This window comes from Exiguobacterium sibiricum 7-3 (genome assembly GCF_000620865.1).
Taxonomy (GTDB): Bacteria; Bacillota; Bacilli; order Exiguobacteriales; family Exiguobacteriaceae; genus Exiguobacterium_A; species Exiguobacterium_A sibiricum_A.
Genome location: NZ_KK211190.1, coordinates 665,670 through 723,340 on the forward strand (window position 1 = coordinate 665,670; position 57,671 = coordinate 723,340).

The window sequence follows — 57,671 nt, forward strand, 5'->3', positions numbered from 1 at the left end:
GACGAGCAGGGAGACGAAGTATTTTCCTGAAGCGTTACGCCGGATGGTCGCGTTCAAGATGCGTCCTGCGACCTGCCTCGAGTTGGCGAAACGCACCCACTTCAACTTCGGGAGTTTTAACTTGTTACCGACGATTGAGACTTCGGGAAGTTGGTTCTTCTTCTCGATATTGGTCTTGTAGGATTGGACGGGATTGCGCTTCGATTTGAATCGAGGCCGTTCGTTCTGCTTCTTGAAGAAGCGGTCATACGCATCGGTCAGGTGTTTGACGCTCGATTGAAGCGAATGGCTATCGACTTCTTTCAGCCAGTCGAACTCTTGCTTCAACATAGGAATTTCTTTCGAGCAAGAACCATAAGACAGTCCTTGACCTGTCGTTTTATACGTCTCATCCCACTTCGCTAAAAAGTGGTTGAAGACAAAGCGCGAACAACCAATGGTCTTCGCGATGAGGATTTCCTGCTCTTTTGTCGGGTATATTCTGAATTTATAAGCCTTATGCTTCAACATGATTTTCACCTCCTTGAAAGGTATTATACCCGAAAGGGAGGGGGGCGATTCACCTCCCACTTTCAATTCGTTTAGAAGTGGGAGTAATCTCGTCTAATTTATATAGAAAAAAGGCAACACCGATAACGGCATTGCCTGAAGATTCAAGTATGGTACACCCGGAGAGATTTGAACTCCCGACACCTGGTACCGGAAACCAGTGCTCTATCCCCTGAGCTACGGGTGCATGTTTGTACTGAACAATTAATAGTATACCGACATTTTTTTAGAAAAGCAATACTAGATTTGCGAGTTTATTGATTTTTTGTCAAAACGTAAGAGACGATTGAAGCGGCATCCTTCCTATATAATAGAAGCAGAATCGAATTTAATCGGGAAAGGGGAGAGGAACGGATGGAACAGAGACAGGAACAAGCGCAACGTCTCGTGATGTCGGCAGCCCAGTTGTATCAATTGACGGTTTTGGAAGAAACGCAGGCGGAACTCGAGGAACGGCTGTACCGAATCATCCGTCGTGCCGGACGGACCAAACATAATGGAAGAAAAATGATTCCACCGGATTTAGAGCAAGTCGCCGACCGGATCGACTCGTTTGAAGCGGAACTTCTTCGGCAAATACGTTTAGAATCGGTCAGACAGGAAATAAGATATATGGCGGAACAACTCATCATGTACTTAGACGCGGATGGATTACTCAGAACGACAGACGTACGATTAGCGGTCTTGCTTGATAGTGAGGAGCCGATGATCAGGCAAGCACGACAACTGCTCCAGCAATGTGAACCTACCGGAATTGCGGCACGCTCGGAAGCAGAGTGTCGCCTGTTGCATGCCATGGAGCTTGAAGAAGATCGTTTAATTGATTTGGTTGCAGAGCTGTCAGAAGGACGGTCTCTGAAAGATGTGCTGGAAAAAATCGATGACGGGACAGAGCGGAGACACATGAAGCGACGGATTGAACGGTTGCCGAAAACACCGGTCTTACCGACATCGACCACCAGAACGATACCGGAAGCCGATGTCGCGTGGGTGGACGGTCAGGCGCAAATTAATTGGTACGGCTTAACGCTCGATACGTCCTGGACGGATCTTGAGGAAGCAACACCTTTTTTGAGCGCTTATGAACGACGACGCAAGACACTGCATGCGATTCTAGACGTCATAGTAGCACGGCAAATCCGTTGGTTCAAAGGGGAACTCCATTTAGAACCGTTGACGAAAAAAGAGGTCGCCGAACAAACGGGATACCATCCTTCGACGATTGGTCGGGCGATCGTCAACAAAACGATCCGGACGATTCAGGGGACCCTTGAGCTTGAGAATTTTTTCGTATCGAAGACGCAAAGTGGCACATCGAGCTTTTTAATCAAGGCCCGAATGGCACAATTGATTCAGGAAGCGACCGCGCCGCTGTCGGATCAACAGATCGTCAACCGTCTCGACCTGGAAGGCATCCAAGTCGCAAGACGGACAGTCGCGAAGTATCGAGCGAGTCTGAACTTGACCCGGTCCGACATGACGAAACGACGAGAGGCGAATGAATGATGCCATCAAAAGAACACACGACCTTAACACTGTATTCACGTCCCGGATGTACGCTATGTGAGGAAGCCGCCTTCTTACTTGATTTCGTACTTGATGAATTCCCGGATTGGACGTTCGAAGAAATTAACATTGAAGAAGATGCTGCGCTCAGTCTCCGGTTTTTATATGAAATTCCTGTCGTGATGCATGAGTCTGAAATTTGGAGTTATGGCAAATTTGAGACGGAGGCGATAAGAAACCGCTTACTTGAAAAAAGTTAAAGGGCGAGGCTTGAATCCTTGTACGAGGGCTGTTATGATGAGGATGTACCAAGTGGGACAAGATATGACACGCGGGACGTAAAGTGTCCAGCAATTTGAGAGGAGCGGGAATACATGATTCGGCAGTTAGTACAGATCCAAAAACGAATCGTGCCTGATCTGATCGAAGAAATGCAGACACGTTACGACATACTTCATTATGTCCGGCTCATGCAGCCGATCGGTCGACGGACACTGGCGACAAGCCTTGGCTTGACGGAACGGGTGTTGCGTCGGGAAGTGGACTTCCTGAAAGAGCAAGGATTGCTCGAAGTGGCGACACAAGGAATGTCTTTGACAGATGAAGGGCGGATCGTCTTACGAAGTATGCACAGCGTGATGGCAGAACTGGCCGGAATTTCTGATATGGCGAAAGCCTTAAAGGAAAAACTGGGCGTCCGGGATGTCGTCATCGTACCAGGAGATTCGGATCAAACCTTCTGGGTGCAACGCGATATGGGACGCGCGACGGTCGCACGTTTGAAACGAGAACTTTCTTCATCTGTACACAACACGATTGCAGTCACAGGAGGTACGACGATGGCTTCCGTCGCGGCGATGATGTCGCCCGATAAGGAAAACCGTCCGATGACATTCGTGCCGGCACGTGGCGGCTTAGGTGAAACCCTTGAATTACAAGCGAATACGGTCTGTTCACGGATGGCATCTCGTGCACAAAGTGATTATCACTTACTGCACATTCCAGACATGGTCAGCAAGGAAACGTTTGTGAAGATGGTGGAAGAGCCAAGCATTAAAAATGTGTTACAAATGATTAAAGATGCCTCAATCGTGGTACATGGAATTGGTGAGGCAAAAACGATGGCAAAACGTCGTCGCGCTTCAGTCGAGTTACTGGAACAGCTTGAACAAGAACATGCGGTAGCAGAAGCATTTGGGTATTACTTCGATCGGGACGGAAAGATCGTGCATCGGGTGAAGACGGTTGGTCTTCAACTGGACGACTTAAAACAAGTCGAACACGTCATCGTCGTCGCCGGAGGACATTCCAAAGCGGAAGCCATCAACGCGTATGTCAAACAGTCCCCGGACATCATCCTGATTACGGATGAAGGGGCAGCAACAACGATTTTGAAAGGGTAGCCCCCTTTTGAATAATAGATAACTCGCTTTACATTAAAAGGAGGAAAATTATCATGGCAGTAAAAGTTGGTATTAATGGATTTGGACGTATCGGACGTTTGGCACTTCGTCAAATTCTTCAGTTTGACGGAATCGAAGTAGTCGCAATCAATGACCTTACAGACACTAAAATGCTTGCACACCTCTTGAAATATGATACGACTCAAGGTCGTTTCGACGGCGAAGTTGAAGTACACGATGGTTACTTCCTCGTCAACGGTAAAGAAATCAAGACACTTGCTAACCGCAACCCAGAAGAACTCCCATGGGGCGAGCTCGGTGTTGACATCGTTCTCGAATGTACTGGTTTCTTCACAGACAAAGAAAAAGCTGAGCTTCACTTGAAAGCTGGAGCTAAAAAAGTCGTTATCTCAGCACCTGCTACTGGCGACATGAAAACAGTTGTCTTCAACACGAACCACGAAATTCTTGACGGAACTGAAACAGTTATCTCTGGTGCTTCATGTACTACGAACTGTCTCGCGCCAATGGCAAAAGTTCTTCAAGATAACTACGGAATCGTTCAAGGTCTCATGACAACGATCCATGCTTACACTGGCGACCAAAACACACTCGACGCTCCACACCCTAAAGGTGACTTCCGTCGTGCACGTGCAGCGGCAGCTAACATCGTTCCTAACTCAACTGGTGCTGCTAAAGCAATCGGTCTTGTTCTTCCAGAACTTCAAGGTAAACTTGATGGCGCAGCACAACGTGTACCAGTTGCTACAGGTTCACTCACTGAGCTCACAACAGTTCTCGAGAAGAAAGTAACAGTTGAAGAAGTTAACGCAGCAATGAAAGCAGCAGCTAACGAATCTTACGGTTACACTGAAGACGAAATCGTTTCTTCTGACATCGTTGGTATCTCTTACGGATCACTCTTCGATGCAACACAAACGAAAGTCGTTACAGTCGGCGACAAACAACTCGTTAAAACAGTTGCTTGGTACGACAACGAAATGTCTTACACTAGCCAGCTCATTCGCACACTCAAACACTTCGCAGAAATCGCTAAGTAATTCGAGCAATTAAATAGCAATTGAATAAGAGCGGAAACGATACAGTCTCCGCTCTTATTGCGGAAAAAAGTCTGGAGGGGCGCATTAGCCCCTCACTATACGTATGAGACGGAGGACGAATGTATGAATAAGAAATCAATTCGCGATATCGATGTAAAAGGAAAACGCGTGTTTACACGTGTGGACTTCAACGTACCGCTAGAAGACGGCAAAATCACAGATGATACACGCATCCGTGCTGCCCTTCCGACAATCAAACACTTGGTTGACGGTGGAGCGAAAGTCATCCTCGCAAGCCACATGGGACGTCCAAAAGGCGAGAAGAACCCTGAATTCTCACTTGCACCAGTCGTAGCACGCCTCAGCGAACTGCTTGGTAAAGACATCAAGCTCGTTGAAGAAGCATACGGTCCGGTCGCTGAAGAAGCGGTCAGCAAGCTTGAAGAAGGCGATGTCATCGTTCTTGAAAATGTTCGTTTCTACCCAGGTGAAACGAAAAATGATCCTGAACTCGCAGAAGGTTTTGCGAAACTTGCAGACGTTTTCGTCAACGACGCATTTGGTGCAGCTCACCGTGCGCACGCTTCTACAGAAGGAATCGCCCATCATGTCGAGACTGCTGTAGCAGGATTGTTGATCGAAAAAGAACTTCAAGTTCTCGGTAAAGCACTCTCGAATCCAGAACGTCCGTTTACAGCGATCATCGGTGGTTCGAAAGTCGCGGATAAAATCGGCGTCATCGATCACTTGCTTGATATCGTCGACACGTTGATCATCGGTGGAGGATTATCTTATACATTCCTCAAAGCTCAAGGTTATGAAGTCGGTACGTCACTTCTTGAAGTCGACAAAATCGAACAGGCGAAGGAATTCATGAAAAAAGCAGAAGACAAAGGCGTGAAATTCTTGATGCCGGTTGACTGTGTCATCACGAAGGAATTCGGCGAAGAAACATATGTTGGACCACGCGACATCGACAGTATCCCAGCGGATCACATGTCACTCGATATCGGTCCAAAAACGGTAGAACTGTATGCAGAAGCAATCAAGGCTTCGAAACTCGTCGTCTGGAACGGACCAATGGGTGTGTTCGAACTTGATAAATATGCAAATGGAACAAAAGGTGTCGCTCAAGCATTAGCTGACAGCGATGCATACTCGATCATCGGTGGTGGAGATTCTGCTGCAGCGGCTGAGAAGTTTGGTCTTGCAGATAAAATGAGTCACATTTCAACAGGTGGCGGCGCAAGCCTCGAGTTCATGGAAGGAAAAGCTCTTCCAGGTGTCGAAGCGCTTAACGACAAGTAATCTAAAGTTCACAAGGGAGTGTTTTCAATGCGTAAACCAATTATCGCAGGTAACTGGAAAATGAATCTTACCCTCAAGGATGCTGTGGCATTCGCTGAGGAAGTCAAAGGAACTGTACCCGCTTCTTCGAAAGTCGACGCGGCTGTCTGTGCACCGTCTGTATTCCTTGCACACTTGACAGAAGCGACAGCTGGAACGGACCTGAAAATCGGCGCTCAAAACATGTACGACCAAGAGAGCGGCGCATTCACAGGTGAAATCAGCCCAGTGATGCTCAAAGAACTTGGCGTAACATACGTCGTCCTCGGTCACTCAGAACGTCGTGAGTATTTCGGAGAAACTGATGCGTTCATCAACAGCAAAACGAAAAAGGCATTCGAGCATGGTATCGTGCCAATCGTTTGTGTCGGTGAAACACTCGAAGAACGCGAAGGCGGAAAATTCGAATCAGTCATCCGTGAACAAACAACGAACAGCTTGAAAGGCTTAACAGTTGATCAAGTCAAAAACCTTGTTGTCGCGTATGAGCCTGTCTGGGCAATCGGAACAGGAAAATCAGCAACAGAACAAGATGCACAAGATTCTTGTAAATTCGTTCGCGATGTCATCGCAGCTGAATTCGGTACGGAAGCTGCAGAAGCAGTCCGCATCCAGTACGGCGGCAGTGTCAAACCGGACAATATCAAAGAATACATGGCTCAACCTGACATCGACGGTGCTTTAGTTGGTGGCGCAAGTCTTGAGACAGGATCGTTCCTCAAACTGTTGGAGGCGATTTAAATGAAAAAACGTCCAGTCGCACTGATCATCCTTGATGGTTTCGGTATGCGTGACGAGGAGTTCGGAAATGCTGTCACGGCAGCAAACAAACCGAACTTCGACCGTTACTGGGGACAGTACCCACATACCCTGTTGAATGCGCAAGGAGAATACGTTGGTTTGCCTGAAGGACAAATGGGGAACTCAGAAGTGGGTCATTTGAATATCGGTGCAGGTCGCGTCGTCTATCAATCGCTATCCCGAATCAACAATGCCATTAAGGATCGCTCGTTCTTCTCGCGTCAAGCGATGAACGATGCGGCAGGTCACGTGAAGAAATACGGTTCAGCCCTTCATATCTTCGGTCTGGTCTCTGACGGTGGGATCCACAGTCACATCAACCACTTGTACGCGGTGCTTGAATTCGCGAAACTTCACGAAATCGAAAAAGTCTATCTCCATGCCTTCACGGATGGCCGCGATTGTGATCCAAAATCAGGAGCCGGTTTCCTCCGTGATGCACAAGCGAAGATGGACGAGTTAAACGTCGGTCAATTCGCAAGTGTCTCTGGTCGTTATTATGCGATGGACCGCGACAACCGCTGGGAACGCGTCAAGAAAGTTTATGACGTCATCACGTTCGCAGACGGTCCGACAACAAAAGACCCAATCGCGATGGTCGAAGCTTCGTACAAAACAGATGTCACAGATGAGTTCATTGAACCAACGGTAGTCGTGCAGGAAGACGGTACTCCAGTAGCACCGATCCACGATAACGATGCGATCATGTTCTTCAACTATCGTCCGGACCGTGCGATTCAGCTCGCCAAGACGTACAAAGAAAAAACAGGCTTCACCGGTTTTGAATTGCCGGACAACGCACCGAAGAACCTGCTGCTCGTCTCTATGACGAAGTACTCGGATGCGATTGATACGGACATCGTCTTCCCACCGGAAGACATCAAAAACACGCTCGGTGAAACGTTATCGAAACAAGGCCTTAATCAATTACGGATTGCGGAAACTGAAAAGTACCCGCACGTCACGTTCTTCTTTAACGGTCAACGTGAAGAGCCGTACGAAGGAGAAGATCGGATTCTGATCCCATCTCCAAAAGTCGCGACATACGACTTGAAACCGGAAATGAGTGTCTATGAAGTCACAGAAGCACTCGTTGACGCAATCAACTCGGACAAACATGACGCGATCATCCTCAACTTCGCCAATCCCGATATGGTCGGTCACTCGGGTATGCTCGAGCCGACGAAGAAGGCAATCGAAGCGGTGGATAAATGTCTGGGTCAAGTCGTTGACTTGATCATCAGCAAAGGTGGCGCAGCCATCATCACAGCCGACCACGGAAACGCGGACAAAGTCCTCAATGCCGATGGCAGCAAGATGACGGCGCACACGACAGAACCTGTTCCATGTATCGTCACGGTCGAGGACGTCGAACTCCTTGAGCCATTGACTGGCGTACTGGCAGACTTGGCACCAACTGTTCTCGATTTACTCGGAGCAGATCAACCGGCAGAAATGACCGGGAAATCGATTGTATTAAAGAAATAATCCCGTCAATCGATGGACTTGTCACTGTCTCACTACAAACTAATCTTTCTCAAACAAAAAGGAGCGAATTTAAATGTCAATGATTACAGAGATTTATGCACGCGAGATTCTTGATTCACGCGGTAACCCAACAGTAGAAGTAGAAGTATATACAGAAGACGGCGGTTTCGGTCGCGCACTCGTCCCATCAGGCGCATCAACTGGTGAGCACGAAGCAGTTGAGCTTCGCGATGGCGACAAATCACGTTACCTCGGTAAAGGTGTCTTAAAAGCTGTTGACAACGTCAACGAAAAAATCGCACCTGAAATCATCGGCTACGATGTCTTCGACCAAGCAGGAATCGACAAAAAGATGATCGACCTCGACGGTACGAAAAACAAAGGTAACTTCGGCGCTAACGCGATCCTTGGTGTTTCTATGGCTGCTGCACGTGCTGCTGCAGATGAGCTTGGTCTTCCACTTTACACGTACCTCGGTGGATTCAACGCGAAAACATTGCCAACTCCAATGATGAACATCATCAACGGTGGATCACACGCTGACAACAACGTTGATTTCCAAGAGTTCATGATCATGCCTGTTGGAGCTCCAACATTCAAAGAAGCACTTCGTATGGGTGCTGAAATCTTCCACGCGTTGAAATCAGTTCTTAGCGGAATGGGTCTTAACACAGCAGTTGGTGACGAGGGTGGATTCGCTCCAAACTTGAAATCAAACGAAGAAGCAATCACAGTTATCCTTGAAGCAATCGAAAAAGCTGGCTACAAAGCAGGCGAAGATGTTTACCTTGCAATGGACGTCGCTTCTTCTGAGTTCTACGACAAAGCAGCTGGAACATACAACCTCGCTGGCGAAGGCAAAGTCCTCACAACAGCTGAGCTTGTTGAATTCTACGCACAACTCGTTGACAAATACCCAATCATCTCAATCGAAGATGGCTGTGACGAAAACGACTGGGATGGTCACAAACTCCTTACAGATCGTATCGGACACAAAGTCCAACTCGTTGGTGATGACTTGTTCGTAACGAACACAGAGAAACTTGCTGAAGGTATCGAAAAAGGCATCGCTAACTCGATCCTCATCAAAGTTAACCAAATCGGTACGTTGACTGAAACATTCGACGCAATCGAAATGGCGAAAAAAGCTGGTTACACAGCAGTCGTTTCTCACCGTTCTGGTGAAACAGAAGATTCAACAATCGCTGACATCGCTGTTGCGACAAACGCTGGTCAAATCAAAACTGGTTCACTTTCACGTACAGACCGTATCGCGAAATACAACCAACTTCTCCGCATCGAAGACATGCTTTCAGACGTTGCTGTCTACGACGGAATCAAATCATTCTACAACCTCAAGAAGTAATTCCAGGTTGATGATTTAACGTGTGTTGTACATTCACTGTACAGCCGATGCCTCCTATTCATACGAATAGGAGGTTTTTTTATATTTATGATCAATTTAGTAAAAGGAATTGAGTTCACTCCAAAATGCAAACGCCGGTTTCTATCGCTCACAATTAGCCGACTTAGTTCTAACCGTTACAAAAATCAAATTTTTAGGACCTTTCTTTTACTACCTGGTCATTAAAATGTTATAGTTATAAATAAGTTTAAGTACAATCATTATAAGGCTTAAATACATTTGGACGGATGAAGGTTCAAAAAACATCTAAAGGAGAAATGACCATGTTAAATTCAGATTTAGATATACGCTTAGAGCCACGCATTAAAGAATTGTATCGCTTACATAAGGAGCGTTCAGCCAATATTGATTGGAGCTATCACGAATTCATTCCATGGGACAAGGCGATGTCGTTCAAACGCGTTCCTTGGGAAGAGAGTCAAGTCACGCTTCCGGAAGGTGTCATCGTTGCCGTAGAAACCGCATTACTGACAGAAGTGAACTTACCTTGGTATACGTCACATTTGGATTACACGTTTAAAAACTCGATGGAAGTCATCAATGATTTCGTCCGCACGTGGACTGCTGAAGAAGACCAGCACTCAAGCTTACTCGAAACGTATTTACTCGTGACACGAAACGTCAATCCGACACGACTGCATCAATTAAGAAGACGCGTCGTTGAAAGCGGCTGGTTCCCGGACTTCACGAATCCTTTAGCAACCATGGCCTATACGTCGTTGCAAGAGCTTGCGACACTCGTTTTCTATAACAATGTAGCGAGAGTGGCAGGAGCGCATGACAAAGACTTGGCGACACTGCTCCGCCGTTTGGCAAAAGATGAAGCCCTTCATTATGCGTTCTACCGCGACACGGTGAAAGCGCACCTTGAACTCGATCCAAACTTCATCGTGTTCTTTGAAGATGTCATCATCAATTTCTCGATGCCGGGTGCGATCATGCCGGACTTTACCGAGCGTATGAAGACCATTGCGATTGATACAAATTACGGACCCCTCCAATACTTTGACCAGGTATTAGATGTCGTCGTGAAATACTGGGATATTGAGAACTTGCAACCTACGAGCGAAGAGGCCAAACAATCACAAGCGAACATCATGAAATATCACGGGCGTTTGAAACGAATCAAGGATCGCCAATCAGCAAAAAATAAGATCGATGCATGACGAGGGGAGAATAATGAAAATGACGTGTGAAATATGCGGAAAAGAAACGAATAACCAAGTCAGTTATTTGGAACTGAACACGTGGGAATTCAATTCGTTGAAGACAGAAGAAAAAGACTTTTATCCGATTTGTTACAGCTGTTTTGACAAGCATACGAACGAGTTCATTGATCAGGAAATGGATCTTGAATTAAGAAAAAAACGTTCGCAGATGGTGAATAAAGAAGTCGAGGCAGAAATCGAAGCTATTCTTGAAGTCGAAAATTAAGTAAGTAATCTATGGATTGAGTTGACAGTTTCCCGCTTGGCGGGAGGCTGTTTTTTTGCGTTGAGTATGGTTTGACAAAACTAGCCGTTCGTTTGCTTTTCTAAGGTTAGGTGCAAAGGGAGAACGCTTTTTTTCACGCGCTTTCCTCAGGCGAGACACAAGCCAGTTTGCCTGCCTCATTGAGGCAGACAATCGGGTCTTGTTTGTCTCTGACAGCGCAAGCAGGCTTTGCGCTTTTTCCTGTAGGAGTCGCGTGAAAAGCGTGACAATAAGTGCATAGAAAAGAAAAACATTCATAGCTCGACTTCTAAGGGAGAAGGAAGCAACGCTTCCGTCAGGAACAGGCGAGACCCGGAGATCTGAAAGAAATCCGCGGCTCGCGTTCCGCCCTAGAAAAGCGAGCGAATGAATGATTTTTGGTACATATAAAAAAACGAGACCGACTAAACGTCGAATCCCTTAGTATTAAAATAGAATTATACTCCTTAAAATCAATCCTCGATAAACGTAACGAGGTAATGATGGGCAGAATAGAGTGGAGCACGCGTGACGAAGAACTCGGGTAAGTCGACATCGATATCGAGTTCACGTAGTGTCTGTGGATCGAGACACTCCTGGACGAGACGTTTGATATCGCTGAGTAATTCATCGTGCAAGTTCGCTTCCGCTGCGAAGGAACGTTTGGCTTCATCTTTTAACAATAAAACGACTGGAGGAAGACCGCGTAGTAAGTCGACCTGAAGTGGTTGTTCGTTGCGTTGAAAAAAGTCGTTTAAGCAACTGACGACCTTCATTGAATGTTTTTCTTTCATCGGTCGGACCCCCAACTTTTTTTAAGTAGCTGTTACTATCAAGCTATTCCCTAAAGTCAGATAGGATATGCAGACAAACTGGAATCGGTGCATTAACGGATTCAATAACCGGGTACAGAAAGAGGTAGGGGGGATGAATATGCTATTTCGTTATTTATTTTTGGGTATGGACCCCGCGATTGATGACATTCAATTACGAATCATCTATTTTACGGAACTGATTTTCTTTATCGGTCTGTATCAGATTACGAGTCGCTTTTCACGTCAAAGCATGATTCTCGGAACGGTCCTTGGCATCACGGGTCTGATTGCGCTTCTACCGGGAGCCATCTATATTCTGCGGTATAACCCGGAAGATGCAATCATCGACATTACGTTCCTGTTGATTTACTTATTGGAGCCGCTCGCGATTTTAGCATTTCTTGTCGCCTTGTTTCGACGGTTATATCAAAAACGCCATCCCAATCACTGAAGAAGTCCGGACAAACGTTGTCGTAACACGTTTGATCGGACTTTTTCGTCTGTCTAAAAAAATAAATAAAATATATTTTGGCAAAAAGGATTGATGTGTAACCGGTTACACAATATGATACATATTGTAAGCGTTATCAAAAGAAAGAGGTGGCGAACATGTCGACCATCCGGGAAGTAGCGAAAGTGGCAAATGTCTCCGTTGCGACCGTCTCACGTGTCATGAATGAGAAGGGATATGTCAGCGAAAAAGCAAGAACAGCAGTCCTGCAAGCGATTAAGCAGCTCGATTACCGACCGAACCGGGTCGCCAGGTCGTTGTTCCAAAAACGATCTGGTCTGATTGGTTTGATCGTACCTGACATCACCAATCCGTTTTTCCCGCAACTCGCACGGGCTGTGGAAGATATGGCACATCAGCACGGATTTCAGGTGATTTTGTGTAACACGGATGAACAGTTTCAGAAAGAACAAGAATATATTCAGTCACTCGAAGCGATGCATATCGACGGGCTGATCATCACGACGAACTATTCGAACAACCCGAACTACGAAAAACTCGAAGTGCCGGTTGTCGCCCTTGACCGTGTTTTGCAGGGCGCAATTCCGACAGTGACCTCAAATGGTCATGACGGCGGAAAAAAAGCAGCACAGTTCTTACTCGATCACGGGGCGACTGAACTCGTCGTCATCAGCGGTCCTTCAAAATTACCGACCATTCGCAAGCGGCGTGACGGATTTGAAGAAATCGCAGGTAAACATTTGGTCGCAAGCATCGAGTCGCCGTTTCATTTCCAAGGCGCCCTCGGAGCCGCCAACTACTTATTTGACCATTATGACTGCAATGGGATTTTTGCAGCGAATGATGTCATCGCAGCGGCGACGATTCAAGTCGCAGCCGAGCGGGGAATCGCGATTCCGGATCAATTACAGATCATCGGTTATGACGGAATTGAACTGGGGCAGATGATTTCTCCACCGCTCACGACGATTGCTCAGCCAATCTATCAGATGGGCGAACTGGCGGCGAAGTTATTGATTCAACGGATTGAAGGAAAAGAGATTGCGGCCGTCCATCATGAACTGATGGTCGAAGTCATTGAACGGGAAACAACGAAGCGGAAGGGTGAACAGTCATGAAACAAATCAGTGTAGTCGGAAGTATCTCGATGGATTTGGTCGTCGAAAGCGATCGTCGTCCGTCAGCAGGGGAAACGGTCATCGGATCCGCCTTCCATACGGTACCGGGAGGCAAAGGAGCAAATCAAGCAGTCGCGATTGCCCGGCTTGGCGGCAACGTCGAAATGGTCGGCTGTGTCGGTGACGATGCAAACGGTGATGCGATCCGTCAGAACTTCGAAACGGAGCAGGTCGGGACGACGCATCTGCAGACGATTGCGAATGAACGGACCGGAACAGCTCACATCACGCTTGCAGAAGGCGACAATTCGATTGTCGTCGTCCAGTCAGCGAACTTGGCGGTCGTCTATGACGAGAGCCAACTCGACAGCTTGCTCGGTCAGACGGACATGATTTTGTTACAGCTCGAGATTCCGCTTCAAACCGTCAAACAGGTGGCGCGTTACGGCAAGACACATGGTATTCCCGTCGTCTTGAATCCGGCGCCAGCCATCGTCCTTGACGACGAGTTACTCGAAGACGTGACGTACCTGACACCAAACGAACATGAATGCGGCTTGATTTTCGGACAACAGCAGTCACTGGAACATTGGTTAAGCCAGTATCCCAATAAATTGATCGTGACGGAAGGCAGCCGGGGCGCCCGCTTTTATGACGGAGACGCGATTGTGACGGTTCCAGCCATCAAGACGGACGTCGTCGATACGACAGGTGCCGGTGATACCTTCAACGGAGCACTTGCTGTCAGCTTGACGGAAGGAACGTCATTGACGGAAGCGATTCGGTTTGCGAACAAGGCAGCCGGTATGTCCGTCCGGGCACTCGGAGCACAAGGCGGAATGCCGACGCGCGAACAGATGGAGGTCGAAGCATGAAACGACACGGGATTTTAAACAGTCATATCAGTAAAGTCTTAACGGATCTTGGTCATACGGACATGGTCGTCATCGCTGACTGCGGTCTGCCGATTCCGGCAGGCGTAGAGCGGATCGATTTGGCACTTGAACTCGGGACACCATCGTTCGTTGATGTCGTCCGGATCGTCGCAGACGACATGGCGGTTGAACAGGTGACACTGGCATCGGAAATCAAAGAGGCCAATCCGGTTGCGCTCGAGGCTGTGACGAAGCTTGACGTACCGCAAGATTATGTGTCGCACGAAGCATTCAAAGAATTGACGAAGCAGGCGAAAGTCATCATCCGGACGGGTGAAGCGACACCGTATGCGAACGTCATCTTACACGCCGGCGTCATTTTTTAAGGGGAGGAAGTACGATGCAAATTGAGATGACAGGTATCACAAAAGCGTTTGGTCCCGTTCCCGTCTTGAAGGGAGTCGACTTCACTCTCGCGACCGGTGAGATTCATGCCTTGATGGGAGAGAACGGTGCCGGAAAATCGACACTGATGAAAATTCTGACCGGTGTCCATAAAGCCGATCAAGGAACGATTTTAGTCGACGGAGTCGAACAGCAGTATAAAAATCCGAAACTGGCGGAAGAAGCGGGGATTGCCTTCATCCACCAGGAACTGAACATCTTACCGGACTTAACGGTCACGGAAAATCTGTTTCTCGGACGGGAACTGAAATCCCGCTTCGGTGTTTTGAAGCAGGCGGAAATGAAACGGCTTGCCGAACGCGAACTGGCAGAATTGAACGTCTTCATGGACGTCAATCAGCTCGCCCGGACGTTATCGGTCGGACAACAGCAGATGATTGAGATCGCGAAAGCGTTGATGACGGATGCGAAGGTCATCATCATGGATGAGCCGACGGCCGCTTTGACGGAACGCGAAATCCGCGCCTTGTTCAGTGTCGCGACGGCATTGCGGGGTCAAGGAGTCTCGATCGTCTATATCTCACACCGAATGGAAGAAATTTTTGAGCTGTGTGACCGGATCACGGTGTTACGGGACGGTGTCTCTGTCTCGACCCACCGGATTGCCGACACTTCGTTTGAACAGATCGTCCGCGAAATGGTCGGACGCGAGATGGGCGAACGCTATCCGGAGCGTCAAGTGACACTCGGTCAGACGGTCCTCGAAGTCACCGGGGCAACCGGCAAACGGTTTGAAGATGTCTCGTTCTCGGTCCGTACCGGTGAAATCGTCGGATTTTCCGGCTTGATGGGAGCAGGACGAACAGAAGTCATGCGCGGCTTGTTCGGGGTCGACCGGATGAAAGCAGGGACGATCAGCTTAAACGGCAACGTCGTCAAAATCAAATCACCGCATGATGCGATCAAACAGGGACTCGGTTTCTTAACGGAAGACCGAAAAGGCGAAGGATTGTTCCTCGATTTTTCACTCCGGGAAAACATCTCCTTGCCGACAATCCGGTCGTTATCGAAGTCCGGTGTCATCTCCGATCAATCGGAGCGGCAGTTCGCCGAAGGATATCTCAAGTCGTTATCTGTCCGGCACAGCTCGATGGATCAACCGGCGAAGTCTTTATCAGGCGGGAACCAGCAAAAGGTCGTCCTCGCGAAATGGCTCGGAACAAAACCGGATGTCCTGATTCTCGACGAACCGACACGCGGTGTCGACGTCGGGGCGAAAAAAGAGATTTATATGATTATGAACGAACTGGCCGCATCGGGTGTCGCAATCATCATGATCAGTTCTGATCTGCCGGAAATCCTCGGCATGAGCGACCGCGTCTATGTAATGCGTGAAGGGCAAATGAGCGGCATGCTCAATCAAGAAGAGGCAACGCAAGAGAGTATCATGACGCTTGCGACAGGAGGACAATGATATGGAATTGATGCAAGGGAAACTGACAGAAAAGAAACCGAGACGACTCGGGATTGGTCAAAAGCTCGGTCCGCTCGCCGGACTGTTCGCGATCATTCTCGTCGTTTCGATCATGGAACCGGACTTTTTAACGCTTAATAACTTATTTAACATCTTACGCCAAGTTTCGATCAATGCCTTGATTGCTTTCGGGATGACGTTCGTCATCTTAACGGGCGGGATCGACTTATCGGTCGGTTCGATTCTTGCGTTGTCATCCGCGTTCGTCGCCGGTCTGATGACCGACGGAACGTCCGCGATTCTCGCTGTGCTTGCCGGCTTGATCGTCGGGGCAATCATGGGTGCTTTAAACGGAATGGTCATCTCGCTCGGGAAAGTCGCACCGTTCATCGCGACACTCGCAACGATGACGATCTTCCGCGGTCTGACACTCGTCTATACGGACGGGAAGCCGATTACCGGACTCAGCCAAGGTGGCTGGTTTGAATTATTCGGTCGCGGCTACTTCTGGATCTTCCCGGTCCCGGTCGTGACGATGTTGATTGCCTTTGGCGTGCTGTACTTCATCTTGAAGAAAACGACGTTCGGCCGTTACACGTATGCGATTGGTGGAAACGAAGAAGCTGCAAAATTGATGGGGATTCAAGTCAACAAAGTGAAGATTTTGATCTACTCGCTGTCTGGTTTAATGGCAGCACTGGCTGGAATCATCCTGACGTCGCGTCTCAACTCGGCGCAACCAACAGCCGGAACATCGTACGAACTTGATGCGATCGCAGCGGTCGTCCTTGGTGGAACAAGCTTATCTGGTGGACGCGGTTGGATCGTCGGGACGTTGATCGGTGCCTTGATCATCGGGACACTCAACAACGGACTTAACCTGCTTGGTGTCTCCTCGTTCTTCCAGCTCGTCGTCAAAGGGCTCGTCATCCTGTTCGCGGTACTCGCGGACCGGAAACAAACTACGTGATTTACCATCCAAAAGGAGGATATTGATATGAAAAAACTACTCGCACTCGTCATGATGGCTTTAATGGTGTTCGCAGCGGCTTGTTCGACGGAACAACCGGGCAGTGACACGGAAAAAGAGAAGAAAACAAAAGACTTCAAGATTGGTCTGTCGATTTCGACGCTCAACAACCCGTTCTTTGTGTCACTTAAAGAAGGCGCAGAAAAAGAAGCAAAAGCACAAGGCGCAACACTGCAAGTCGCGGATGCACAAGATGATGCGGCCAAACAAGCAAGCGACATCGAAGATATGATTCAAAAGAAAGTCGATCTTATCTTGATCAACCCAACGGATTCAGCAGCAGTCGGTGCGGCAGTTCAAACAGCAAACGATGCTGACATCCCAGTCATCACAGTTGACCGGAATGCAGAAGCCGGCGACGTCATCGCGCACATCGCGTCGGATAACGTAGCAGGTGGGAAACAAGCGGGTGAGTACATGATCGAACTCGTTGGCGACAAAGCGAAAGTCGTTGAACTCGAAGGAATCCCGGGCGCATCTGCAACACGCGACCGCGGCGAAGGCTTCCACGCGGCAGTCGACAGCAAGCTTGACGTCGTCGCTAAACAATCAGCAAACTTCGACCGGGCAAAAGGTCTGTCGGTCATGGAAAACATTCTTCAAAACAACAAAGACATCAAAGCTGTCTTCGCACACAACGATGAAATGGCCCTTGGTGCCGTCGAAGCGTTGAAAGCAGCGGGCATGGAAGACGTAAAAGTCATCGGTTTTGACGCAACAGACGATGCGGTTAAAGCAGTCGAAGACGGTAAGATGGCCGGAACAGTCGCTCAGAAACCGGCTGAAATCGGTAAAACCGGAATCGACACAGCAATCAAACACCTCAAAGGTGAGACAGTCGAGAAGAACATTCCAGTCGAACTCGATCTCATCAAACAATAATTTTCCTCACCAGCCGAGCTGATTTTGTCAGCCGGCTGGTGTTTTTTGGAGGTAAGATGAACTTCGTGAATCTATACCTTGTTCCCGTAGTTGTTTTTCTCTATAATGAAAGAAGCGTATATTACTGAAGGAGGATCATCGATGATCATTCATAACGTGGCTCTTGTCGGCCTCATCGTCGTTTCCGTTCTTCTCATCATCGTCGTTCTCTTGATGTCAGGCCGTACGGCTGGACTCGGAGCATTGACAGGTGGGGCAGAACAATTATTTGGTCGCCAAAAAGCCCGTGGCTTGGATGCGGTCCTAAATCGTGTAGCGTCTATTTTAGGGGCATTATTCTTTATCTTGGCGTTACTCGTCGCTTTTTATAAGTGAGTATTGAAACGACAGCCGTCCGATCGCGCTGTCGTTTTTTCTTATTTTCTCGATTTCTAAATTTTCATTTTGGGGTATAGAGTTAGAGGGGGAATCATTTTATGAAAATCACATTACCAAAACCATTCTTTTTTGAAGGCGGCAACCGGGCAGTTCTGTTGTTGCACGGCTTCACCGGCTCAAGCGCCGATGTCCGGATGCTCGGACGTTACCTGCAAAAACATGGTTATACATCACTGGCACCACAATATAAAGGGCACGCTGCCCCACCCGAAGAGCTGACGAAGACTGGGCCAGCCGACTGGTGGCAGGATGTCCTCGACGGTTACGAAGAGTTAAAAGCCAAAGGATACGACGAGATTGCGGTCTGCGGACTGTCACTCGGCGGTGTCATGTCGCTTCGACTTTCGATGCACCGTCCGGTCAAAGCCGTCATTCCGATGTGTGCGCCGGCTTACATCAAAAGTGAAGACGTCATGTATGCAGGAGTCACGGAGTATGCCAGAGAATTTAAAAAGCGAGAAGGAAAATCGGTCGAGGAAATCGAACAGGAGATGGCTGTGTTCGAACCGATGCCGACCTTAAAGGATCTGCAAGCCTTGCTGAAAGATACACGCGATTCACTCGAAGATGTCTATGCACCGACACTCGTCATCCAAGCCCGCAATGATCATATGATCAACACGGATTCAGCCAACATCATCCATGATGGTGTCAGTGCCTTACAAAAAGATCTGATCTGGTATGAGAACTCAGGTCATGTCATTACGCTCGACAAAGAAAAAGAAACGCTCCACCAAGACATCCATGAATTTTTGGACGGCTTGAACTGGAGCCATTAACTGGAGGTGTCACGTTGGAATTACGTGAACGCATATTAGAGGTCATCGCGGCGGACGAACGTCCGTTGTCGATTGATCAATTAACGAAAAAACTGGAATTAACGGATACGGCACAGTTCAAGGAACTGATCCGGACGTTAAATGAACTTGAAGAAGAAGCGCTTGTCGCGCGGACCCGTTCGAACAAATACGGAACCCTCGCCCAAATCGGGCAAGTCGCTGGAAAAATCTCGGTCCACCAACGTGGATTCGGATTCGTTTCACCGGAAGACGGTTCTGCAGGCGATATCTTCCTGCCGGCACCGGAACTCGGCAATGTCTATAACGGGGACCGTGTCCTCGTCAAAGTTTTTGCTGAATCCAACGGCGGGGACCGCCGTGAAGGCAAGTTGCTCAAGATTCTCTCACGCGGACCGGCTGATTTCGTCGGGACGTTTGTCAGTCCAAAAGGACGGATTGAGTCGATTGCCTACATTGAGCCGGATGATTCGAAGCTGACGTTCTTACCGGTCGTCGCAAACGAAGATACGCTCGGTGCCGTCGACGGCCATAAAGTCCTCGCGCGGATTACGAAGTATCCGGACGGCCGTTACGCGGGAACGGCAAAAGTCTTACAAATCATCGGTCATAAAAACGACCCGGGTGTCGATATCCTGTCGATCGTCCACAAGCACGGCATCAATGTCGACTTCTCAGACGCAGCAATCGCGGAAGCGAATGACATTCCGGATCAAATCGATGAGAAAGATCTCGTCGGTCGCGTGGACTTACGCAAGGAAGTGACGGTCACGATTGACGGCGCTGATGCGAAAGACCTCGATGACGCGGTCCATGTCAAGAAACTTGCGAACGGCAACTACGAGCTCGGTGTTCACATCGCCGACGTCTCGCATTACGTCAAGGAAGATTCACCGCTGGACGAAGAAGCACGCGAACGCGGGACAAGTGTCTATCTCGTTGACCGCGTGATTCCGATGATTCCGCACCGTCTGTCAAACGGGATCTGTTCATTGAACCCACACGTTGATCGTTTAACACTCAGCTGCATCATGGAAATCGATCAAAACGGTGCTGTCGTCAATCATGAGATTTTACAAAGTGTCATCAAGACGACGGAACGGATGACGTATACCGATGTCCGTAAAATCATCGAACGCGAAGACGAAGAAGTGGTCGCGAAATATCACAATCTCGTCGCTAACTTCGATCAGATGGCGGAACTGGCTGCGATTCTCCGCGAACGCCGCTCGCGCCGTGGAGCGATCAACTTCGACTTCCCGGAAGCAAAAGTGCTCGTCAACGAAGAAGGCAAGACAAGCGAAATCATCTTACGTGAGCGGTCCGTTGCCGAAAAACTGATCGAAGAGTTTATGCTTGCCGCGAACGAAACGGTGGCAGAGCACGTCCAGCACCAAAAACTGCCGTTCATGTACCGGATCCACGATGAGCCGAAAGCAGAACGTCTCGATACGTTCTTCAAGTTCATCGCCAACTTCGGGATCAACGTTGAACGCAAAGGCGAGTCGGTCGCACCGAAGACGTTGCAATCGATCTTGAACGCCGTTGAAGGCGAACCGGAAGAAGCCGTCGTCAGTACGGTCATGTTACGGTCGCTCCAACAAGCGAAATATGACGTCGAACCGATTGGTCACTTTGGTCTGTCGACCGATTTCTATACGCACTTCACGTCACCGATCCGCCGATATCCGGACTTGATGGTCCACCGTCTCTTGCGCGAGTACATCATCTTTAATGATAAATCGCAAAAGACACAGGACCGTTATGCTGCGATTCTGCCGGAGATCGCCGATCACGCCTCAAAACGGGAACGTCGTGCCGTTGACGCGGAGCGCGAAACGAATGCGCTGAAGAAAGCTGAGTATATGGAACAACACATCGGCGAAACGTTTGAAGGTGTCGTCAGCGGAGTGACCAACTTCGGGATGTTCGTTGAGTTACCGAACACGATCGAAGGACTCGTTCACATCCAGGCGATGACGGATGACTTCTATCGCTATGATGAAGCGAACTATCAATTGATGGGCGAACGGACGAAACAACAGTTCCGGATCGGCGACGTCGTCGAGATCAAAGTCACCGGTGTCAACATCGATGAGAAGACAATCGACTTCGCGGTCGTCGGGATGCCGGAACGCCAACCGAAAAAACGATTTGAGTCGAAGACAATCCGTTCAAGCGGCGGCCGTCCGGGACAAAAACGCGACGATAAGAAAGACGACCGTCGCGGAAAGTCGAAGCGTCCGAGTAAGCCGAAGGACCAGTCGAAAGGCAAAGGGTTCGCGCTGAAGGACAAGAAGGATAAACCACCGTTCCATAAAGCGGTCTCGAATAAAAAACGGAAGCGCAAATAAGCGCTTCTGTTTAGAAATGTGGTGGAAGAGAGATGCCAAAAGGTACAAGTTCAAAAGTATTAGCCAACAACAAACGGGCGTCGTTTGATTATGCGATTGAAGATACGATTGAAGCGGGTCTCGTCTTGACGGGAACCGAAATCAAATCGGTCCGTAAAGGAAAAATCAGTATTGGCGACGCGTTCGTCCGGTTCGACGGCGGGGAAGCGATTCTCTGGAACTCAAACATCGCCCACTTCGAACAAGGGAACCGGTACAACCACGAACAGCTCCGTCCGCGGAAACTGTTGCTGCACAAAAAACAGATCGCAAACTTAATGGGACTCGTCTCGCGCGACGGGTACACGATCGTGCCGCTGAAGATCTACATCAAGAACGGCTACGCGAAATGTCTGATCGGACTCGGACGCGGGAAGAAGAAATTCGACAAACGCGACGATCTGAAGAAGAAGGACGCGAAACGCGATATTGACCGCGCATTACGCGACAAGCAAAAGTATTGAACCCGTAACACTTTTCTGCTATTATAATAGTATTCGGAAAGCCCCAATTTTATATCTTGGGGACGTTACGGATTCGACGGGGGTAGTTCGGTCTTCTGTGGCGTGTCGAGGGGTCGGCCTCGTTAAAACGCATCAGCCATAACTGGCAAAACTAACACACAACTCGCAGCAGCTTAATAGCTACTACGGATCCTAGCAGCCGTCGCCTGGTCGGCTGATTTCTAGGGTCTCACTTTAAACAGGCTACGCTTGGACCCTTCCGTCTGGAGGGAAAGAGAAGAGATGGAATCAGACTGGTCGGACGGACGCCTGTCAATTGGCAGCCTGACGACGAGATCCCAATAAATTGACTACACACGTAGAAGCTTAAGTATACGATGCCTTCGGACGTGGGTTCGACTCCCACCGTCTCCATTATTATATGACCCGACTAACCGTAATGTTATGTACGATAATCGGTAAGTAGTGTCATAAAAAGTCTAAATAAAAAGAAGTAAGGATTAATCTCCTTACTTCTTTTTATTTTTTTGTTAGTATTACTTTTTCCTATTATTTACTCCTTCGTTTTTAGTTGTAATTTAACTTTTAATTTAAAAAATGGTATAATTGACATTAAATTTAACTAAAATCCAATTAAAGGAGAATTCGTATGCCACTTTTTTTAGAAAGAGACTTAAAGCGAAAAGGGAGTCAAGAAGGTCTTAAAGGATATTTCAACAAGTCTGCAAACACCATACTTAAAGAAAATTATGAAAGTTTTAGCAATACTAAGACCTACGATGTTTTTTTGTCTCATAGTTTTTTAGATGCTGAAGTAATACTAGGATTAAAATTAGCTTTAGAGGAAAAAAACTTGACGGTATATGTAGATTGGATAGACGACAAACAATTAAATAGGGATAAAGTGAATGCAAGAACAGCAAATCAGTTGAGGAATAGAATGAATAATTGCAAATCACTTTTTTTTGCCACTTCGGATAACTCTAGTAACTCTAAATGGATGCCTTGGGAATTAGGATACTTTGATGGTTTAAAGAATAAAGTTGCCATTATACCAATTACAAAATCAATTTCATATAATGATACTTTTTCCGGTCAAGAATATTTAGGGCTATATGATTATGTTATTGAACAATATGGATCGCTTTATATTCGATATTTAAATGGAACTACGGAACCTTTTCGAGATTGGATAAAAGAGTGAAGGAGGAAGAATTATGGGTTTTGACAGAGATATTCTAAACTTTATTGATGAGTATGTTAAAGCGATATCTGAAAGCAGCGCTGCTGTATTCGCTGGAGCGGGTCTCTCAATCCCTGCAGGCGCTGTTAATTGGAAAGAACTATTAAGAGCACCTGCAAGTAGATTAGGTCTTAGCGTAGATAGGGAAAGCGATTTAGTAGCGATAGCACAATATATTTATAATGACTCTAATACAAGGACGCCTTTAACAGAATTAATTAATGACTTTTTTAATAAAAGTGGTCAAATTACCAGAAACCACAACCTTATTGTGAATTTACCAATTAAAACAGTTTGGACTACAAATTATGATAGATTCATCGAACAAGCATTTTTAGAATCTGGAAAAACACCAGATGTTAAAAAGAGAGTAATAGATTTGTCTTCAATTAGAAGTAATAGAGATGCAGTAGTTTATAAAATGCATGGAGATGTTGATTTAGCACAAGATGCGATTTTGATAAAAGATGATTATGAAATGTATGATACTAAAAACCAAATGTTTAGTATTGCTCTTAAAGGTGACTTAGTATCAAAAACGTTTTTGTTCGTAGGCTTTAGCTTCGAAGACCCCAATTTGGAGCATATTCTCAGTAAAATTAGAATCTTAGTTGATGGGCATACTAGAACGCATTATTGCTTTATTAAAAGAGTAAAAGAAGCAGATTACAAGGAGACAGAAGAATTTCAGTACGACAAAATAAAACAAGAATTAAAATGCGCAGATCTAAAGCGTTATTCAATAAAACCTTTGCTAATAGATGAATATAATGAGATTACGGAAATTCTAGAGATGATTTCTGAACGTTACAATAGACGTAATATTTTAATATCAGGTAGTGCATATTCTTATGAAGATTTTGAAATAAAAGGGATTAAAGCACAAGATTTTATTCATGATTTAAGTAAAGCTCTTAGTAAATGTGGATTTAAAATAGCAACGGGATTTGGTTTAGGAGTGGGGAGCGGTGTCATTAATGGAGTATTAGAAAGGATGTCAGAAGAAAATTCTAAAAATATTGATAATTATCTTTTGATGAGACCTTTTCCTCAATACGCTAAAGAAGGTGAAAACTTAGAAAAATTATGGCATAGTTATCGGGAAAATTTATTACAAGAATGCGGTATTGCCATTTTTATATTTGGAAATAAAAATGATCCAGAAAAAGGAATGATTAACGCGGAAGGCGTTGAAAAAGAATTTGAAATTGCTTACGCGAACAATGTTAAGGTAATACCTATTGGTGTAACGGGATATGCCAGTAAACTACTTTTTGAAAGATTGATGGTAGATTATGAAGAGTTTTATCCTGAATTTCCACGTTTAAAAGATGACTTCATTAAGTTAAATGAAAAAGGTATTGACCATGAAGAGGTAATAAGAACTATCCTAAAAATAGTGACGAGTATTAGAGGAGGGACATAATGGCTAGAAAAACATTTTTTAGTTTTCATTTTGAGAGAGACGCATGGAGAGCGGGACAAGTTAGAAATAGTGGTTTATTAATGGGAGATAAAGCAGGCTTCATTGATAAAGCGCAGTGGGAAGAAGTAAAAAGAAACGGGAATGCTGCTATAGAAAAATGGATTGATAAGCAATTAGAAGGAACAAGTACAACTGTAGTTTTAATAGGTAGTGAAACGGCAGGTAGAAAGTATATTAACTATGAAATTGAACAAAGTGCCAAAAGAGGTAATGGGCTATTGGGGATATATATTCATAATGTAAGAACACAAAATTTTGAAACTGATACCAAAGGAAAAAATCCATTTGATGATTGGTATCGTACAATTAATGGGCGTAAAGTATATTTTTCAGAGGTCTATCCAACTTATGATTGGGTGATGCATGATGGTAGATCCAATCTAGGTAAGTGGATAGAAGAAGCAGCAAGAAAAGCCAAAAGGTAATACATTTTCTTAATTCTCGTTTTAAAAAATTACTGATAGTTTTTTGCCATAATTATTTATTGAAATTATGGGAAATTAAAAAGTTAAGATAACTAATTTATGTATATTTCTAAATTAAAAAATTCCTCTCTTAATAAGTAAATATTAAAGCATGGAGTGACAGTTCATATTGAATTTGTCACTCCATGCTTTAATATAGTATACATATTTTTTAGTAACTAAATGATATTGCAATTGTTTTTATGATAAACAAAAAATATTTATATATTTTTTTCTTCGTAAAAATATTAATTTTATTTATAAATAAAAGATTTGAATTCCTTGATTCAGTATATAAATATAAGGTGGAAATGTGATGAAAAATAGTGTTTTAGAAAATATATTTATCTCTACCAATTTGAACTTCAATAAAGAAGTTATAAAAATAAATTCTCGTATAAAGTACATATCTCATTTTATTAATAAAGTAAACAATAATCCAGGATATCTCTACATATATCTAAACGATGAAGAACAGTTGTATGTAGCAAAAATAAAAACTATAAGTTCAAAAAGACAAAATGATAATGAATGTATAAAAATAAAATTAGGTGGACGCTACATTTTTATTAATTATCAATTAAACATTAGAAGCTATTCAACTCAAATTTTAAAATATTTATATGCAAGACAGAATAGTCATAATTTAAAAGATGTCAAAAAATCGATTTTTATGACCAATAAAAAATATAACTTTCAATTCTCTAGACCAATAATTGACGAAGAAAGATTACATAAGGATTTTCTTAATACAGAAAAATTATTAGATAAACAAGATTTTTCAAATAGTATACTATATAAAGGATTAATCATTCCACCTAAAGAAGATGGAAATAAAACTTATGCTTTTTTGATTGAGGAAGACGAAGAACATTTTTTAACTTTAACTAATAATAAAATGATAGATTTAGATTTACAATATATAAATGAAGAATATCCTCAAGATTTGCCCCCTTATAAACCCTATTTTTATGATTTTTATCCTAGTGAATCTCAAAAATTAAAATACTTACTATCTGGTTTATCTGACAATAAAGATGAAATATTTGAAGTTAATTTTTTACTTGAAGAAGAAATTGATAATAAAGAAAATCTGATAGAAGGTAAAGTTGTATTCAGCGCCTCTCCGATAAAGCGAATTAATGCATATATAGAATCATTAATTGAAACAAAAAATCCTGATGTTATAAGAAAAATAAAAGAATTAAAGAATAATACTAAAAATAAAATAAAGACCGAAGATAGCCAAAAAAAGATAGAGAGAAAAATTATGGATGGTCTAATTCATAAAGGTAACAAATTTGAAAATGAATTAAATGTTTACAACGTAGGACAGGGAAACTGGTCCAAAATAGATTTTAAGAATCACATTACTAAGGAAAAAATTTTTACGATAGTATTTGATATTGGGATTGGAAATAATGCTCCCGAAAATGTACATAAAATCGCTGTAGATGCTGCAAAAGAATTGAATGGGAATTATATGATTATGCTTTCTCATTGGGATCAAGATCATATAAAAGGTATAATTCATTTAGAAAAAGAGCAATTTGAAAACCTTTGGGTAGTTCCAGATTTACCTAAAAGTAATGTAAGTACAGGAGCATTAAGATTAGCTGCATTTCTGCACTTTGATCCTTTTATTGAAAGTATTTTTATAGATAATAGCTTTAATAATAAAGTTATTGTTGATAATAATTATTTGATGCTTGGAAAAGGAGAAGGTCGAAATTCAGGGGTCAATGTTTTGAGGGGCCGAAGTACAATAAAAACTAAATACAATGATAAAAATAATCTAGGATTAATTTTGGTTATTAAAAATGATCAAAAAAAAATATTACTTCCTGGTGATTGTGAATATATTCAATTTCCAGACAAATTTATAAATGTTAGTTATAATTTTTTTGTTGCGTCTCATCATGGTGCAAATACAAATATTAAAGATTTATCAGATGTTGGTTTTTTCAAAGTCGCGAAAGATACTAAAGCAATAGTATGTGTAGGTGATGTTAAAGATTATCCTTGTCCTGTACATATGCTAATGTTAGAAAAATTGGGATACGTAATTGAAAAAACGAAAGACATAAAAAGCAATTCGTATAAGTATAAATTTTAAATTAATACTAAACAATAAAGTTAAAAATATTTTATGATAAATACGCTTAGATATAGAAAGGTGATAATTAGACGGCAAAAATAAAAAAACAAGCTATTTTATCTTGATTGATGAATAAATACTTATAAGGTTAATATGAGACAAATGTTATAACGAGATTAATTATACAGAAAGGCGCTGAAATTGATGATACGACGAGCCACCTTAATGGACGGAAAAGCCTTATCGGACTTGATGCGACGAATTGATCGGGAAACGAAATATATGTTGTATGAACCGGAAGAACGCAGCATGTCAACGGAGCAGGCGGAAGCGTTCATCGAACGATTTGGTCAGGCAGCGAACTCGGACATCTTCGTCGTCGATGTCGATGAACAGCTCGTCGGTTATGTGTTGGTCGTCGGTGGCAAACCAAGTCGAATCCGTCACCGGGCGAACCTCGTGATCGGTTTGCTCGATGCCTATACCGGTCGTGGTCTCGGTGCCGGGTTACTCGAAGCGGTCGATACGTTTGCCGTCGAAGCGGGACTTGTCCGGCTCGAACTGACGGTTCGCAAAGATAACCTGCGGGCAATCGAGTTGTATCATAAGTTCGGCTTCAATATTGAAGGCACGCGGATTGCTTCTTTGATGATTGACGGCGAGTACGTCGACGAACTGGCGATGTCGAAGATTTTTACAACGGAAGAAATCTAAAAAAGATGCTCGGTTGCCTCCTCTCAGATTGAGACGGGACAGACGAGCATCTTTTTTATTGGGATAATTTTTGTTGTTCGAACTCGACTTCGAGGACATTTTTGGCGTAATCCTTGCCCCAGTCGTACATCGCGTCCAAAATCGGCATCAGGCTGTGGCCGTGTGGCGTCAACGAATATTCGACCTTCGGCGGAACGACCGGATAGACTTCCCGGTGGATGATATGGTGATCTTCCAGCTCCCGTAACTGATTGACGAGCATCCGTTGCGTAATGCCGGGCATCAGACTTTTCAGCTCTCCGAAACGTTTAGTCCCTTCTTTACCAAGGTGCCAAAGAATCAGCATCTTCCATTTGCCCCCGATGATCGATAGGGTCAATTCCTTTTCACAATTAAACTGCCGGTCTTCAAAATGTGGCATCAATCCACCTCCTTTTTTAGTATAGTCCTCTTGTCATCGACAGTATACTTTTCCGCACTATGTATGAAAAACCGCACTATGTAAATTAAAAGTGCGTACTTCCCAAGTTCGTCTATCAGGATTATATTTAGTCATGTTCCTTCACGAACGTCAGAAGGAAGTGCCAGGATCCATAAATAGAGAGAAGAATGGGAGAGATAGATCATGAAATTACAATTAGCAATCGATTTAGTAGATACAGCAGGTGCCATCGCTTTAGTCAAAGAAATTGGTGAAGAAAACTTAGATATCGTTGAGATCGGGACACCGGTCGTCATCAACGAAGGGCTTCGCGCCGTTAAAGAAATGAAAGCGGCATTCCCGAACTTAACGGTTCTCGCCGACTTAAAAATCATGGATGCTGCCGGCTATGAAGTCAGCCAAGCTGTCGCACACGGTGCTGACATCGTGACGATTCTTGGAGCAGCCGAAGATATGTCGATCCAAGGTGCCGTTGAAGAAGCGAAAAAATCAGGCAAGAAGATTTTGGTTGATATGATCGCTGTCAAAGATATCGCGACACGTGCGAAAGAGCTTGATGAACTTGGTGTTGACTACATCTGTGTCCACACAGGTTATGATCTTCAAGCCGTCGGTCAAAACTCGTTCGAGGATCTCGCAACAATCAAATCGGTTGTTAAAAACGCCAAAACAGCAGTTGCTGGTGGCATCAAGATGGAGACATTACCAGAAGTTATCGCAGCACGTCCAGACCTCATCATCGTCGGTGGCGGGATTACCGGACAAGACGACAAACAAGGAACAGCGTCAACGATGCGTCGGATGCTGCAAGAGGCGTAAATGACACATATTCAAACGATTTTACAAGAGCTGACGTCGACGGTCGAAGCGATTGATCAAGCCGAGACGACGCAACTCGCCGAAGCCGTTCTGAAGGCAGACCGGATCTTTCTCGCTGGAGCCGGTCGCTCCGGCTTGATGGGCAAAGCGTTTGTCATGCGCTTGATGCATATGGGACTTGATGCATATGTCGTCGGTGAGACGGTCACCGCGAATTTGCGTGAAGGAGACTTGTTGATCATCGGATCAGGATCCGGTGAGACGAAAACACTCGTTCCAATCGTCGAGAAAGCGAAACAGATCGGTGGAACCGTCGCGGTCGTCACGATTGAGCCGACGTCGACACTGGCGAAGTTAGCAGACTTGACTGTGAAACTGCCGGGAGTGCCGAAAGAACGGACAGCCACAGCGGACGAAACAGTTCAACCGATGGGATCGTTGTTTGAACAAACGATGTTGCTGTTCTATGATGCCTTGATTCTCCACATCATGGCGGCGAAACAACTTGATTCAAAAACGATGTACGGCAAACATGCCAACTTAGAATAGAAGATATCATAAGACCGGTAGACGTGTGCGACACGTTTGCGGGTCTTTTTTTGTTTGGCATGAAAAAATCGCCCGTTTCACGCAACTCCTGACAGAGTTGATGAAAACGAGCGATTCTTTTTTTACATATCTAATTTCTCACCATTTCATGTCAAAATCAGCACCGACGTCTTTCGCGAGGTGCGCATCCGATCCGTAAACAAGTGGAATGCCTAAAGACTGCGTGAGTTGCAGGAGTTCCGGGTAAGGATAGGAAAGACCGCATAACGGTTTCCGCAGGCCTGCCGTATTGAGATCAAGCGTAAAGTCGGCCTGACGGATTTTACGGACCGTCTCGTCAAGGTTCGCCGGCGTCTGCTCGAGCGGATAGGCTTGGATGAATTTTGTCGGCAACGTCAGGTGACCGAGACGTTTTGGTTGGTGTGTCCCGAGGTTCGTCATGACGAGCGCTTGGATGCCTTCGTAATACCGTTCGTGAGCGGCCGTGACACTGCCTGTCGCCGTGACGATCTCACCAAAACTTTCCTTGCTGAAGTCGACCATGTAATAACGGTCCTCGATCCAGAGGTAGTGCAGCGACAGGATGCCGTCCGTCAGCTCGGGACCATAACGGGCGATGATGTCACGCGTACCGTCGACGTCATGCTCCCAGTAATCAAACTCCATCCCGATCCGGATGTCGATATCGTTTTTGTATGTGTCGCGTAACATCTTTAGTTCTTCAATGTAGCGTTCGGCTGTCGCAAACGACATTCCGGAATCGTTGTCGGGTGCCGGATCGACGAGTCCTTCCGGAAGCGGGGCGTGCTCGGTGAAGCTGATCCGTTCGAGACCTTGTAACAGGGCGCGTTCGATATACGCTTCAAGTGGATCCTTTGTTCCGTGCGGACAATACGGGCTGTGGACGTGACCGTCCCATTTGATCAATTGCATGACAAAACCTCCAATATGTTTTTTTCGGTACGAAAACAGGCAAAAGGATTGACAATCGAACCACAAAAAAGGTATCTTATCGTTAAATAATTTAGCGTGGTACAGTGATAACAAGATAAAGGAGTGGCGACATGCAATCATTTTCTACGATTCGACTCAAAGACGGGGCGACGGACTACGTCGGGCAATCAGCTGAACGCCTGCAACGTGTCATCCGCCAACTCGAGGATGGGCTCGAACAATCTAACTATACCCGATTAATCACCCCTTTAATTGAAGAAGTCGGTGGCCGGGAACAAATTCGGATGGATTTTACGACAAGTGTCGCGCGGGCGCTCAGTGAGCGGGGCCGCGAACAATATAAGCGCGTCTTTTACAGTGGTTCGGTCTTCCAGCCGGAAGAAAAGTTCCAAGTCGGGTTTGAAGAGCGGGGCGTCATTGCCGAGGTTGAAGCGATCCAACTCGGTGTCCGGTTGATCGAAGAATTGACCGGTAAAGAAGTGACGTTGTCGATCGGCGACGCCGGATTGATTGAACACTTGATTGAAACCCGGGTCGGTGATCACCACCTGCGGGATCAAGTGACACAGATGTTGCGGTTACGGAACGTCATCGAACTGAAACGGATTGCCCGTGAACTCGATGATGCCTTGCTCGCCAAACTCCCGCTTTTGTTTGGTCGGGAAGGCGCGGAACAGATCTTGCCGTATGTCGACGAAACCCGCTTAAATGCTGTCATCGATTTAGCAGACGCCGTCAATGCCGATCTCGACTTCGGACAGATGGGGCTGCAGACATACTATGATGGTGTGACGATTCACGGTTTCATCGAAGGTGTGACCGAACCGGTATTGGTCGGAGGACGATACGACCGGCTGTACGAACAATTTGGTCAGGAACAACAAGCGTTCGGAATCGGGTTTTCCGTCGAACGACTCGCGGAGGTGCTCTAAATGCGGATTGGGATTACGAAAGGCCGGCTGTCGAAAACGACGGAACGGTATTTAAAAGAAGCAGGGGTCGAAACGTGGGGGGCGATCGAACGTGAATTGATCGTCAAGCGCGGCGAACACGAATTCGTCTTCATGAAAGGATCGGATTTGATTCCGTACGTCGCCCAAGGCGTCCTCGACGTCGCCATCACCGGCAGCGACATCCTGCTCGAATCGGATCAGGAATTGTCGGAACTGGCAGAATTACCATTCGGGATTTGCCGGATGTCGGTCTGTGCGAAAGAACCGTTGCAGTTCGAAGGCGGACGTCGGGTCCGGATTGCGACCAAATATCCGGTCATCGCGAAACGTTACTTCAGTGAACTTGGTGTCGATGTCGATATCGTGCCGTTGAACGGTTCGGTTGAACTGGCACCATTGCTCGGACTGGCCGATGCAATCGTCGATATCGTCGAAACGGGTGAGACACTCCGGGCGAACGGTCTCAACGAATATGAAAAAATTATCGATATCAACGCCCGATTCTTTACAAGCGAGTGGACGTTGAAACGCAAACGCGTCGAAGTGATTCAATTACTCGAACAGCTGACAGAAGGAGTGACTCGGTAATGGCAACGACAAAAAACTTCAGTGTCGACCGTGAGACGGAGCAAGCTGTCCGGTCGATTCTGGAACAAGTGGCAAACGACGGCGATGCGGCCGTCCGTCGCTATACAAGTGAATTTGACCGCGTTGATTTAACAGACTTCCGTTTGGATGAAACGAAGATTCAAGAAGCGTTTGATCAAGCCGATCCGAATCTGGTCGACTCGTTAAAACTGATGGCGACCCGACTCGTCGAGTGGCACGAACAAGAATTGCCGTCCGACATCGAGCTCGTCGAAGCGGACGTCACCCGTCGCCAACGGTTTGTTCCGGTTGACTCGGTTGGGATTTATGTCCCGGGCGGAGCCGCAAGTTATCCGTCGACCGTCCTGATGAACGCGATTCCGGCTAAAGTCGCCGGCGTCGAGCGGGTCGTCATGGTAACACCGGTCACCGGACTCAGCACAGAAGTGTTGGTCGCTGCGAAAATCGCCGGTGTGACAGAAATCTATACAATCGGTGGCGCCCAAGCCGTCGCTGCCTTGACGTTCGGTACGGAATCGATTCAAGCAGTTGATTTGATCGTCGGACCGGGCAACCGGTTTGTTGCCGAAGCAAAACGTCAAGTCTACGGCATCGTCGGCATCGACTCGGTTGCCGGACCGTCAGAAGTCGTCGTCATCGCTGATGAGACGGCACATCCGGACCGGATTGCCGCTGATTTACTCGCACAAGCGGAACACGACCGAGATGCGGTCGCGATCGCCTTCGTCCCGACGGAAGCGATGAAAGCGGACGTCGATGCGAACATCGAACGCCGCTTGCAACAACTGCCACGCCAGGAGATTGCACGCCGGGCGATGGAAAACGGTGGTGTCTTCGTTGCCTCACTTGATGATGCGATTGAAGAAGCAAACCGTCTGGCCGCCGAACACTTGGAGCTCGCCGTCGCGAACCCGCAAGAGGTCGTCAAGTTGATCCGTCACGCGGGGATGATTTTCCTCGGACACGAAACACCGGAAACACTCGGGGATTATGTCGCCGGGACGAACCACGTCTTACCGACATCCGGGACGGCCCGCTTTGCGTCCGGCTTATCAGCACGAACGTTCTTACGTCACCAGACGATGCTCGAAGCGACACGGGAAGGTGTCGCTCGACTAGCGAATGCCGCGAAAACGGTCGCTCGGGTCGAAGGACTCGAAGCACACGCACAAGCGATAGAAGTGAGGGAGAACTGATGCGATTACACCAAAACGAACGATTTACGGCACACAGCCCGGTTGGCATCGAGACGATCAAACAACTCGTCGAGACGTTTCCCATCAATGAATACCCGGTCGAAGTCATCGATCAAGTCAAAGCATCGTACAGCGCCTATGCCGGTGTCCGTCCGACGCAACTCGTGGCCGGGAACGGCTCCGACGAACTGATTGGCTACCTCTGTGCCCGCTACGCCGGTCCAGAGTCACCAGTTATCGCCTCGCAACCGGACTTCGTCATGTATCAGTTTTATGCTGACCGCGCACGGGCCGACTTCAGTAAAGTCCCGTTGCTCGACGGGATGGCACTCGATGTCGATGGACTGCTCGCTGCACCAGGTAACATCATCTTCCTCAGTCACCCGCATAATCCGTCGGGGATTTTACGGAAGGAAGCGGATGTCCGCCGATTGCTCGACAGCGGAAAATATGTCGTGATTGATGAAGCCTACATCGACTTTGCCTTTGAGCAATCGATGGTCGGTTTACTCGATGAGTATCCGAACGCGATCATTCTCCGGACGTTGTCGAAAGCATTTGGTCTCGCCTCACTGCGGCTCGGCTTCCTGATTGCCAGTGAACAGATTGTTGCGGAAATCGAATCAATCAAGTCGCCGTATAATGTTTCCGGACTCTCGGCTGCCGTCGGGATCGCCATCATGGCCGAGCCGGAACTGGATCTCGTCTTGGAAGAAACGTTCGCGAGCCGGGACACGATTGCCCGTCTGGTCGAACCGCTTGGCAGAACGTATCCGAGTGCTGCGAATTTTGTTTACGTTGAATATGAGGAAGCTGAACGCTTCACCGAACGTTGTGCCAACGCCGGACTGCGGATCCGTTTGTTTGACGGAGCCTTCCGTGTCAGTTGCGGTTCGAAGGAAGCGATGGAAATCTTAGAGAAATGTGTAGAGGAGGAACTGCAATGCGTCGTGGGACAAGTGAACGAGTAAGTTCAGAATCAGAAATCAAGGTGGCGGTCGACCTCAGTGGCGGACCGGTTGAGATTAAGACGGGCGTCGGTTTCTTTGATCACATGTTGACGTTGTTTGCCTTCCAGGCCCGGATTGGTCTGGTGATCGAAGCGAAGGGCGATCTCTGGATCGATGCCCACCATACAGTCGAAGATACAGCGATCGTCCTCGGAGCTGCCTTGACGGAAGCGTTAGGCGACAAAGCCGGCATCGAACGGTACGGCGAATCACGTGTGCCGATGGACGAGACGCTTGCCTCGGTCGTCCTCGACTTCAGCGGTCGTCCGTATACGGTCTTCCTCGCCGAATTCAAAAATCCGAAGCTCGGTGATTTTGATACGGAACTGGCGGAAGAGTTTTTCCAAGGCTTGTCCCGCAGTGCCCGGATGACGATTCATGCCCAAGTCCTTTACGGCTCGAATACGCACCACATGATCGAAGGATTGTTTAAGGCACTCGGTCGTGCTGTCCGTCAGGCGGTTGCCGTGACCGGTGACGGCGTCCCGTCAACGAAAGGACTGATTGACCAATGATCGCAATCGTAGATTATGGTGTCGGCAATATCGCGAACATCGAACGGGCGTTAAAAGAGCTCGGGGAAGCCGTCATCGTTACAAGTGATCTGGAGTTACTTGGACAGGCGGAAGCGCTCGTCTTACCGGGTGTCGGTGCCTATGCGCCGGCAATGGCCCGGTTAGAAGAGACGGGATTGATTGAGTTCTTACAGAAACAAGCGACGAAAAAACCGTTCCTCGGGATTTGTCTCGGGATGCAACTGCTGTTTGAGTCAAGTGATGAAGACGGACAGACACAAGGGCTCGGTATTTTACCGGGAACAGTCGAAAAGTTACCGAGTGACGTCCGCTTACCGCACATGGGCTGGCATCAGTTGACGAACCATGGCGAAGCGGTTTATTTCGTTCACTCGTATGGTGCCGTCTGTGATCCGGACTGGATCGTCGACTCGGTCGAGTACGGACGACTCGTCCCGGCCATCGTCCAAAAGGACTTGGTGACAGGGATGCAATTCCACCCGGAGAAGAGTGGCGAAGTCGGATTGAAATTACTTAAGGAATGGAGAGAGACGACATGCAACTCTACCCAGCAATCGATTTAATGAGCGGACAGGCCGTCCGGCTCAAACAAGGTGATTTTCAACAGCAGACCTTTTTCGGGGATGCGTTGACGATTGCGAGACGTTTTAAAGAAGATGGTGCGACAGCGATTCACCTGATTGATCTCGATGGCGCCAAAGCCGGTGAACCTCTTCACTTGAGCCTGATCGCGGACATCAAAAAAGAAACCGGTTTGTTCGTTGAAGCCGGCGGCGGCGTCCGCAATATCGAAACGGTCGAAGCGTACGTTGGCGCCGGGATTGACCGGATTTTGATCGGCACGGTTGCTCTTGAAGACGAAGCGTTGCTCGAACAGATGATTGAACGGGCCGGTGATAAGTTGGCTGTGGCACTTGATGCCAAAGACGGGATCGTCCAGACACGCGGCTGGCTCGAAGCGAGTGACTGGACGCTCGAACGGGCAATCGAACACTTGATTCAAAAAGGCATTAAGACATTTTTATACACGGATATCTCCCGCGACGGGATGATGCAGGGACCGGATGTCGACGGACTGAACCGCTTAAAACGGGACGGTGTTGAACTGATTGCGTCCGGTGGCGTGACAACAGTCGAAGACGTCGCCCGCTTAAAAGAAATCGGGATGGACGGTGCCGTCATCGGCCGTGCCTTGCTCGACGGTTCGTTGTCGTTGAAAGAGGTGCTTCGCGTATGTTGATGAAACGGATCATTCCTTGCCTCGATGTCAAGGAGGGGCGCGTCGTCAAAGGCGTGAAGTTTCAAAATCTGCGTGACCTCGGAGATCCCGTCGCCGTCGCGAAATACTATTACGAACAAGGTGCCGATGAGCTGGTATTACTTGATATCTCGGCAACGCAGGAAGGACGCGACACGATGCTCGATATCGTCGAGCGGGTGGCGGAAGTCATCTACATGCCGTTTACGGTCGGCGGCGGCATCAAGACACTGGAAGACGCGAAACGCTTGATCCGTGCCGGTGCCGATAAAGTCTCCCTCAATTCGTCGGCGTTACAGAACCCGCAACTGATTCAAGACATCAGCCGCTTGTTTGGTGTTCAGGCGACGGTCGTCGCGATCGATGCCAAGCGGACCGGTGACTCATGGGGCGTCTTCTCGCACGGTGGGACACAAGCCGTTGGACGGGATGCGATCGAATGGGCGAAGGAAGCCGTATCGCTTGGAGCCGGTGAACTGCTCGTCACGTCGATGGATGCCGACGGAACAAAAGACGGCTACGATTTGGAATTGATCCAACGCTTACGCGAAGTCGTCAATGTGCCGTTGATCGCCTCCGGTGGTGTCGGGACACTCGAACACTTGGCGGAAGGTCTCGAAGCGGGAGCCGATGCAGCACTCGCAGCATCGATTTTCCATGAAGCGACCTATACGATGCCGGAGACAAAAGACTACTTGAAGGCGAGAGGAGTCGACGTCCGATGATCGAATTGAATTTTTCGAAAGGACTCGTCGCGGCCGTGATTTTAGATGAAACGACGAACGATGTCCTGATGGTCGGCTTCATGGATCAGGCGGCTTACGACAAAACGCTTGCGACCGGACTCGTCACGTTCTTCTCACGGACGAAAAATCGGCTTTGGACGAAGGGCGAGACGAGCGGACATACGCTCGAACTGCGCCGTATGTGGATCGACTGCGATCAGGACAGTCTGTTGATCACTGTCAAAGCGAACGGACCGACGTGCCATACCGGCAATCGGACATGTTTCTATACAGAAGTGGAGGTGCCGCATGCTACATGAACTTGAACGCACGGTAAAAGAAAAAATCGCGTCGCAAGATGAGGCGTCTTATACAAACTACCTGGTCAAAGCGGGGCGAGAAAAAATCGCCAAGAAGTTTGGCGAAGAGGCCTTTGAAGTCGTCCTTGCGGGCGACGATACACTTGCGGAAGAGACAGCGGATTTGCTGTATCATTTGACAGTGTTACTTGCTGATCGGGGTGTTTCGTTCACCGACGTCGAAGCCGTCTTGAACGAACGTCACGGGACGAAGTCGACGTTTAAGGATCGACCGGATATCGAACAGTGGTAATTCATGACTCTGCATTCCTAAAACGGGATGCAGAGTTTTTTTGCTGAAAAAAACGGGAAAACAACAAAGGAAGTGTCATCAAATCGTCAGAACATTTTGATAGGCAATTAATAGAAAGCGGGCGTATAATCAAGAGCATAGTCTGTTTGTCCAGAAAGTAGGTGTCACCTTGATCACGAAAAAAGAAATCACGAAAACGATCAAAGAACAATCAAAAGAAACGATCGAAGAGTTGCTTGCGAAAGGCGACTCGTTAAAAGAAGAAGTGGCTAGTGCGATCACGCACGGACTGGGTGTTATCTTCAGTATCGTCGCTTTAGTATTGCTAGTCCTGCAAGCCTCGAAGTCGGGCAGTGCCTGGAACATCACCGCCGTCAGTATCTTTGGTGCGACGATGATTTTACTCTATCTGTTCTCGACGCTGATGCATTCGCTGATGCATACAAAAGCCAATAAAGTCCTGCAGATCCTCGACCACGCGGGAATCTACTTATTGATTGCCGGGAGCTATACGCCTTTCGCCTTGATCACGTTGCGCGGACCACTCGGTTGGACGTTGCTCGGCATCGTCTGGGGTGTCGGGATACTCGGGATCATCTGGAAATTGTATTCGACCGGAAAACACGTTTGGATTTCGAACGCCTCGTATTTGATTCTCGGCTGGTGTTGTCTATTCGCAATCAAACCGATGTATGAAGCGCTTGGTTTACAAGGATTCCTTCTCCTGCTTGGTGGGGGACTTGCCTATTCACTTGGTGTCATCTTTTACGTCTGGGCACGCTTGCCTTACAATCATGCGATTTGGCATCTGTTCGTACTCGCCGGCAGTATCTTAATTTTCTTGTCAATCTTCTATTACGTGGCGCCGGCATCGGCACCGCTGTCTTGAAAAACTTAAAGTTACGGGACTGGCTCCCGTTTACACTCTACATGCTGATGGGTGTTGGACTGCTCCTCTATTTCCGTTTTTCGGGAATGATGGAGCAGTTCGATATTCAAGCGTTGTCTGACTGGATTCGCCAGCAAGGCGCCTTCGGCATGTTGCTGTACATATTGGCTTATACAATTCGTCCGCTCGTCTTTTTCCCGGCGAGCTTGCTGACAGTCTTTGGCGGTTATACCTATGGTCCGTGGATTGGAACGATTCTCGACGTCGTCGGTGCCGGAACCGGCAGCCTGCTCAGCTTTTGGATTGCCCGCCTGCTTGGTCGGCGCGGGATTGAAAAAATCATCGGTACCGGCAAACTAACAGCGCTCGACGAACGGATTGCGACGAACGGATTTGTCGTCGTCTTGATCGTCCGGCTGATTCCGCTGTTTCCGTTTGACGCGATCAGTTACGCGTCGGGGTTATCGAAAATTAAATTCCGGCAGTTTGCACTCGCCAGTTACCTCGGTATCATTCCGGGCGCGTTTGTCTACAACAACATCGGTGCGAGTCTGCGGGATCCGTTTTCCTGGCAGTTTTTCTTTGCGATCTTCTTATATCTCTTATTTTTTACCGTCGGTTTTTTTGCACAACGGATGTTACGGAAAAAACAAAACAATGAGCATATGTAAGCGCTTTATGTCATAATATGAATGCAGAGATGTGAACCGACATGGTAAAACAGCCTAGCATTTATTTAGGGGGAGTAATGAGTGATGGAACGAGTATTACGGGATGGTTTTATCTTTTTATCGCAAAACAAGACATTGAATGGTCTGGCAAAACGGTATGGTCTTAAATTCGGTGCAGGTCGCTTCGTCGCGGGGGATTCACTGGAAGCCTCAAAACGCGCGATTCAGGATTTGAACTCAAAAGGATTATGCGTCACGATGGATCACCTCGGTGAGTTCATCTCAACGGTCGGAGAAGCGGAAATGATGACGCAGGAATGTATTCGTGCAGTGGAAATGATTGCGGAAGAGAAACTAGACTCGCAACTTTCACTGAAATTGACGTCACTTGGTCTTGATATCTCGGATGAATTGATCCGCTCGAACATGGAACGGATTTTGACACGGGCGAAGGAAGTCGGCGTCTTCGTCACAATCGATATGGAAGATGAGCCGCGTTGTGAAAAAACGATTCAATTATTCGAAGAATTACGTCAATCCTTTGATAATATCGGAACGGTCATTCAGTCTTACTTGTACCGGTCGGAAGACGACATCAAACGTGTCGGACGATTCGAGACGAACTTACGGATTGTCAAAGGCGCGTATAAAGAGCCGGCAACGGTCGCCTTCCCGGAAAAAGAAGATGTTGACCATAACTACATCAAGCTCGTCAAACTGCAACTCTCACTCGGTAACTATGCCGCAGTCGCGACGCATGACGATGCGATGATCGAACAGATTATCCGCTATGCGAAAGACAACGGTATCGGGAACGATAAGTTCGAATTCCAGATGCTGTACGGCATCCGCGTCGAGCGTCAGCTTGAACTCGTGAAGCTCGGCTATAAAGTCCGCGTCTACGTCCCGTACGGTCGTGACTGGTACGGTTACTTCATGCGCCGTTTGGCGGAACGTCCGGCGAACGTGGCGTTTGTCCTTAAAGGCATGGTTAAAGGTTAATAGGGAAACGTGAGATGGAGCTGTCATGGCTTCATCTTTTTTTATCATTTCTTAATGATTGTTCGAAAGATTTTTACGTCCCGTGCTTTCCTCAGGCGAGACGCAAGTCGCGGCTCTTTGACCCATGGGATCAACGAGCCGGGTCTTGCCTGTCTCTGACAGCGCAAAAAACCGCGCTTTTTCCCGTAGGAGTCACGGGAAGCAAATCTTTCTTCACTTACTATTTAGGAGGCATGGTTATGGAGGTAACGGAACAGCAGTTGAAAATGCAGCTGCAACAAGAGGATACTATTATTTCGGAGGAACTGCTTGATCAGATGCTGCACCACATCGGCAGTTTGGATCCGGTCCTTCGCGATGACCTGATTTTTTCAAAACTAGCGGAATGGATCATGTCAGGAGAGTTCACGGTGACGTCTGCTAAACGAATTGTCTCGTTTGTACTCAGTCCGGACGGCTTGTTTTATAAAATGAAGACTTCCGATGATACAGCAGTCTTTACCCGTTCGTTTTCAGCGTTGCTTCTTGCAGTAGTACTAGAAACAGACGCAGCGCATCCACAACTGGAGGAGAAGACATACGAACAGATATCTAATCAATTATTGGAATATCTGAGTAACGAAACCGACTTTAGAGGATTTGTTCCTGACTATGGTTGGGCGCATAGTATTGCCCATATTGCCGATGCCTACGACGCTTGGTTCAAGCATCCCCGGTGTCAGGTCAGGAATGAGCAAGCGGCGATTGCCCGGTTCATCGAGATTTTGATGACACCAGACTATGTTTTTATCGATGAAGAACAGGAACGTGTCATCACAGCTTGGTTAGCGGCAAGAGAACGAGGAATGACAGACGAAATCTTTTTTACGACGATTGAGACATCAGTCCAAGCCTTGCTTGATCTACCGGTGAATTGGAGCGACGAACGATTTACTGTCCTCCGCAATACAAAACAATTACTACGGACACTGTATTTTCGGGTGAAATGGCAAGACAAGACATCCATGCTCCCAGAACAAATCGAACACTTTTTATTTCAAATCCATCAACAATATCAGTAAACAAAAAAACAGACGTGTCCATTCGACTTCTATGGGAAAAGGAAGCTTGCTTCCGTCAGGGACAGGCAAGACCCGGTCATCTAGATGACAGCTAGCTTGCGTCCCGCCCGAGAAAAGCGGGTGGGCATACGTCTGTTGCAAATAGGTATTTTTTTAATCTCTTGTCCGAAACGCAAACAAACAAGAAAACGCATGGGCCTGATCAAGCAACCGGTGTCCGGTCATGACGGCACCTTCTTTTTGAATGACGGCTTCATCAAGCAACGTCCAGCCGAGTTCATCTGCCAGTTGGACGAGTTCCCACGGCATCATCGTATTGCCCATCGGTGCGTCTTCTCCGTGCAGGCGGCGGTACGATAACGCTCGTGGTGCCGCCGTTGGTCCAAGCAGACTGATGACGACGAGCGGCGAAACGCGGCTGATTTCTTTAAGCACCGTGACGGGACGCGTCGACCATTCGAGTGAATTGACGGCAAGGACGACATCAAACGTATCATCCGCAAACGGTAATGCTTCGCCGGTTCCGACGACGAAGTCGAGTGCCGGTGATTTGGAACGGGCGATCCGGATCATCTCTTCCGACAAATCAAGTCCTGTGACCTGAAACGCGTCCGCGAGTAACCGGCAGGCCGCACCGTCGCCGCATCCTAAGTCGAGTAAGTTGCCGGATGTGATGACGGACTTCAGAAACGGAATGATTGTTTTCCGGCTGCCTGTCGTCCACATCATCTCCGATCGTTCCGCCCAATCCGTCGCTTTTTGATCCCATAATTGTTCCGTCGGTTTCATGAGAATTCCCCCTTTGCTTTCAGTCTAACAGGAAAATTTGACCAATAGCTGATTTTTTATTGCTACTGAATGATAATTCATTTATGATGGAGAGGTAGAAGGAAGCAGTGGAAAAACGGACGGCTTCTTTTTTTGTCAGAATAATGAATGGTTGTTCATTCAATTACGAATCAGGGGGTCTATCATGGCGAGTCAAATCGGTCAGCCGACCACAGTACACACGACGAAACATATTCAATTCGCCGTCATTATCGGTTCAGGGGTCATGGGTGCAGGGATTGCCGCACACCTCGCGAACGCGGGAATCCGGACATTGATGCTTGATATCGTACCAAAAGAATTAACCGCGCAGGAGACGAAACAAGGATTGACGCTGGATGATGCGGCAGTTCGTTCACGGATTGCCCGTGACAATCGTCAGAAGTTACTCAAACAAAATCCGGCACCACTGGCTTCGAAGCAATTACTCGATTTAATTGAAGTCGGAAACCTCGAAGACGACTTGGAACGCCTCAAAGAAGCGGACTGGGTGATTGAAGTCATCGTTGAACGGCTTGACGTCAAACAACAGTTGTTTGCGACTATCGAACCGTTCTTACGCGAAGATGCGATCGTCAGTTCCAACACGTCAGGGATTTCAATCGAAGCGATGCGTCAAGGACGTTCAGAGTCGTTTAACGCCCGGTTCCTCGGGACCCACTTCTTTAATCCGCCGCGTTACTTGAAGTTACTGGAACTGATTCCGACAAGTGACACGGATCCGGAAGTCGTCCGGTTCATGAAACAGTTTGCAGAAGAACGTCTCGGTAAAGGGGTCGTCATTGCAAAAGATACACCAAACTTCATCGGCAACCGGATCGGCACATACGGTCTGCTCGTCACACTGGATGAGATGAAGAAGGGCGGTTATTCGATCGGGGAGGTCGATTCCGTCACCGGACCATTACTCGGTCGTCCAAGCTCAGCGACGTTCCGGACGCTTGATGTCGTGGGGATCGACACATTCGTTCACGTTGCGAACAACGTCTACGACCTGTTACCGGACGGAGCGGAAAAAGACACGTTCGCCGTGCCGGCAGAAATGAAACGGTTGGTCGACGAAGGGTCACTCGGAGCGAAGTCGGGACAAGGCTTCTACAAAAAAGTCGGCAAACAGATCATGGAACTTGATCTTGCAACTTTTGAATACGTCGAAAAGAAAGCGCTTACTGAACCATCGATCGGTCAAGCAAAAGCTCTTCCGGGCGCCAAAAATAAACTCAAGGCTGTTGTCTTTTCGAAGGACCGTGTCGGTGCCTTATTGTGGCCGATCCATGCGAAGACGTTACTGTACTCGGCTCAACTGACACACGAAATCGCGGATGACATCAAAGCGATTGACGAAGCAATGAAATGGGGCTTCGGTTGGAAAATGGGACCGTTCGAGACATGGGATGCGCTCGGCGTCGAGAAGACGGTTGCGAAGATGAAGCAGGACGGCTACGACGTACCGGCTTGGGTCGACGAGATGCTTGCGTCAGGCGTCACCAGCTTCTACAACGAAGACGGTCAGTTCTATGATGCGCAGACACAAACGTATGTCGGCAGTGCCGTCAATCCGAAAGAAATCCGCTTACGCGACGTCCGCAAATCAAACGGCGTCTTGCTTGAAAACAACGGTGCCCGTCTGCTTGATCTCGGAGATGATGTCGCAGTCCTTGAATTTACGTCGAAGAGTAACGCGATCGGCGTCGACATCATGCAGATGATCGAACAGTCGATTGATCTCGTTGAAAAAAATCACCGGGGTCTTGTCATCGCCAACGACGGCAAAAACTTCTGTGTCGGGGCGAACCTGGCGATGATGTTGATGGAAGCAGAGGATGAAAACTGGTTCGAGCTCGACTGGATCATCAACAAGTTCCAGCAGTCGATTCAAAAAATCCGTTACGCGTCGCGTCCGATCGTCGTTGCCCCACAAGGGATGACACTCGGCGGCGGAACAGAAATTTCGCTTCCGGCGGCCCGGTTGCAGGCCGGTCTTGAAACGTATATGGGACTCGTCGAAGTCGGTGTCGGTCTGATTCCGGGAGGCGGCGGAAACGTCAACACGTATCGTCGTCTGCTCGAAAATACACCGGACGGACTCGTCAACATCGAAAAAGCCGCGCAGAAGACGTTTGAGAACGTCGCGATGGCGAAGGTTTCGAAATCGGCCTTTGAAGCACGGGAACTCGGGTATGTCCGGACCGTCGATCAAATTTCGATGAACCGGGACCACTTGACGTTTGATGCGAAACAACTGGTCCTTGAACTCGACCGGACAGGCTATACGGCGCCAGCACATGCCAAGATTCCAGTCGTCGGTCGTGCCGGGAAAGCGACGCTTGAACTTGCAACCCGCGAGATGTTCTACGGCGGCTATATCTCGGAACATGATTTAAAAATTGCAAGTAAACTCGCACACGTCATTGCCGGTGGGAACGTCTCGTTCGGCACACAAGTCGATGAGCAGTACATGCTCGATATCGAACGGGAAGCCTTCTTGAGCTTGATCGGTGAGATGAAAACACAACAACGGATGCAGCATATGCTTGTCAAAGGCAAGGCGCTCCGTAACTGATGACTGGGGGGATTCGAATGAAGGAAGCAGTAATCGTCGCTGGTGCACGGACACCAGTCGGCAAAGCTAAAAAAGGATCGTTTAAGTCGATGCGTTCTGATGAACTCGCAGGAATCGCCATCAAGGAAACATTGAAACGCGCGAACTACACCGGAGCAATCGATGACGTCATTCTCGGTTGTGCCTTACCGGAAGCTGAACAAGGGATGAACATCGCCCGGTATGCATCGGTCCTCGGAGGACTGTCGCATGAAGTGCCGGCGATCACGATCAATCGGTATTGCTCGTCCGGTCTCCAATCGATTGCCGATGCGTCGATGAAGATCATGACAGGACAAGCGACAGCTGTCATCGCCGGTGGACTCGAATCGATGAGCCAAATCCCGATGCCAGGACACGTCGTCCGACCGAATCCATCGATCGTCGAGACGGCACCGGAATATTATATGAGCATGGGGCATACGGCAGAACAAGTCGCTGCGACCTATCAAGTCTCACGCGAAGATCAAGATGCCTTTGCCCTGAAAAGCCATCAAAAAGCAGCCGCTGCGATTGCGTCCGGCAAGTTCGTCGACGAAATCGTCCCGGTGACGGTCACGGAACAATACGTCAACGATGAGTTGAAGATTGAAGAAAAGACGTGGGTCGTCGAACATGACGAAGGTGTCCGCGCCGATTCATCATCGGAAGGTCTCGCCAAGCTCCGTCCGGCATTCCGCCTCGGCGGCAGTGTCACAGCGGGCAACTCGTCTCAGACATCAGACGGTGCTGCTGCCGTCTTGATCATGGAACGCGAAGAAGCGGAACGCCAAGGACTGCCGATTCTCGGAAAGTTCAAATCGTTTGCCGTCGGTGGTGTCCGTCCGGAAGTCATGGGAATCGGACCGGTCGTCGCGATTCCAAAGGCACTTGAACTCGCTGGCATCACGCTCGAAGATGTCGGATTGATTGAATTAAACGAAGCCTTTGCATCCCAGTCACTCGGTGTCATCCGGGAACTCGGACTGAACGAAGACATCGTCAACGTCAACGGCGGCGCGATTGCGCTCGGTCATCCGCTCGGTTGTACAGGAACGAAACTGACGTTAACACTTTTGCATGAAATGAAACGACGGAACGTCCAATACGGCGTCGTCTCGATGTGTATTGGCGGCGGCATGGGTGCTGCCGGTGTATTCGAACTAGTTGAAGGAGGAACAGGACAATGAGCCAAACAACAAACGAATTGATTAAAGGTGGAAGTTTTGTACTGGATGAGTTACAAGCGGATCGTCTCTTTACACCGGAAGATTTTTCGGAAGAACACAAAATGATTGGTGACATGACGGCGAAGTTCGTCGAAGACCGTGTCGTACCGGTTCTTGACCGGATTGAAAAACATGAGTTCGAATTGTCGGTCGGTCTCCTGCGCGAAGCAGGCGAGCTCGGCTTGCTCGGTGCTGATGTCCCGGAAGCATACGGCGGCTATCAGATGGATAAAATTTCGTCTTCAATCATCACGGAGAAGTTTGCCCGTGGTCGCTCGTTTGCCCTCAGTTATGGTGCCCACGTCGGGATTGGTTCATTGCCAATCGTCTTCTTCGGGAACGAAGAACAAAAACAAAAATATCTCCCGAAACTGTCTTCCGGTGAATGGATCGCGTCTTACGCGTTGACAGAACCGGGCTCAGGCTCGGATGCCCTCGGTGCGAAGACAACGGCAGTCTTGAATGAAGCCGGAACGCACTATATCTTGAACGGGGAAAAACAATGGATCACGAACGCCGGCTTCGCCAGTCTGTTCGTCGTCTACGCAAAAATCGACGGTGATAAATTTACGGCGTTCCTCGTCGAAGGCGAGTATCCAGGTGTCTCAACCGGACTCGAAGAACAAAAGATGGGGATCAAAGGATCGTCAACACGGACGCTAATCTTACAAGATGCGGAAGTGCCGGTTGAAAACGTCCTTGGTGAAATCGGTCGCGGACACGTCATCGCCTTTAACATCTTGAACGTCGGTCGTTATAAATTAGCGGTCGGTGCGGTCGGTTCATCAAAACGTGCGATTGATCTTGCGGTCCAGTATGCGAACGAACGCAAACAATTCAAAACACCAATCAGCTCGTTCCCATTGATTCAGGAAAAGCTGGCGACGATGTCGGCGCAGACTTATGCGATGGAAAGTTCGGTCTATCGGACAGGCGGATTGTTCCAGGACAGTCTCGATCAGTTGTCGGAAGAAGAGAGCAAAGACGGCAAGAAAATCGCGGATGCGATTGCCGAATACGCGATTGAATGCTCAATGAACAAAGTCTTCGCTTCGGAAACGTTTGATTATGTCATCGACGAAGCGGTCCAGATTCACGGTGGTTACGGCTTCATGGCCGAATACGAAGTCGAGAACATGTACCGTGATTCACGGATCAACCGGATCTTCGAAGGAACAAACGAAATCAACCGTCTGCTCGTACCGGGCACGTTGCTGAAGAAAGCAATGAAAGGCGACTTACCGCTCCTCGCAGAAGCGCAACGTCTGCAACAGGAAGTCATGAGCTTCATGCCGACGGAAGTCGGATCGGAACCTCTTGACCGTGAACGTCATTTGCTTGCGATGATGAAAAAGATCTTCCTGCTGACGGCTGGAACGGCCGTTCAGAAGTATCAGGACAAGCTCCAAGGCGAGCAGGAAATCCTCGCGAACACGGCTGACATCATGAGTGCAATCTATGCGCTGGAGTCGGCGATCGTCCGGACGGAAAAAGCGATTGCTGCAAAAGGCGTCGAGAAGAACGAACTGAAAATCCGTTATACGGAGGTCTTTGCACAACAAGCGTTTGAAGGCGTTGAGCGGGACGCGAAGGAAACATTGTACGCGGCAGCAAGCGGCGACGAGTTACGGATGTTGCTCTCGGCACTGAAGAAGTTCAGCCGGTACCAGCCAATCAACTCGATCGGAACAAAACGTCTGATTGCGAAACGCTTGATCGAAGCCAACAAATATACTGTCTAAGTCAGGTTTACCGATTCGCCTTTGCAGGGAAAATCTCTGTAAAGGCGAATTTTTTACATTGAAGGAGGGAGCAGGCATGCGACAAGACGTAACAGAACTTCAATTTGCCGTCGATTACTATAAATCGTTGGAGCGGCTTTCGGATGAAGAATGGCGGTTGCCGCTCGCAATCGATAAATGGACGATCCAGGAATGTGTCAGTCATCTGTTTTTATGGGATCGGTATTACCTCGATCATGCGGTGTCGAAATTACCGGATGAACCGTTGACGCTGGTTGAAACCGACTACGATGAGTTCAATCGTCTGGCGGTCGAATATGCCCATCACATCGATGCACTCGCCTTGTTGAGAAAAGCGATTGCCGTGCGGCAGGAATTGATCGCGCAGCTCGATCGGTTGACGGACGAGCAATATGAACGGACGTATGAAGGCACATTCCGGCCGAAATCGTTTGTCGCCTCCTTCATTGCACACGATCACCATCATCAAGATCAAATCGATGCAGCGCTTGCCCGCTTGAAACGGGGCTGACCAATCTGCTAGTCTGAAGACAGAGGTGAGGAAAAGATGGTAACTATGTATGGCTATCCAAAATGCAGTACGTGTGTCAAAGCAAAAAAGGCACTTGAGGCAAATGGCGTCGAGGTCGATTATAAACACATCGTCGAGGAGACACCAAGTGCCGAGACGATTCAGGCACTTCATCAAAAGAGTGGCGAGCCATTGAAGAAGTTTTTTAACACGAGTGGTCAATCGTACCGTTCGCAAGGCATCAAGGACCGCCTGCCGAATCTGTCGGAACAGGAGCAATATGAATTGCTCGCGAGTGACGGCATGTTGCTCAAACGACCGATCGTAACAGACGGGAAAGACGTGACGATTGGATTCAAAGAAGAACTCTATCACGGAAAATGGTATTAAGAAGGCTAGTTCATTTGGTATACTGAATGCGTTAGTCCACTATAGATCACAGGGGGAATCGCAAATGAGTCAAGTCAAAGACAATCTACGTTATTCGGAAGAGCATGAATGGGTCGAAGTAACAGGAAACAAGGCACGAATCGGTATTACGGATTTCGCGCAACATGAACTTGGCGATATCGTCTTCGTTGAACTGCCAGAAGTCGGCGATACGATTTCGGCAAACGAGCCGTTTGGTTCAGTCGAATCTGTTAAAACGGTATCCGAATTGTACGCACCGATTTCAGGGAAAGTCGTTGCCATCAATGAATCACTGTCAGATTCCCCGGAACTCGTTAACGAATCACCATTCGAAGGTGCTTGGATGGTCGATATCGAGATCGCAGACGAAGCACAAGTCGAAGCATTGATGGACGCTGCTGCTTACAAATCAATGATCAACGAGTAATACTTAACGAAAAGATGACAAGGAAACGATTTCGTTTCCTCGTCGTCTTTTTTTCTGTATACTGGCACAAGATAAGAAATAGGAAGGGAGGACAGGATTAATGAAGGAAGTCATAGCAGTACCAGAAAACGGTTTTTTGTATGTCTATGCACCGATGTGTGGGACGTGTGCCATCGCAAGCCGGATGCTTACGATTGTCGAAGCGACAAAAGACGGGGAATGGATTCAACAAGCGAATGGAAATTTCATTCCGGAGTTTTTGGAACAAGCCCAGGTCATGAGTGTTCCCGCTTTATTAAAAATCGAGGATAATCGAGTCGTATCAAGGCTTTATGCCTTCCAATCGGTTCAAAATGTCTTTGCGTTTTGTACCGAATAAGAAGAGGAATCAAAAAAAGATTTCTCTTTACGCTAAATTGTCGGAATATTTACAATAATTGATTGACAATGCTAAATTATGAATGGTATATTCATATCAACTTCTAGAAATACTTTATAGGAAGTCTGGCAGAGATGTAAATCGGCTGTTTCTTTTCATGACAGAACCGCTCAACAAAATCCTAGGTTGTTTGTTTGTCTCCCCTTAAGTCGTCCCCCAAAGACGAAGCGGCCCAAAAAGACCATCCAGGATTGGAGCAGGTAATCTGAATGCGAGGACAGTTTGGTTTATATGTCGAAAGGGCGCCGTCCTCTGGTACGACGAACGAAGAAGTTCGTGTCAGGGCTGGGTTTTCCTTCGTAGTGTTTCTAACCACATTATTCGTGTTGCCGGTTCTCCGGCAGCGCCTTTTTTTTGTTTTCGAAAGATTTTCGAGCAGTCGTCTTGCCAATCAGAAATGACCCTGCTACAATGCGATTAAGGTAAATTACTTTAATTCATATCCGATTAGTCGGAATTAAAAAGAGATACGGAGGACGAACAGGCATGACAGTACGTTTTATGGATGTATTTACAGAGTGGGCGTCAACATACGACGACACGGTTACGGGGCACGATCCGGAGTACAAAGAAGTCTTTCGTCGTTATGAAGAAATATTAGATACGGTGGCAACAAAAGCGATCTCACCGGTCGTCGAGTTCGGGGCTGGAACAGGGAACCTGACCCAACGGTTGCTCGATCGGCATCAAGACGTTTTGGCGGTGGAACCGAGCCCGGAAATGCGGGAAATCCTCATCGATAAGATTCCGACGTTACCTGTACAGGACGGACACTTCCTGTCCTTTACGGCAGACCATGCGAAAAGTTTTGTTTCGACCTATGCGTTTCATCATCTGACGGATGAGGAAAAGGGAGAAGCAGTTGATCTGATGGCGAAGATTTTGCCGGAAGACGGAAAAATCGTCTACGCCGACACGATGTTCGTATCGGAAGAAGCGCGTTTGCAGACGATCGCTGAAGCGAAAGCACAAGGATTTAACGGTTTGGCAGAAGACTTGGAACGTGAGTTTTATCCACTGATTCCGGTCATGGAACAAATTTTTGCGTCACGTGGATTTGACGTGACATTCACACAATACAATCACTTCGTCTGGCTCGTAGAAGCCGAGAAAATGGGGGAATAAATCATGACACTTAAAAAAATGAACGTAGAAAGCTTTAACTTGGATCATACGAAAGTCAAAGCACCATATATTCGCGTTGCCGGTTACAAAGACGGAAAAGTTGACCAAGTCGTCAAATACGACATTCGTTTCACACAACCAAACGTCGAGCAAATGCCGATGCGTGCGATGCACACACTGGAACATTTACTGGCAGAAAACATCCGTAACTATTCGGATGATGTCATCGATGTCTCGCCAATGGGTTGCCAAACAGGTTTCTACATGGCGATGATGAACTTTGATTCTGTCGAAAAAATGAGCGAACTCGTTGAGAAGACATTACAAGACGTCTTAGCAGCAGAAGAAATTCCAGCGCAAAACGAAGTCCAATGCGGATTCGCAAGCGCCCACGACCTTAAAGGAGCGAAGCACTATGCCGAGAAAATGCTTGCCGGTCGTGATGAATGGGACATCGTCTTCGGATGATTGCGAAGTCAGTTCGCGACCTCGTCGGAAATACGCCGCTTTACGAGATTACTTCATTCGATTTGCCTGCTGGTACGCGGATTTTGGCGAAGCTCGAATGGATGAACCCTGGGGGCAGCGTCAAAGACCGCCTTGGCATTCAACTCGTTGATGCCGCAATCGAACAAGGATATGTGACACCAGGTGGAACGATCATCGAACCGACAGCCGGGAATACCGGCATCGGTTTGGCGCTCGCCGCCAAAAAATATGATCTAGAGGTCATCTGTGTCGTTCCGGAAAAGTTCAGCCAGGAGAAACAGACGTTGATGCGGGCACTCGGCGCGACTGTCGTCAACACACCGACTGAGCTCGATATGCAGGGTGCGATCGATAAAGCAAAAGAACTCGGACAAACGATTCCTAACAGTTATGTTCCGCTTCAATTCGAAAACGAAGAAAATCCGGTTACGTATCAGCGGACACTTGGTCCTGAGCTGATGGCGGAACTGGATCAGATTGATTGGTTCGTTGCCGGATGCGGATCAGGTGGAACGTTTGCCGGAACAGCGGCTTATTTAAAAGAACGTCTCGGGACGAAAGGTGCAATCGTCGAACCGGAAGGCTCCGTCCTCAATGGGGGACCAGCCGGACCGCACAAGACGGAAGGCATCGGGACGGCCAAATGGCCAAGTCTCGTCTCTCGCGACTTAGTAGATGAAATTCATACGGTTTCGGATCATGATGCATTCACGAAAGTCCATGAATTGGCGGCTCGTGAAGGGTTGCTCGTCGGCAGTTCAGCCGGTGCGGCACTCGTAGCAGCGCTTGATCTGGCAAACCGTTTTCCCGGCAGTACCATCGTCACCGTCTTCGCGGACAGTGCCGAGCGGTATTTGAGCCAACAAATCTTTGAAAAGGTGGACGAGACACATGCGTAAAAAGACAGCATTGATTCATGGAGGAACAGGCGTCGATCGAGCAACAGGTGCCGTTACACCTCCGATCTATCAAACAAGTACGTACAAACAAGAGAAAATCGGTCAATTAAAAGAAGGCTACGAATACTCGCGGACAGCCAACCCGACACGGACGAGCATTGAACGATTGATCGCCGACCTCGAGGGTGGCGCACGTGGTTTTGCCTTCGGATCAGGAATGGCTGCGATTCACGCGGTTTTCAACCTGCTTGAGTCAGGTGACCATATCGTCATGACCGATGACGTCTACGGCGGAACGTTCCGTTTGATGCAACGTGTCTTACCGAAATTCAACATCCAAGTGACATTCGTCGATACGACGGATCTCGCCGCGACGGAAGCCGCGGTTCAAGACAACACGAAGATGTTGTATGTCGAAACACCAACGAACCCGTTATTGAAAGTCACGGATATCGCGGCTGTCGCTGAAATCGCGAAGCGCAATAACCTGAAACTCGTCGTCGATAACACATTCGCGACACCATACTTGCAACAACCACTCGCACTCGGTGCAGATATCGTTCTGCACAGCGCGACAAAATACATCGGCGGTCACTCGGACGTCGTCGCTGGACTCGTCGTCGTCAACAGCGACGAGCTCGGAGAAGATCTTCACTTCATCCAAAACTCGACCGGCGGTATTCTTGGACCGCAGGACAGCTTCCTGCTCGTCCGTGGATTACGGACGCTTGGTATCCGGATGGATGCAATCGAAGAAACATCACATGATCTCGTTCAGTTCTTACAGGAACAAGACGTCGTCTCAAACATCTTCTACCCAGGACTTCCAACACATCCGGGACATGCGACACAACAAAAACAGGCGACTGGTTTTGGCGGCATGATCAGCTTTGATGTCGGATCAGCGGAAAACGCGGAGAAACTCGTCGAAGCGACACATTTCTTCACGTTGGCTGAGAGTCTTGGAGCTGTTGAAAGCTTGATTTCTGTTCCGGCACGCATGACACATGCCTCGATTCCGGCAGAACGTCGCGCTGAGCTCGGCATTACGGATGGTCTTGTCCGGATTTCGGTTGGACTTGAGGATGCAGAAGACTTGAAAGAAGATTTAGCACGTGCTTTCAGCCTGCTTCAGCCGGTTTCAGAAAAAACTGTTTGACAAGCAAAATAAGCCCTGCTAATATTCAGATTATATTAAAAATAACTAAATACCGATAACTCTTATCGAGAGTGGTGGAGGGACTGGCCCGATGAAACCCGGCAACCGCGGAATTTATTCCGAAGTGGTGCTAATTCCAGCAGACGAATGTCTGCAAGATGAGAGCAAATGGTTTTGTGTACTGAAAAAGTGCGCGCGTTTGCTCTAAAACGTGCGCACTTTTTTTTACGTTTAGGAGGGACAGTATTGATTCGCTTACAGGATGTAGGAAAGATTTATCGCTCGAAGCGCGGATCGGTTGAAGCCGTCGTCAATGTCGACTTAACAATCGAGCGCGGTGAAATTTTTGGAATAATCGGTTATTCGGGAGCAGGGAAATCGACGCTGATTCGATTGCTGAATATGTTGGAAGCTCCGACGAGTGGCTCGATCCAAATCGACGGAGTCGAAATGACGACGTTACGTCCAAAAGAATTACGCGGTGTTCGGAAAAACGTCTCGATGGTGTTCCAGCACTTTAACCTGCTTTGGTCGCGGACGGTTGAAGAAAACATCATGTTCCCTTTGGAACTTGGTGGTTATCCGAAAGCACGCCGTAAAGAACGGGTCGCTGAACTGATTCAACTCGTTGGACTCGACGGACGCGAAGGTGCTTACCCGTCCCAACTGTCAGGTGGACAAAAGCAACGGGTCGGGATTGCCCGGGCCCTGGCATCAAACCCGGATGTCTTACTATGTGACGAAGCGACAAGCGCGCTGGATCCGAAAACGACGGACTCAATTTTAGAGTTGCTTGTCGACATCAACAAAAAATTGAAACTGACGATCGTCTTGATCACACACGAGATGCATGTCATTCAAAAAATCTGTCACCGGGTTGCTGTCATGGAAGCCGGGAAAATCGTTGAACAGGGACCGGTTGCCGAAGTATTCCGTCACCCGAAACAGGCGATGACAAAAGAGTTCGTCAAACAATTGACATCACCATCCGAAAACGAATTGACGTTTGCGAAATTACGCGAACGCTACCCGACCGGAAAAATCGTCCAGCTGACGTTCGTCGGTTCGACGGCGGAAAGTCCGATCCTTGCCGAAGTCATGAAAGATTCGAACTTATTATTCAATATCATCGGCGGAAACGTCGGACAGACGCAGGACGGAGCACTCGGAACGCTGTTCATTCAGTTGCTCGGATCGGAACAGGAAGCACAAGTGGTCATCGCCAAACTTCAAGCGAGTGACGTTGAAGTGGAGGTGGATCACCGATGAGTACATTTTTTGCAGATGTGGATTGGGATATGGTTTGGGAAGCAACCCGCAGTACCGTCTATATGACGGCTGTTGCAGGACTCGCGACGTTTATCCTTGGACTTGCGATCGGTCTGTTGTTATATGCGACAAACGAAGATCTGTTGTTTAAGAACCGGGCACTGTATTCCGTGCTCAGCTTTTTAGTCAATATCTTCCGGTCGATCCCGTTTATTATCCTATTGATCCTGTTGATTCCGATTACGAAAATCATCGTCGGATCATTTTTAGGCCCGACCGCTGCTTTACCGGCGTTGATTCTTGGGGCAGCACCGTTTTACGGACGGATGGTCGAACTGGCGCTTCGTGAAGTCGATAAGGGTGTCATTGAAGCAGCTGAATCGATGGGTGCAACGAAGTTCCAAATCATCTATAAAGTCTTGATTCCGGAAGCTCTTCCGGCAATCGTCTCCGGGATCACCGTCACACTCGTCGCACTCGTCGGTTACACGGCAATGGCCGGGTTAGCCGGTGGTGGTGGACTGGGCGATATGGCCTTCATTGAAGGATTCCAGCGCTCACAAAATAACATCACCGTCATCGCGACGTTGTTGATTCTCGTCATCGTCTTCATCATTCAAATTATTGGTGACCTGCTCGTCAAAGCCATCGATAAACGGTAAGACCTATTTTATTTAACTTGGGAGGAATCATTCATGAAACTTTGGAAAAAATTCGTCGGCACAGCAGCCGTATCGGTCTTAGCAATCAGCCTCGCGGCATGCGGAGAAGAATCTTCATCAGGCAGCGAGGATTCTAAAACACTCGTCATTGGAGCGTCAAACGTTCCCCACGCTGAAATTCTCGAGCACGTTCAAAAAGAATACGAAGCAAAAGGCTATAAACTCGAAATCAAGAAGTTCCAGGATTACGTGTTACCGAACAAAGCATTGGCTGAAAAAGAAATCGATGCGAACTACTTCCAACACGTGCCGTACCTTGAGCAACAGGAAAAAGAAAATAAAGACTACAAATTTGCAAGTGCCGGTGGCGTTCACGTCGAACCACTCGGTGTCTACTCTAAGAAATATAAGTCGTTGGATGAATTACCAAAAGGCGCAACGATCTTAACGAGCTCAAACGTCGCAGAACGCGGACGTGTCTTGACGTTCCTCCAAAATGAAGGACTCATCAAGTTGAAAGACGGTAAAACAACGGATGCACAGCTCAAAGACATCGCAGAAAACCCGAAAAACATCAAGTTCAAGACGAATATCGAAGCGTCACTCTTACCACAAGCCTACAAAAACAACGAAGGCGACGCTGTTCTCATCAACACGAACTATGCGATCGATAACGGTCTGAACCCGTTGAAAGATACGATTGCGTTAGAGGACGAGTCTTCGCCGTACGTCAACATCATCGTCACACGTGATGGCGACGAGAAAGACAAGCGCGTCACGACTCTCTTAGACATTCTTCATGAGAAAAAAAACCAGGACTGGATCACAAAAGAATACAAAGGGGCAGTTGTCCCGGTCAGTAAATAAGTTGCTTCATTCAATGCATTCTTCCTATATAATGGAAGGATGCATTGTTTTTTTTGTGCGAAAGGGGGGATCTGCATGCAACGTTTGAAACAGCTTCATCCATTGACGATCGGGGTTTTGCTCGGCACGTTTTTCGCCCGGCTCGGGACATTCATCACGATGCCGTTTTTTGCGATTTACTTATCGGTCGTCTTAAAGTTCAGTCCGGTTGATGTCGGCTGGATTCTCAGTATCTCGGCCATCGCGAGTCTTGTCATGAGCTTCATCGGCGGAACGTTATCCGACCGGTATGGGCGGCGGACGATGATGCTGAGCGGGACACTCGGTTTCGTGTTTGTCTTCATCGCCTTGGCGCAAGTCGAGACATTTTGGGCATTTTTCATCTTAAGTGCTTTGAATGGCGTTTTTCGTTCCATCTTCGAACCGTCGGCGAGGGCGTTGATCAGTGATACGACGGAGGAAGAAAACCGGTTGTTCGTCTTTAACATCCGTTATACGTGCATCAATATTGCAGCGGCGATTGGACCGGGGATTGCCTTGTTGCTCAGTGCGGGCAATACGTCGATTACCTTCTATATTACGGCGTTCGTTTACTTCGGCTACGGCGTCGCCATCTTCATCCTGTTTAAGCGGCATCCGATCACGGAAAGTCACGGCGGGAAAAAGGTGTCGTTCGGGGCAACGGTCCGTCTGCTGAAGACCGACGTCGCTTTTACGTTCGCGCTCGCCGGGATCATCTTCGGAGTCTTCGGATACAGTCAGTTCAACTCGACATTGCCGCAGTTTTTAACGACGACGACGCTATTGTCGGGCGGGACGAGTTTGTTTGCCTTGTTGATTACGATTAACGCAATCACGGTACTCGTCGTCCAGTACCCGATCATGAAGTTTGGTGTCAAGACGTCGCCGCTCGTATCGATCACGGTCGGCATTGCGACCGTCGCCGTCGGTTTATTCGTTATGGGAACGGCCGGTACGGTCTGGCTGATGATCGGCGCGATGTTCATCTTCACGTGCGGGGAAGTGATGATGTTCACGATGACGGATATCTTGACCGACAGCTTTGCGACACCGGAATTACGGGGTAGTTATTTCGGGGCGATGGGCTTGACGTCAATCGGTCAATCGGTCGGACCGGTCGTCGGCGGTCAATTGTTACTTTATTTTGGTGCAGATCGACCACTGCCGATTTTTGGTGTCCTAGCCCTCTTGACATTGCTCGGTATCCCACTGCTCTTACTGTCACAGCGGGTTCACAGTCAGTCGAAACCGGAAGAAGAGAAGGAAGTCGTCTCACTTTAAAGTCATTCTCAGTAAAGACGCTTGTTTTGAGAAAAAACCATGAGCGATGACGCTTGAATAATGTGGTATGATTCATTAAGATTAGAATGATACTAAATTAGTAACTCTCGTGAACTGAATCGTCAGACACGAAATGAATAGATGGAGGGATTCTACATGAAGGCTTCACACTTGAAGATTGAAGATCTACACGTCGCAATCGACGGCAAAGAAATCTTGAAAG

Annotated in this window: 61 protein-coding genes, 1 tRNA gene, 1 other RNA gene, 1 pseudogene and 1 riboswitch (2 of these 65 cut by a window edge); of the genes and pseudogenes, 58 read left to right on the plus strand and 6 right to left on the minus strand. The window is 47.7% G+C overall.

The annotated features are described in order from the left end of the window. Positions 1-510: the 5' portion of an IS200/IS605 family element RNA-guided endonuclease TnpB gene (tnpB, locus tag P402_RS0104305; protein ID WP_026827580.1), read on the minus strand. It extends 663 nt beyond the left edge of the window; the window shows 510 of its 1,173 coding nt (coding positions 1-510); it begins with the start codon at positions 508-510; the stop codon falls past the left edge of the window. 150 nt (positions 511-660) lie between these two features. Next, positions 661-736, minus strand: a tRNA-Arg gene (locus tag P402_RS0104310). Positions 737-903: 167 nt separating this feature from the next. Between P402_RS0104310 and P402_RS0104315 the strand changes: the two genes are divergently transcribed. From P402_RS0104315 to P402_RS0104360, 10 genes are all read left to right on the plus strand, one after another. Then, a complete protein-coding gene (locus P402_RS0104315) occupies positions 904-2,055 on the plus strand; it encodes an RNA polymerase factor sigma-54 (protein ID WP_026827581.1) in 1,152 nt (383 codons plus the stop codon). Further along, positions 2,052-2,315 carry a glutaredoxin family protein gene (locus P402_RS0104320; protein ID WP_026827582.1) on the plus strand — a complete coding sequence of 88 codons (264 nt, stop codon included), beginning with the start codon at positions 2,052-2,054 and terminating at the stop codon, positions 2,313-2,315. Before P402_RS0104315 ends, P402_RS0104320 begins: the two co-directional genes overlap by 4 nt. A gap of 117 nt (positions 2,316-2,432) precedes the next feature. Next, positions 2,433-3,458 (plus strand): sugar-binding transcriptional regulator, encoded by a 1,026-nt coding sequence (locus tag P402_RS0104325; RefSeq protein WP_026827583.1) that lies wholly within the window; start codon positions 2,433-2,435, stop codon positions 3,456-3,458. Between the two features lie 53 nt (positions 3,459-3,511). Beyond that, on the plus strand, positions 3,512-4,519 hold the full coding sequence (gene gap / locus P402_RS0104330) for a type I glyceraldehyde-3-phosphate dehydrogenase (RefSeq protein WP_012371263.1): 1,008 nt from the start codon (positions 3,512-3,514) through the stop codon (positions 4,517-4,519). 123 nt (positions 4,520-4,642) lie between these two features. Continuing rightward, positions 4,643-5,827 (plus strand): phosphoglycerate kinase, encoded by a 1,185-nt coding sequence (locus P402_RS0104335; protein ID WP_026827584.1) that lies wholly within the window; start codon positions 4,643-4,645, stop codon positions 5,825-5,827. A 27-nt stretch (positions 5,828-5,854) separates the two neighbouring features. After that, complete coding sequence (gene tpiA, locus P402_RS0104340) at positions 5,855-6,607, plus strand: triose-phosphate isomerase (RefSeq protein ID WP_026827585.1); 753 nt, start codon at positions 5,855-5,857, stop codon at positions 6,605-6,607. Continuing rightward, entirely contained in the window at positions 6,608-8,155 is a 1,548-nt protein-coding gene (gpmI, locus tag P402_RS0104345) for a 2,3-bisphosphoglycerate-independent phosphoglycerate mutase (RefSeq protein WP_026827586.1), read from the plus strand. It abuts the gene before it with no gap. Positions 8,156-8,228: 73 nt separating this feature from the next. Next, complete coding sequence (gene eno, locus P402_RS0104350; protein WP_026827587.1) at positions 8,229-9,521, plus strand: phosphopyruvate hydratase; 1,293 nt, start codon at positions 8,229-8,231, stop codon at positions 9,519-9,521. 323 nt (positions 9,522-9,844) lie between these two features. Next, positions 9,845-10,747 carry an acyl-ACP desaturase gene (locus P402_RS0104355; RefSeq protein ID WP_012371258.1) on the plus strand — a complete coding sequence of 301 codons (903 nt, stop codon included), beginning with the start codon at positions 9,845-9,847 and terminating at the stop codon, positions 10,745-10,747. A 13-nt stretch (positions 10,748-10,760) separates the two neighbouring features. Next, positions 10,761-11,015: a hypothetical protein gene (locus P402_RS0104360; RefSeq protein ID WP_012371257.1), complete on the plus strand. Its 255-nt coding sequence runs from the start codon at positions 10,761-10,763 to the stop codon at positions 11,013-11,015. A 491-nt stretch (positions 11,016-11,506) separates the two neighbouring features. Here the strand turns inward: P402_RS0104360 and P402_RS0104370 are convergent, their stop codons facing one another. After that, entirely contained in the window at positions 11,507-11,827 is a 321-nt protein-coding gene (locus P402_RS0104370; protein WP_026827589.1) for a hypothetical protein, read from the minus strand. Between the two features lie 139 nt (positions 11,828-11,966). Here P402_RS0104370 and P402_RS0104375 point away from each other — a divergent pair, with 139 nt between their 5' ends. The 17 genes from P402_RS0104375 to P402_RS0104450 all read left to right on the plus strand — a co-directional run bounded on the left by P402_RS0104375 (position 11,967) and on the right by P402_RS0104450 (position 28,201). Then, positions 11,967-12,299 carry a hypothetical protein gene (locus P402_RS0104375; RefSeq protein WP_012371255.1) on the plus strand — a complete coding sequence of 111 codons (333 nt, stop codon included), beginning with the start codon at positions 11,967-11,969 and terminating at the stop codon, positions 12,297-12,299. A 158-nt stretch (positions 12,300-12,457) separates the two neighbouring features. Continuing rightward, positions 12,458-13,438 (plus strand): LacI family DNA-binding transcriptional regulator, encoded by a 981-nt coding sequence (locus tag P402_RS0104380; protein WP_026827590.1) that lies wholly within the window; start codon positions 12,458-12,460, stop codon positions 13,436-13,438. Continuing rightward, positions 13,435-14,313: a ribokinase gene (gene rbsK / locus P402_RS0104385; protein WP_026827591.1), complete on the plus strand. Its 879-nt coding sequence runs from the start codon at positions 13,435-13,437 to the stop codon at positions 14,311-14,313. The genes P402_RS0104380 and rbsK overlap by 4 nt, the downstream gene beginning before the upstream one ends. Further along, a complete protein-coding gene (rbsD, locus tag P402_RS0104390; RefSeq protein ID WP_026827592.1) occupies positions 14,310-14,699 on the plus strand; it encodes a D-ribose pyranase in 390 nt (129 codons plus the stop codon). The genes rbsK and rbsD overlap by 4 nt, the downstream gene beginning before the upstream one ends. A gap of 14 nt (positions 14,700-14,713) precedes the next feature. Next, complete coding sequence (locus P402_RS0104395; RefSeq protein ID WP_026827593.1) at positions 14,714-16,192, plus strand: sugar ABC transporter ATP-binding protein; 1,479 nt, start codon at positions 14,714-14,716, stop codon at positions 16,190-16,192. Position 16,193: 1 nt separating this feature from the next. Continuing rightward, entirely contained in the window at positions 16,194-17,162 is a 969-nt protein-coding gene (locus tag P402_RS0104400) for an ABC transporter permease subunit (RefSeq protein ID WP_051525117.1), read from the plus strand. A gap of 27 nt (positions 17,163-17,189) precedes the next feature. Beyond that, positions 17,190-18,104 carry a ribose ABC transporter substrate-binding protein RbsB gene (gene rbsB / locus P402_RS0104405; protein ID WP_026827595.1) on the plus strand — a complete coding sequence of 305 codons (915 nt, stop codon included), beginning with the start codon at positions 17,190-17,192 and terminating at the stop codon, positions 18,102-18,104. A 141-nt stretch (positions 18,105-18,245) separates the two neighbouring features. Next, a complete protein-coding gene (gene secG, locus P402_RS0104410; RefSeq protein ID WP_012371248.1) occupies positions 18,246-18,479 on the plus strand; it encodes a preprotein translocase subunit SecG in 234 nt (77 codons plus the stop codon). A gap of 101 nt (positions 18,480-18,580) precedes the next feature. Further along, complete coding sequence (locus P402_RS0104415; RefSeq protein ID WP_026827597.1) at positions 18,581-19,321, plus strand: alpha/beta hydrolase; 741 nt, start codon at positions 18,581-18,583, stop codon at positions 19,319-19,321. A 14-nt stretch (positions 19,322-19,335) separates the two neighbouring features. Continuing rightward, complete coding sequence (gene rnr, locus P402_RS0104420; RefSeq protein ID WP_026827598.1) at positions 19,336-21,693, plus strand: ribonuclease R; 2,358 nt, start codon at positions 19,336-19,338, stop codon at positions 21,691-21,693. A 32-nt stretch (positions 21,694-21,725) separates the two neighbouring features. Then, complete coding sequence (gene smpB / locus P402_RS0104425; protein ID WP_026827599.1) at positions 21,726-22,196, plus strand: SsrA-binding protein SmpB; 471 nt, start codon at positions 21,726-21,728, stop codon at positions 22,194-22,196. Between the two features lie 58 nt (positions 22,197-22,254). Then, positions 22,255-22,613: a transfer-messenger RNA gene (ssrA, locus tag P402_RS16825) on the plus strand. A 232-nt stretch (positions 22,614-22,845) separates the two neighbouring features. Next, on the plus strand, positions 22,846-23,400 hold the full coding sequence (locus P402_RS16215) for a TIR domain-containing protein (protein ID WP_051525118.1): 555 nt from the start codon (positions 22,846-22,848) through the stop codon (positions 23,398-23,400). A 13-nt stretch (positions 23,401-23,413) separates the two neighbouring features. Continuing rightward, positions 23,414-24,865, plus strand: a complete 1,452-nt coding sequence (locus P402_RS0104435; protein WP_026827600.1) for an SIR2 family protein — start codon at positions 23,414-23,416, stop codon at positions 24,863-24,865. Further along, complete coding sequence (locus P402_RS0104440; RefSeq protein WP_026827601.1) at positions 24,865-25,350, plus strand: TIR domain-containing protein; 486 nt, start codon at positions 24,865-24,867, stop codon at positions 25,348-25,350. Before P402_RS0104435 ends, P402_RS0104440 begins: the two co-directional genes overlap by 1 nt. Before the next feature lie 355 nt (positions 25,351-25,705). Beyond that, a complete protein-coding gene (locus P402_RS0104445) occupies positions 25,706-27,505 on the plus strand; it encodes a hypothetical protein (protein ID WP_026827602.1) in 1,800 nt (599 codons plus the stop codon). A 186-nt stretch (positions 27,506-27,691) separates the two neighbouring features. Continuing rightward, entirely contained in the window at positions 27,692-28,201 is a 510-nt protein-coding gene (locus tag P402_RS0104450) for a GNAT family N-acetyltransferase (protein ID WP_026827603.1), read from the plus strand. Between the two features lie 55 nt (positions 28,202-28,256). On the opposite strand, the gene P402_RS0104455 is transcribed toward P402_RS0104450, so the two are convergent. Continuing rightward, on the minus strand, positions 28,257-28,622 hold the full coding sequence (locus P402_RS0104455; protein WP_026827604.1) for a winged helix-turn-helix transcriptional regulator: 366 nt from the start codon (positions 28,620-28,622) through the stop codon (positions 28,257-28,259). 204 nt (positions 28,623-28,826) lie between these two features. Between P402_RS0104455 and hxlA the strand changes: the two genes are divergently transcribed. Then, on the plus strand, positions 28,827-29,462 hold the full coding sequence (hxlA, locus tag P402_RS0104460) for a 3-hexulose-6-phosphate synthase (RefSeq protein WP_026827605.1): 636 nt from the start codon (positions 28,827-28,829) through the stop codon (positions 29,460-29,462). Further along, on the plus strand, positions 29,463-30,011 hold the full coding sequence (hxlB, locus tag P402_RS0104465; protein WP_026827606.1) for a 6-phospho-3-hexuloisomerase: 549 nt from the start codon (positions 29,463-29,465) through the stop codon (positions 30,009-30,011). 138 nt (positions 30,012-30,149) lie between these two features. Here hxlB and hisJ read toward each other — a convergent pair whose 3' ends face one another. After that, positions 30,150-30,944, minus strand: a complete 795-nt coding sequence (gene hisJ / locus P402_RS0104470) for a histidinol-phosphatase HisJ (protein ID WP_051525119.1) — start codon at positions 30,942-30,944, stop codon at positions 30,150-30,152. 131 nt (positions 30,945-31,075) lie between these two features. Between hisJ and P402_RS0104475 the strand changes: the two genes are divergently transcribed. From P402_RS0104475 to P402_RS0104535, 13 genes and pseudogenes are all read left to right on the plus strand, one after another. After that, positions 31,076-31,897: an ATP phosphoribosyltransferase regulatory subunit gene (locus tag P402_RS0104475; RefSeq protein WP_026827608.1), complete on the plus strand. Its 822-nt coding sequence runs from the start codon at positions 31,076-31,078 to the stop codon at positions 31,895-31,897. Beyond that, on the plus strand, positions 31,898-32,506 hold the full coding sequence (gene hisG, locus P402_RS0104480; protein WP_012371233.1) for an ATP phosphoribosyltransferase: 609 nt from the start codon (positions 31,898-31,900) through the stop codon (positions 32,504-32,506). After that, positions 32,506-33,723 carry a histidinol dehydrogenase gene (gene hisD, locus P402_RS0104485; protein WP_026827609.1) on the plus strand — a complete coding sequence of 406 codons (1,218 nt, stop codon included), beginning with the start codon at positions 32,506-32,508 and terminating at the stop codon, positions 33,721-33,723. Before hisG ends, hisD begins: the two co-directional genes overlap by 1 nt. Continuing rightward, on the plus strand, positions 33,723-34,694 hold the full coding sequence (locus tag P402_RS0104490; protein ID WP_026827610.1) for a pyridoxal phosphate-dependent aminotransferase: 972 nt from the start codon (positions 33,723-33,725) through the stop codon (positions 34,692-34,694). The genes hisD and P402_RS0104490 overlap by 1 nt, the downstream gene beginning before the upstream one ends. Continuing rightward, complete coding sequence (hisB, locus tag P402_RS0104495; RefSeq protein WP_012371230.1) at positions 34,667-35,248, plus strand: imidazoleglycerol-phosphate dehydratase HisB; 582 nt, start codon at positions 34,667-34,669, stop codon at positions 35,246-35,248. The genes P402_RS0104490 and hisB overlap by 28 nt, the downstream gene beginning before the upstream one ends. Further along, positions 35,245-35,832: an imidazole glycerol phosphate synthase subunit HisH gene (gene hisH, locus P402_RS0104500; RefSeq protein WP_026827611.1), complete on the plus strand. Its 588-nt coding sequence runs from the start codon at positions 35,245-35,247 to the stop codon at positions 35,830-35,832. The genes hisB and hisH overlap by 4 nt, the downstream gene beginning before the upstream one ends. Continuing rightward, positions 35,805-36,509 (plus strand): 1-(5-phosphoribosyl)-5-[(5-phosphoribosylamino)methylideneamino]imidazole-4-carboxamide isomerase, encoded by a 705-nt coding sequence (gene hisA, locus P402_RS0104505; protein ID WP_026827612.1) that lies wholly within the window; start codon positions 35,805-35,807, stop codon positions 36,507-36,509. Before hisH ends, hisA begins: the two co-directional genes overlap by 28 nt. Continuing rightward, positions 36,503-37,252, plus strand: a complete 750-nt coding sequence (gene hisF / locus P402_RS0104510) for an imidazole glycerol phosphate synthase subunit HisF (RefSeq protein ID WP_026827613.1) — start codon at positions 36,503-36,505, stop codon at positions 37,250-37,252. Before hisA ends, hisF begins: the two co-directional genes overlap by 7 nt. After that, a pseudogene (gene hisIE, locus P402_RS17245) lies at positions 37,249-37,864 on the plus strand (bifunctional phosphoribosyl-AMP cyclohydrolase/phosphoribosyl-ATP diphosphatase HisIE). The gene hisF and the pseudogene hisIE overlap by 4 nt, the downstream one beginning before the upstream one ends. 223 nt (positions 37,865-38,087) lie before the next feature. Next, positions 38,088-38,753, plus strand: a complete 666-nt coding sequence (trhA, locus tag P402_RS0104520; protein WP_026827614.1) for a PAQR family membrane homeostasis protein TrhA — start codon at positions 38,088-38,090, stop codon at positions 38,751-38,753. After that, positions 38,750-39,424 (plus strand): TVP38/TMEM64 family protein, encoded by a 675-nt coding sequence (locus P402_RS0104525; protein WP_026827615.1) that lies wholly within the window; start codon positions 38,750-38,752, stop codon positions 39,422-39,424. The genes trhA and P402_RS0104525 overlap by 4 nt, the downstream gene beginning before the upstream one ends. An 84-nt stretch (positions 39,425-39,508) precedes the next feature. Further along, positions 39,509-40,426 (plus strand): proline dehydrogenase family protein, encoded by a 918-nt coding sequence (locus P402_RS0104530; RefSeq protein ID WP_026827616.1) that lies wholly within the window; start codon positions 39,509-39,511, stop codon positions 40,424-40,426. A gap of 239 nt (positions 40,427-40,665) precedes the next feature. Continuing rightward, the gene (locus P402_RS0104535) at positions 40,666-41,487 is read left to right on the plus strand and encodes a DUF2785 domain-containing protein (RefSeq protein WP_026827617.1); all 822 of its coding nucleotides are present in this window, start codon (positions 40,666-40,668) and stop codon (positions 41,485-41,487) included. Positions 41,488-41,640: 153 nt separating this feature from the next. Here the strand turns inward: P402_RS0104535 and P402_RS0104540 are convergent, their stop codons facing one another. Continuing rightward, positions 41,641-42,276, minus strand: a complete 636-nt coding sequence (locus P402_RS0104540; RefSeq protein WP_026827618.1) for a class I SAM-dependent methyltransferase — start codon at positions 42,274-42,276, stop codon at positions 41,641-41,643. Positions 42,277-42,460: 184 nt separating this feature from the next. Here P402_RS0104540 and P402_RS0104545 point away from each other — a divergent pair, with 184 nt between their 5' ends. The 16 genes from P402_RS0104545 to sufC all read left to right on the plus strand — a co-directional run. Continuing rightward, complete coding sequence (locus tag P402_RS0104545) at positions 42,461-44,878, plus strand: 3-hydroxyacyl-CoA dehydrogenase/enoyl-CoA hydratase family protein (protein ID WP_034769720.1); 2,418 nt, start codon at positions 42,461-42,463, stop codon at positions 44,876-44,878. 17 nt (positions 44,879-44,895) lie between these two features. Continuing rightward, entirely contained in the window at positions 44,896-46,086 is a 1,191-nt protein-coding gene (locus P402_RS0104550) for an acetyl-CoA C-acetyltransferase (RefSeq protein WP_026827620.1), read from the plus strand. Beyond that, entirely contained in the window at positions 46,083-47,867 is a 1,785-nt protein-coding gene (locus tag P402_RS0104555; RefSeq protein WP_026827621.1) for an acyl-CoA dehydrogenase family protein, read from the plus strand. The genes P402_RS0104550 and P402_RS0104555 overlap by 4 nt, the downstream gene beginning before the upstream one ends. Positions 47,868-47,943: 76 nt before the next feature. Then, complete coding sequence (locus P402_RS0104560; protein ID WP_026827622.1) at positions 47,944-48,399, plus strand: DinB family protein; 456 nt, start codon at positions 47,944-47,946, stop codon at positions 48,397-48,399. A gap of 36 nt (positions 48,400-48,435) precedes the next feature. Continuing rightward, on the plus strand, positions 48,436-48,789 hold the full coding sequence (locus tag P402_RS0104565; protein ID WP_026827623.1) for an arsenate reductase family protein: 354 nt from the start codon (positions 48,436-48,438) through the stop codon (positions 48,787-48,789). 64 nt (positions 48,790-48,853) lie between these two features. Then, positions 48,854-49,237, plus strand: a complete 384-nt coding sequence (gcvH, locus tag P402_RS0104570) for a glycine cleavage system protein GcvH (RefSeq protein ID WP_012371215.1) — start codon at positions 48,854-48,856, stop codon at positions 49,235-49,237. 100 nt (positions 49,238-49,337) lie between these two features. Further along, positions 49,338-49,616 (plus strand): thioredoxin family protein, encoded by a 279-nt coding sequence (locus P402_RS0104575; RefSeq protein WP_026827624.1) that lies wholly within the window; start codon positions 49,338-49,340, stop codon positions 49,614-49,616. 546 nt (positions 49,617-50,162) lie between these two features. Beyond that, positions 50,163-50,801 (plus strand): class I SAM-dependent methyltransferase, encoded by a 639-nt coding sequence (locus P402_RS0104580; protein ID WP_026827625.1) that lies wholly within the window; start codon positions 50,163-50,165, stop codon positions 50,799-50,801. Positions 50,802-50,804: 3 nt separating this feature from the next. Then, the gene (locus P402_RS0104585) at positions 50,805-51,269 is read left to right on the plus strand and encodes an S-ribosylhomocysteine lyase (RefSeq protein WP_026827626.1); all 465 of its coding nucleotides are present in this window, start codon (positions 50,805-50,807) and stop codon (positions 51,267-51,269) included. Next, the gene (locus P402_RS0104590; protein WP_026827627.1) at positions 51,266-52,189 is read left to right on the plus strand and encodes a PLP-dependent cysteine synthase family protein; all 924 of its coding nucleotides are present in this window, start codon (positions 51,266-51,268) and stop codon (positions 52,187-52,189) included. The genes P402_RS0104585 and P402_RS0104590 overlap by 4 nt, the downstream gene beginning before the upstream one ends. Continuing rightward, positions 52,182-53,348 carry a bifunctional cystathionine gamma-lyase/homocysteine desulfhydrase gene (locus P402_RS0104595; RefSeq protein ID WP_026827628.1) on the plus strand — a complete coding sequence of 389 codons (1,167 nt, stop codon included), beginning with the start codon at positions 52,182-52,184 and terminating at the stop codon, positions 53,346-53,348. Before P402_RS0104590 ends, P402_RS0104595 begins: the two co-directional genes overlap by 8 nt. A gap of 59 nt (positions 53,349-53,407) precedes the next feature. Further along, positions 53,408-53,513: riboswitch (SAM riboswitch) on the plus strand. 81 nt (positions 53,514-53,594) lie between these two features. After that, positions 53,595-54,617: a methionine ABC transporter ATP-binding protein gene (locus tag P402_RS0104600; RefSeq protein ID WP_026827629.1), complete on the plus strand. Its 1,023-nt coding sequence runs from the start codon at positions 53,595-53,597 to the stop codon at positions 54,615-54,617. Beyond that, the gene (locus tag P402_RS0104605; protein WP_026827630.1) at positions 54,614-55,279 is read left to right on the plus strand and encodes a methionine ABC transporter permease; all 666 of its coding nucleotides are present in this window, start codon (positions 54,614-54,616) and stop codon (positions 55,277-55,279) included. Before P402_RS0104600 ends, P402_RS0104605 begins: the two co-directional genes overlap by 4 nt. Before the next feature lie 33 nt (positions 55,280-55,312). Next, a complete protein-coding gene (locus P402_RS0104610) occupies positions 55,313-56,146 on the plus strand; it encodes a MetQ/NlpA family ABC transporter substrate-binding protein (RefSeq protein ID WP_026827631.1) in 834 nt (277 codons plus the stop codon). 75 nt (positions 56,147-56,221) lie between these two features. Beyond that, entirely contained in the window at positions 56,222-57,448 is a 1,227-nt protein-coding gene (locus tag P402_RS0104615) for an MDR family MFS transporter (protein WP_026827632.1), read from the plus strand. Positions 57,449-57,604: 156 nt separating this feature from the next. Continuing rightward, positions 57,605-57,671: the 5' end (the start) of a Fe-S cluster assembly ATPase SufC gene (sufC, locus tag P402_RS0104620; protein ID WP_012371204.1), read on the plus strand. Its footprint extends 719 nt past the window's final position; 67 of the gene's 786 nt are visible here — the first part of the coding sequence; it begins with the start codon at positions 57,605-57,607; its stop codon lies beyond the right edge, outside the window.

Bases quoted from the DNA above. Each gene is read 5' to 3' on its own strand.
- P402_RS0104315 (WP_026827581.1), top strand. From the start codon at position 904: ATGGAACAGAGACAGGAACAAGCGCAACGTCTCGTGATGTCGGCAGCC.
- P402_RS0104320 (WP_026827582.1), top strand. From the start codon at position 2,052: ATGATGCCATCAAAAGAACACACGACCTTAACACTGTATTCACGTCCC.
- gap (WP_012371263.1), top strand. From the start codon at position 3,512: ATGGCAGTAAAAGTTGGTATTAATGGATTTGGACGTATCGGACGTTTG.
- P402_RS0104335 (WP_026827584.1), top strand. From the start codon at position 4,643: ATGAATAAGAAATCAATTCGCGATATCGATGTAAAAGGAAAACGCGTG.
- tpiA (WP_026827585.1), top strand. From the start codon at position 5,855: ATGCGTAAACCAATTATCGCAGGTAACTGGAAAATGAATCTTACCCTC.
- gpmI (WP_026827586.1), top strand. From the start codon at position 6,608: ATGAAAAAACGTCCAGTCGCACTGATCATCCTTGATGGTTTCGGTATG.
- eno (WP_026827587.1), top strand. From the start codon at position 8,229: ATGTCAATGATTACAGAGATTTATGCACGCGAGATTCTTGATTCACGC.
- P402_RS0104355 (WP_012371258.1), top strand. From the start codon at position 9,845: ATGTTAAATTCAGATTTAGATATACGCTTAGAGCCACGCATTAAAGAA.
- P402_RS0104360 (WP_012371257.1), top strand. From the start codon at position 10,761: ATGAAAATGACGTGTGAAATATGCGGAAAAGAAACGAATAACCAAGTC.
- P402_RS0104370 (WP_026827589.1), bottom strand. From the start codon at position 11,827: ATGAAAGAAAAACATTCAATGAAGGTCGTCAGTTGCTTAAACGACTTT.
- P402_RS0104375 (WP_012371255.1), top strand. From the start codon at position 11,967: ATGCTATTTCGTTATTTATTTTTGGGTATGGACCCCGCGATTGATGAC.
- P402_RS0104380 (WP_026827590.1), top strand. From the start codon at position 12,458: ATGTCGACCATCCGGGAAGTAGCGAAAGTGGCAAATGTCTCCGTTGCG.
- rbsK (WP_026827591.1), top strand. From the start codon at position 13,435: ATGAAACAAATCAGTGTAGTCGGAAGTATCTCGATGGATTTGGTCGTC.
- rbsD (WP_026827592.1), top strand. From the start codon at position 14,310: ATGAAACGACACGGGATTTTAAACAGTCATATCAGTAAAGTCTTAACG.
- P402_RS0104395 (WP_026827593.1), top strand. From the start codon at position 14,714: ATGCAAATTGAGATGACAGGTATCACAAAAGCGTTTGGTCCCGTTCCC.
- P402_RS0104400 (WP_051525117.1), top strand. From the start codon at position 16,194: ATGGAATTGATGCAAGGGAAACTGACAGAAAAGAAACCGAGACGACTC.
- rbsB (WP_026827595.1), top strand. From the start codon at position 17,190: ATGAAAAAACTACTCGCACTCGTCATGATGGCTTTAATGGTGTTCGCA.
- secG (WP_012371248.1), top strand. From the start codon at position 18,246: ATGATCATTCATAACGTGGCTCTTGTCGGCCTCATCGTCGTTTCCGTT.
- P402_RS0104415 (WP_026827597.1), top strand. From the start codon at position 18,581: ATGAAAATCACATTACCAAAACCATTCTTTTTTGAAGGCGGCAACCGG.
- smpB (WP_026827599.1), top strand. From the start codon at position 21,726: ATGCCAAAAGGTACAAGTTCAAAAGTATTAGCCAACAACAAACGGGCG.
- P402_RS16215 (WP_051525118.1), top strand. From the start codon at position 22,846: ATGCCACTTTTTTTAGAAAGAGACTTAAAGCGAAAAGGGAGTCAAGAA.
- P402_RS0104435 (WP_026827600.1), top strand. From the start codon at position 23,414: ATGGGTTTTGACAGAGATATTCTAAACTTTATTGATGAGTATGTTAAA.
- P402_RS0104440 (WP_026827601.1), top strand. From the start codon at position 24,865: ATGGCTAGAAAAACATTTTTTAGTTTTCATTTTGAGAGAGACGCATGG.
- P402_RS0104445 (WP_026827602.1), top strand. From the start codon at position 25,706: ATGAAAAATAGTGTTTTAGAAAATATATTTATCTCTACCAATTTGAAC.
- P402_RS0104450 (WP_026827603.1), top strand. From the start codon at position 27,692: ATGATACGACGAGCCACCTTAATGGACGGAAAAGCCTTATCGGACTTG.
- P402_RS0104455 (WP_026827604.1), bottom strand. From the start codon at position 28,622: ATGCCACATTTTGAAGACCGGCAGTTTAATTGTGAAAAGGAATTGACC.
- hxlA (WP_026827605.1), top strand. From the start codon at position 28,827: ATGAAATTACAATTAGCAATCGATTTAGTAGATACAGCAGGTGCCATC.
- hxlB (WP_026827606.1), top strand. From the start codon at position 29,463: ATGACACATATTCAAACGATTTTACAAGAGCTGACGTCGACGGTCGAA.
- hisJ (WP_051525119.1), bottom strand. From the start codon at position 30,944: ATGCAATTGATCAAATGGGACGGTCACGTCCACAGCCCGTATTGTCCG.
- P402_RS0104475 (WP_026827608.1), top strand. From the start codon at position 31,076: ATGCAATCATTTTCTACGATTCGACTCAAAGACGGGGCGACGGACTAC.
- hisG (WP_012371233.1), top strand. From the start codon at position 31,898: ATGCGGATTGGGATTACGAAAGGCCGGCTGTCGAAAACGACGGAACGG.
- hisD (WP_026827609.1), top strand. From the start codon at position 32,506: ATGGCAACGACAAAAAACTTCAGTGTCGACCGTGAGACGGAGCAAGCT.
- P402_RS0104490 (WP_026827610.1), top strand. From the start codon at position 33,723: ATGCGATTACACCAAAACGAACGATTTACGGCACACAGCCCGGTTGGC.
- hisB (WP_012371230.1), top strand. From the start codon at position 34,667: ATGCGTCGTGGGACAAGTGAACGAGTAAGTTCAGAATCAGAAATCAAG.
- hisH (WP_026827611.1), top strand. From the start codon at position 35,245: ATGATCGCAATCGTAGATTATGGTGTCGGCAATATCGCGAACATCGAA.
- hisA (WP_026827612.1), top strand. From the start codon at position 35,805: ATGCAACTCTACCCAGCAATCGATTTAATGAGCGGACAGGCCGTCCGG.
- hisF (WP_026827613.1), top strand. From the start codon at position 36,503: ATGTTGATGAAACGGATCATTCCTTGCCTCGATGTCAAGGAGGGGCGC.
- P402_RS0104530 (WP_026827616.1), top strand. From the start codon at position 39,509: ATGGAACGAGTATTACGGGATGGTTTTATCTTTTTATCGCAAAACAAG.
- P402_RS0104535 (WP_026827617.1), top strand. From the start codon at position 40,666: ATGGAGGTAACGGAACAGCAGTTGAAAATGCAGCTGCAACAAGAGGAT.
- P402_RS0104540 (WP_026827618.1), bottom strand. From the start codon at position 42,276: ATGAAACCGACGGAACAATTATGGGATCAAAAAGCGACGGATTGGGCG.
- P402_RS0104545 (WP_034769720.1), top strand. From the start codon at position 42,461: ATGGCGAGTCAAATCGGTCAGCCGACCACAGTACACACGACGAAACAT.
- P402_RS0104550 (WP_026827620.1), top strand. From the start codon at position 44,896: ATGAAGGAAGCAGTAATCGTCGCTGGTGCACGGACACCAGTCGGCAAA.
- P402_RS0104555 (WP_026827621.1), top strand. From the start codon at position 46,083: ATGAGCCAAACAACAAACGAATTGATTAAAGGTGGAAGTTTTGTACTG.
- P402_RS0104560 (WP_026827622.1), top strand. From the start codon at position 47,944: ATGCGACAAGACGTAACAGAACTTCAATTTGCCGTCGATTACTATAAA.
- P402_RS0104565 (WP_026827623.1), top strand. From the start codon at position 48,436: ATGGTAACTATGTATGGCTATCCAAAATGCAGTACGTGTGTCAAAGCA.
- gcvH (WP_012371215.1), top strand. From the start codon at position 48,854: ATGAGTCAAGTCAAAGACAATCTACGTTATTCGGAAGAGCATGAATGG.
- P402_RS0104575 (WP_026827624.1), top strand. From the start codon at position 49,338: ATGAAGGAAGTCATAGCAGTACCAGAAAACGGTTTTTTGTATGTCTAT.
- P402_RS0104580 (WP_026827625.1), top strand. From the start codon at position 50,163: ATGACAGTACGTTTTATGGATGTATTTACAGAGTGGGCGTCAACATAC.
- P402_RS0104585 (WP_026827626.1), top strand. From the start codon at position 50,805: ATGACACTTAAAAAAATGAACGTAGAAAGCTTTAACTTGGATCATACG.
- P402_RS0104590 (WP_026827627.1), top strand. From the start codon at position 51,266: ATGATTGCGAAGTCAGTTCGCGACCTCGTCGGAAATACGCCGCTTTAC.
- P402_RS0104595 (WP_026827628.1), top strand. From the start codon at position 52,182: ATGCGTAAAAAGACAGCATTGATTCATGGAGGAACAGGCGTCGATCGA.
- P402_RS0104605 (WP_026827630.1), top strand. From the start codon at position 54,614: ATGAGTACATTTTTTGCAGATGTGGATTGGGATATGGTTTGGGAAGCA.
- P402_RS0104610 (WP_026827631.1), top strand. From the start codon at position 55,313: ATGAAACTTTGGAAAAAATTCGTCGGCACAGCAGCCGTATCGGTCTTA.
- P402_RS0104615 (WP_026827632.1), top strand. From the start codon at position 56,222: ATGCAACGTTTGAAACAGCTTCATCCATTGACGATCGGGGTTTTGCTC.